Annotated in this window: 43 protein-coding genes and 2 tRNA genes (1 of these 45 running past the window's edge); 21 read left to right on the plus strand and 24 right to left on the minus strand. The window is 55.9% G+C overall.

The window, feature by feature from the left end; all coding sequences use genetic code 11:
- Positions 1-95 carry the end of an esterase gene (gene ypfH / locus SK58_RS08685; protein ID WP_023295120.1) on the plus strand. 601 nt of this gene lie to the left of the window's left edge, so 95 of the gene's 696 nt are visible here — the last part of the coding sequence; its start codon lies beyond the left edge, outside the window; the stop codon is at positions 93-95.
- Positions 96-134: 39 nt separating this feature from the next.
- Here ypfH and SK58_RS08690 read toward each other — a convergent pair whose 3' ends face one another.
- From SK58_RS08690 to SK58_RS08700, 3 genes are read right to left on the minus strand one after another with little or no spacing between them, the layout of a single operon-like run.
- Positions 135-332 (minus strand): YpfN family protein, encoded by a 198-nt coding sequence (locus tag SK58_RS08690; RefSeq protein WP_000383991.1) that lies wholly within the window; start codon positions 330-332, stop codon positions 135-137.
- A 24-nt stretch (positions 333-356) separates the two neighbouring features.
- Positions 357-1,484 (minus strand): succinyl-diaminopimelate desuccinylase, encoded by a 1,128-nt coding sequence (dapE, locus tag SK58_RS08695; RefSeq protein ID WP_017383496.1) that lies wholly within the window; start codon positions 1,482-1,484, stop codon positions 357-359.
- Positions 1,485-1,487: 3 nt separating this feature from the next.
- Positions 1,488-1,844 (minus strand): ArsC family reductase, encoded by a 357-nt coding sequence (locus SK58_RS08700; RefSeq protein ID WP_048219684.1) that lies wholly within the window; start codon positions 1,842-1,844, stop codon positions 1,488-1,490.
- A gap of 387 nt (positions 1,845-2,231) precedes the next feature.
- On the opposite strand from SK58_RS08700, the gene ypfM reads away from it, so the two are divergent.
- Positions 2,232-2,291, plus strand: a complete 60-nt coding sequence (gene ypfM / locus SK58_RS22855; RefSeq protein WP_015572204.1) for a protein YpfM — start codon at positions 2,232-2,234, stop codon at positions 2,289-2,291.
- A 109-nt stretch (positions 2,292-2,400) separates the two neighbouring features.
- Here ypfM and acrD read toward each other — a convergent pair whose 3' ends face one another.
- Both acrD and narQ read right to left on the minus strand, forming a co-directional pair.
- Complete coding sequence (acrD, locus tag SK58_RS08705) at positions 2,401-5,514, minus strand: multidrug efflux RND transporter permease AcrD (RefSeq protein WP_048219686.1); 3,114 nt, start codon at positions 5,512-5,514, stop codon at positions 2,401-2,403.
- A 141-nt stretch (positions 5,515-5,655) separates the two neighbouring features.
- Positions 5,656-7,350, minus strand: a complete 1,695-nt coding sequence (narQ, locus tag SK58_RS08710; RefSeq protein WP_017383493.1) for a nitrate/nitrite two-component system sensor histidine kinase NarQ — start codon at positions 7,348-7,350, stop codon at positions 5,656-5,658.
- Positions 7,351-7,502: 152 nt separating this feature from the next.
- Between narQ and aegA the strand changes: the two genes are divergently transcribed.
- The 3 genes from aegA (at position 7,503) to SK58_RS08730 (ending at position 11,290) form a co-directional block, all read left to right on the plus strand.
- Positions 7,503-9,479 (plus strand): formate-dependent uric acid utilization protein AegA, encoded by a 1,977-nt coding sequence (gene aegA, locus SK58_RS08720; RefSeq protein WP_075262140.1) that lies wholly within the window; start codon positions 7,503-7,505, stop codon positions 9,477-9,479.
- 67 nt (positions 9,480-9,546) lie between these two features.
- Positions 9,547-10,140: a GDP-mannose pyrophosphatase NudK gene (nudK, locus tag SK58_RS08725; RefSeq protein ID WP_048219690.1), complete on the plus strand. Its 594-nt coding sequence runs from the start codon at positions 9,547-9,549 to the stop codon at positions 10,138-10,140.
- A gap of 106 nt (positions 10,141-10,246) precedes the next feature.
- The gene (locus SK58_RS08730) at positions 10,247-11,290 is read left to right on the plus strand and encodes a DUF1176 domain-containing protein (RefSeq protein WP_048219691.1); all 1,044 of its coding nucleotides are present in this window, start codon (positions 10,247-10,249) and stop codon (positions 11,288-11,290) included.
- A gap of 89 nt (positions 11,291-11,379) precedes the next feature.
- Here SK58_RS08730 and ygjK read toward each other — a convergent pair whose 3' ends face one another.
- The 6 genes from ygjK to ebgR all read right to left on the minus strand — a co-directional run bounded on the left by ygjK (position 11,380) and on the right by ebgR (position 20,993).
- The gene (gene ygjK, locus SK58_RS08735) at positions 11,380-13,731 is read right to left on the minus strand and encodes an alpha-glucosidase (protein WP_048219693.1); all 2,352 of its coding nucleotides are present in this window, start codon (positions 13,729-13,731) and stop codon (positions 11,380-11,382) included.
- A 15-nt stretch (positions 13,732-13,746) separates the two neighbouring features.
- Positions 13,747-14,805, minus strand: a complete 1,059-nt coding sequence (gene ygjJ / locus SK58_RS08740) for a protein YgjJ (protein WP_047729256.1) — start codon at positions 14,803-14,805, stop codon at positions 13,747-13,749.
- A gap of 38 nt (positions 14,806-14,843) precedes the next feature.
- The gene (locus tag SK58_RS08745; protein ID WP_045333806.1) at positions 14,844-16,280 is read right to left on the minus strand and encodes an amino acid permease; all 1,437 of its coding nucleotides are present in this window, start codon (positions 16,278-16,280) and stop codon (positions 14,844-14,846) included.
- 53 nt (positions 16,281-16,333) lie between these two features.
- Positions 16,334-16,783: a beta-galactosidase subunit beta gene (locus SK58_RS08750; protein WP_015572213.1), complete on the minus strand. Its 450-nt coding sequence runs from the start codon at positions 16,781-16,783 to the stop codon at positions 16,334-16,336.
- Positions 16,780-19,863: a beta-galactosidase subunit alpha gene (gene ebgA / locus SK58_RS08755; RefSeq protein ID WP_048219696.1), complete on the minus strand. Its 3,084-nt coding sequence runs from the start codon at positions 19,861-19,863 to the stop codon at positions 16,780-16,782. The genes SK58_RS08750 and ebgA overlap by 4 nt, the downstream gene beginning before the upstream one ends.
- A gap of 146 nt (positions 19,864-20,009) precedes the next feature.
- A complete protein-coding gene (gene ebgR / locus SK58_RS08760; protein WP_015572215.1) occupies positions 20,010-20,993 on the minus strand; it encodes a transcriptional regulator EbgR in 984 nt (327 codons plus the stop codon).
- 138 nt (positions 20,994-21,131) lie between these two features.
- Between ebgR and SK58_RS08765 the strand changes: the two genes are divergently transcribed.
- A complete protein-coding gene (locus SK58_RS08765) occupies positions 21,132-21,464 on the plus strand; it encodes a tRNA-binding protein (RefSeq protein ID WP_048219698.1) in 333 nt (110 codons plus the stop codon).
- 87 nt (positions 21,465-21,551) lie between these two features.
- On the opposite strand, the gene tkt is transcribed toward SK58_RS08765, so the two are convergent.
- Positions 21,552-23,540 carry a transketolase gene (gene tkt, locus SK58_RS08770; RefSeq protein WP_048219700.1) on the minus strand — a complete coding sequence of 663 codons (1,989 nt, stop codon included), beginning with the start codon at positions 23,538-23,540 and terminating at the stop codon, positions 21,552-21,554.
- Positions 23,541-23,559: 19 nt separating this feature from the next.
- Complete coding sequence (gene tal, locus SK58_RS08775) at positions 23,560-24,510, minus strand: transaldolase (RefSeq protein WP_015572217.1); 951 nt, start codon at positions 24,508-24,510, stop codon at positions 23,560-23,562.
- A gap of 286 nt (positions 24,511-24,796) precedes the next feature.
- Here tal and maeB point away from each other — a divergent pair, with 286 nt between their 5' ends.
- Positions 24,797-27,076, plus strand: a complete 2,280-nt coding sequence (maeB, locus tag SK58_RS08780; protein ID WP_015572218.1) for an NADP-dependent oxaloacetate-decarboxylating malate dehydrogenase — start codon at positions 24,797-24,799, stop codon at positions 27,074-27,076.
- Positions 27,077-27,160: 84 nt separating this feature from the next.
- On the opposite strand, the gene hemF is transcribed toward maeB, so the two are convergent.
- A complete protein-coding gene (gene hemF / locus SK58_RS08785; RefSeq protein WP_047746428.1) occupies positions 27,161-28,060 on the minus strand; it encodes an oxygen-dependent coproporphyrinogen oxidase in 900 nt (299 codons plus the stop codon).
- Positions 28,060-28,935, minus strand: a complete 876-nt coding sequence (amiA, locus tag SK58_RS08790; protein WP_015572219.1) for an N-acetylmuramoyl-L-alanine amidase AmiA — start codon at positions 28,933-28,935, stop codon at positions 28,060-28,062. Before amiA ends, hemF begins: the two co-directional genes overlap by 1 nt.
- A 212-nt stretch (positions 28,936-29,147) precedes the next feature.
- Between amiA and SK58_RS08795 the strand changes: the two genes are divergently transcribed.
- The 10 genes from SK58_RS08795 to pdxK all read left to right on the plus strand — a co-directional run bounded on the left by SK58_RS08795 (position 29,148) and on the right by pdxK (position 37,494).
- The gene (locus tag SK58_RS08795; RefSeq protein ID WP_003861292.1) at positions 29,148-29,573 is read left to right on the plus strand and encodes a GNAT family acetyltransferase; all 426 of its coding nucleotides are present in this window, start codon (positions 29,148-29,150) and stop codon (positions 29,571-29,573) included.
- Entirely contained in the window at positions 29,560-30,009 is a 450-nt protein-coding gene (locus SK58_RS08800) for a DUF2919 domain-containing protein (protein ID WP_032102765.1), read from the plus strand. Before SK58_RS08795 ends, SK58_RS08800 begins: the two co-directional genes overlap by 14 nt.
- 63 nt (positions 30,010-30,072) lie before the next feature.
- Positions 30,073-30,648, plus strand: coding sequence for an RpoE-regulated lipoprotein (locus tag SK58_RS08805; protein WP_032102764.1), 576 nt, complete (start codon positions 30,073-30,075; stop codon positions 30,646-30,648).
- A 92-nt stretch (positions 30,649-30,740) separates the two neighbouring features.
- On the plus strand, positions 30,741-31,640 hold the full coding sequence (locus tag SK58_RS08810; RefSeq protein WP_017383480.1) for a Dyp-type peroxidase: 900 nt from the start codon (positions 30,741-30,743) through the stop codon (positions 31,638-31,640).
- 176 nt (positions 31,641-31,816) lie between these two features.
- Complete coding sequence (locus tag SK58_RS08815) at positions 31,817-32,830, plus strand: sulfate ABC transporter substrate-binding protein (RefSeq protein ID WP_017383479.1); 1,014 nt, start codon at positions 31,817-31,819, stop codon at positions 32,828-32,830.
- Positions 32,830-33,663, plus strand: a complete 834-nt coding sequence (cysT, locus tag SK58_RS08820) for a sulfate/thiosulfate ABC transporter permease CysT (RefSeq protein WP_017383478.1) — start codon at positions 32,830-32,832, stop codon at positions 33,661-33,663. Before SK58_RS08815 ends, cysT begins: the two co-directional genes overlap by 1 nt.
- Positions 33,663-34,538 carry a sulfate/thiosulfate ABC transporter permease CysW gene (cysW, locus tag SK58_RS08825; protein WP_003861305.1) on the plus strand — a complete coding sequence of 292 codons (876 nt, stop codon included), beginning with the start codon at positions 33,663-33,665 and terminating at the stop codon, positions 34,536-34,538. Before cysT ends, cysW begins: the two co-directional genes overlap by 1 nt.
- Positions 34,528-35,622 (plus strand): sulfate/thiosulfate ABC transporter ATP-binding protein CysA, encoded by a 1,095-nt coding sequence (gene cysA / locus SK58_RS08830; RefSeq protein ID WP_017692966.1) that lies wholly within the window; start codon positions 34,528-34,530, stop codon positions 35,620-35,622. Before cysW ends, cysA begins: the two co-directional genes overlap by 11 nt.
- A 118-nt stretch (positions 35,623-35,740) precedes the next feature.
- On the plus strand, positions 35,741-36,652 hold the full coding sequence (gene cysM / locus SK58_RS08835; protein WP_032102762.1) for a cysteine synthase CysM: 912 nt from the start codon (positions 35,741-35,743) through the stop codon (positions 36,650-36,652).
- Between the two features lie 5 nt (positions 36,653-36,657).
- Complete coding sequence (pdxK, locus tag SK58_RS08840; protein ID WP_017383475.1) at positions 36,658-37,494, plus strand: pyridoxine/pyridoxal/pyridoxamine kinase; 837 nt, start codon at positions 36,658-36,660, stop codon at positions 37,492-37,494.
- Positions 37,495-37,538: 44 nt separating this feature from the next.
- Here the strand turns inward: pdxK and crr are convergent, their stop codons facing one another.
- The 5 genes from crr to cysZ all read right to left on the minus strand — a co-directional run bounded on the left by crr (position 37,539) and on the right by cysZ (position 42,333).
- On the minus strand, positions 37,539-38,048 hold the full coding sequence (gene crr, locus SK58_RS08845) for a PTS glucose transporter subunit IIA (RefSeq protein ID WP_003861316.1): 510 nt from the start codon (positions 38,046-38,048) through the stop codon (positions 37,539-37,541).
- A 40-nt stretch (positions 38,049-38,088) separates the two neighbouring features.
- Complete coding sequence (gene ptsI, locus SK58_RS08850) at positions 38,089-39,816, minus strand: phosphoenolpyruvate-protein phosphotransferase PtsI (protein WP_006811455.1); 1,728 nt, start codon at positions 39,814-39,816, stop codon at positions 38,089-38,091.
- Positions 39,817-39,861: 45 nt separating this feature from the next.
- Positions 39,862-40,119, minus strand: a complete 258-nt coding sequence (ptsH, locus tag SK58_RS08855; RefSeq protein ID WP_000487600.1) for a phosphocarrier protein Hpr — start codon at positions 40,117-40,119, stop codon at positions 39,862-39,864.
- A 317-nt stretch (positions 40,120-40,436) separates the two neighbouring features.
- The gene (gene cysK, locus SK58_RS08860; RefSeq protein WP_006811453.1) at positions 40,437-41,408 is read right to left on the minus strand and encodes a cysteine synthase A; all 972 of its coding nucleotides are present in this window, start codon (positions 41,406-41,408) and stop codon (positions 40,437-40,439) included.
- Positions 41,409-41,571: 163 nt separating this feature from the next.
- Complete coding sequence (gene cysZ, locus SK58_RS08865) at positions 41,572-42,333, minus strand: sulfate transporter CysZ (RefSeq protein WP_006811452.1); 762 nt, start codon at positions 42,331-42,333, stop codon at positions 41,572-41,574.
- Positions 42,334-42,562: 229 nt separating this feature from the next.
- On the opposite strand from cysZ, the gene zipA reads away from it, so the two are divergent.
- The 3 genes from zipA to SK58_RS08880 all read left to right on the plus strand — a co-directional run bounded on the left by zipA (position 42,563) and on the right by SK58_RS08880 (position 45,859).
- Positions 42,563-43,558: a cell division protein ZipA gene (gene zipA, locus SK58_RS08870; protein WP_015572226.1), complete on the plus strand. Its 996-nt coding sequence runs from the start codon at positions 42,563-42,565 to the stop codon at positions 43,556-43,558.
- A gap of 68 nt (positions 43,559-43,626) precedes the next feature.
- Complete coding sequence (gene ligA / locus SK58_RS08875; protein WP_032659688.1) at positions 43,627-45,642, plus strand: NAD-dependent DNA ligase LigA; 2,016 nt, start codon at positions 43,627-43,629, stop codon at positions 45,640-45,642.
- A 1-nt stretch (position 45,643) separates the two neighbouring features.
- A complete protein-coding gene (locus tag SK58_RS08880; RefSeq protein WP_003861328.1) occupies positions 45,644-45,859 on the plus strand; it encodes a DUF3820 family protein in 216 nt (71 codons plus the stop codon).
- On the opposite strand, the gene SK58_RS08885 is transcribed toward SK58_RS08880, so the two are convergent.
- Positions 45,856-46,851, minus strand: a complete 996-nt coding sequence (locus SK58_RS08885; protein WP_015572227.1) for a bile acid:sodium symporter family protein — start codon at positions 46,849-46,851, stop codon at positions 45,856-45,858. The two genes, SK58_RS08880 and SK58_RS08885, sit on opposite strands and share 4 nt — an antisense overlap.
- An 89-nt stretch (positions 46,852-46,940) precedes the next feature.
- Between SK58_RS08885 and SK58_RS08890 the strand changes: the two genes are divergently transcribed.
- Positions 46,941-47,882, plus strand: coding sequence for a LysR family transcriptional regulator (locus tag SK58_RS08890; RefSeq protein ID WP_032669422.1), 942 nt, complete (start codon positions 46,941-46,943; stop codon positions 47,880-47,882).
- Here the strand turns inward: SK58_RS08890 and SK58_RS08895 are convergent.
- The 3 genes from SK58_RS08895 to SK58_RS08905 form a co-directional block, all read right to left on the minus strand.
- Entirely contained in the window at positions 47,873-48,214 is a 342-nt protein-coding gene (locus tag SK58_RS08895) for a FlxA-like family protein (protein WP_047734961.1), read from the minus strand. The two genes, SK58_RS08890 and SK58_RS08895, sit on opposite strands and share 10 nt — an antisense overlap.
- Before the next feature lie 137 nt (positions 48,215-48,351).
- A tRNA-Lys gene (locus SK58_RS08900) sits at positions 48,352-48,427 on the minus strand.
- 4 nt (positions 48,428-48,431) lie between these two features.
- A tRNA-Val gene (locus tag SK58_RS08905) sits at positions 48,432-48,507 on the minus strand.
- Between the last annotated feature and the right edge of the window lies 1 nt (position 48,508).

Genomic DNA, 48,508 nt, shown 5'->3' on the forward strand with positions numbered 1-48,508 from the left:
TCGATCATCTGCGTTATACCGTACCGAAGCACTACTTTGATGAAGCGCTCAGCGGCGGTAAGCCGAATGACGATGATATCGTCGAGTTTATGTGAGGTGTCCCCCTCTCTTTAGGGAGAGGGGAAACAGAGCGATTACTTCTTCTGGTCCTTCTTCGGCCAGTCGTCTTCATCGTCCCACTTGTCGTTAAAATCACGGTGCGGCGGAAGATCCGGTTTGTTGGCAAGGAACTTTTTGTGGTCAACGCGCTTGAGATCTTTAATCACGTTAAGCAGCACGCCTACCAGAAATACCAACACCAGAATCCACCAGTACTTTGAAAGCCAGTCCATTCGCTAATCCTCTTTAAGCACCCGTCAGGCGACGAGCTGCTCCATAATACGTTGATACATGCGGGCCAGCAGTTGTAAATCGGCAGCGTTCACGCATTCATTGATTTTGTGAATCGTCGCGTTAACCGGACCCAGTTCGACAACCTGTGCGCCCATGCGGGCGATAAAGCGTCCGTCAGACGTGCCGCCCGTTGTCAGCAGTTGTGGCTTAATTTCATTATAGTGCGCAATGGCGTTCACCACCGCATCCACCAGTTTACCGCGCTGCGTCAGGAACGGCTGGCCAGACAGCCACCAGTCGAGGGTATAGCGCAGCTGATATTTCTCGAGCAGCGCAATCACGCGCGCTTTGATCATCTCGTCGGTCAGTTCGGTGCTGAAGCGGAAGTTAAACTGGACGAAGAGATCGCCGGGAATGACGTTGTTGCTGCCGGTGCCAGCCTTGATGTTGGCTATCTGCATGCTGGTTGGCGGGAAAAATTCGTTGCCTTTATCCCATTCAATGCCTACCAGTTCGTTCAGCATCGGCGCGGCGCGGTGTACCGGGTTATCCGCCAGGTGCGGATAGGCAACGTGGCCCTGCACGCCATGAATAGTCAAATTACAGGTCAGGGATCCACGGCGGCCATTTTTCACCACATCGCCCACCACTTCGGTGCTGGACGGTTCGCCCACCAGACAGTAGTCCAGACGTTCATTGCGCGCCATCAGCGCCTCAACGACCTTCACGGTGCCGTTGTGGGCGCTGGCTTCTTCATCGGAGGTAATCAAAAACGCAAGACGGTTTTTATGGTTCGGATGCTGGGCGACGAAACGCTCTGCCGCCACGACCATCGCAGCCAGAGAACCTTTCATGTCCGCAGCGCCGCGTCCGAAAAGCATGCCGTCGCGGATGGTCGGCTCAAAAGGCGGGTTGATCCAGCGGTCTGCGTCGCCTGCGGGAACTACGTCAGTATGTCCGGCAAATGCCAGCGTCTCTCCCTGACCGCGCCATGCCCAGAAGTTCTGCGTATCGCCAAAATCCATGTGCTCCACGGTAAAACCGATGGCACGCAGGCGCTCAATCATTAATGCCTGACAACCTGCGTCGTCCGGGCTAAGGGAAGGACGGCGAATAAGCTGCTGAGTCAGCTCAATGACCGGGCATGACATAGACTACACCTCAACGAATAAATCTGAATAAAGGGTTTCACTGAAACCCAGCAGCATAGGCTGACCTGGCTTGCAGAGCAATGGGCGTTTGATGATTGCCGGCATTTCAAGCATCAGTTCGGCTGCGCTGTCGGCGTCGTTGATCGTGGCCCGGAGAGATTCATCCAGTTTTCGCCAGGTGGTCCCGCGGGTATTCAGTAGCGCTTCCCACCCCAGTTCGTTGATGGCGGAATGGAGAAACGCGGGGTCAAGCCCGTCGGCACGGTAATCGTGGAAGCGATAGTCGATGTTGTGTGCTTCCAGCCAGCGGCGGGCTTTTTTAATCGTGTCGCAATTCTTAATACCGTACATCACAACCATAGTGAATCCTTTTGTTCTTTTGTGGATTAAATGTTCAATATTTTCGAAGATATATCCTTAAGTGGAATATAACACATTCGGAATTTTTCAGGATTTACAATTCTCCATAATTCAACGAACAGCTGTAAGCTGAATAGTCTTTCATCTTTTAAGCATAGTTGTCCACCCTGTTTAAATTGCCAATAAACTCAGGGGGAAATTAAAAATACTGTCATTTTTCCGACTATTTCAAAATATTGCTGTAGGTCACATAAAATTTACCCGACAACGCTCATAGTGATCCTAAACCTACCAGCACAGCGGGGCTCAATCACAGCAATCGGTTAAAGTGGCTTCACAATGATGATACGTTTTCGTAGAATGCACATAATAATAAGAGAGGTTGTTATGATTGAACGTGAACTGGGGAACTGGAAAGATTTTATCGAAGGCATGCTTCGTAAATGAATTTCCGGTAAGAAATGCAAGAGCACTTAATTAACTAAAATAACCATAGTGTGAAAGAATCACACAATAAAAAGGCGGCCTGTAAAGCCGCCTTTTTTATTTCAACGTGTTATTCCGGCTTATCCTTCAGCGGGAAACGACGGCGTACCAGCACAAAGAACAGCGGTACGAAATAGATAGCCAGAATCGTCGCCGAAATCATTCCCCCCATAACGCCCGTTCCCACCGCGTGCTGGCTGCTGGAGCCTGCGCCGGAGCTGGTGGCCATCGGCAGGACGCCAAACACAAACGCCAGAGAAGTCATCAGGATCGGGCGCAGGCGCTGACGACAGGCGTGCAGCGTGGCGGCCATCAGTTCGTGACCTTTGGCATTCATCTCATTGGCAAATTCGACGATCAGAATGGCGTTTTTCGCCGACAATCCGATTACGGTGAGGAGTCCGACCTGGAAATAGACATCATTTTCCAGGCCGCGCATCCAGGTTGCCAGCAGCGCTCCGATGACCCCGAGAGGTACCACCAGCATCACCGAGAACGGCACTGACCAGCTTTCATACAGCGCCGCCAGACAGAGGAACACTACCAGCAGCGAAAGGGCATACAGGGCAGGCGCCTGAGCGCCGGAAAGCCGTTCCTGGTAGGACATCGCTGTCCACTCCAGGCCAAAGCCGGTCGGTAACTGCTGAACCAGTTTTTCCATAATGTCCATTGCGGTACCGGTACTGACGCCCGGCGCGGCTTCACCAACAATCTCCAGCGCCGAATAGCCGTTGTAACGCTCCAGACGCGGTGAACCGGTCTCCCAGCGTGACGTCGCAAATGCCGAGAACGGCACCATGCCGCCGGTGTTATTGCGCACATACCAGCGGTTGATATCGTCCGGCAGCATGCGGTATTTGGCGGCAGACTGAACGTAGACCTTCTTCACGCGGCCGCGATCCATAAAGTCATTCACGTAGCTTGAGCCCCATGCCGTTTGCAGGGTGTCGTTAATGTCGTCGATGGAGACGCCCAGCGCCTGCGCTTTACGCTGGTCAATATCCACCTGTAGCTGAGGACTGTCATCCAGACCGTTATGACGAACGCGGGTAAGCTGCGGATCTTTCCCGGCCAGCTCCAGCAGCTTGTCGCGAGCAGCCATCAACGCGTCATGCCCGGCACCCGCGTGATCCTGAAGCTCCATATCAAACCCGGCTGAGCTGCCCAGGCCGCTGATGGCGGGCGGGCTGCTGGCGAAAACGCGCGCTTCCTTGATTTTGCTGAACGCTTTGGTTGCACGTTCAATGATGGCAAAGGAGGAGCCGGTATCGCTGTCGCGCTGGTCCCAGTCTTTCAGGCGCACAAACATACGCGCCACGTTCTGCCCGTTACCGCCAGGGCCAGAGCCGACGGTGGAGAAGACGGAGACCACGTTGTCTTTCTCCTGAGTATGGAAGTAGTTCTCAACCTTCTGCACCACTTTCAGGGTCTGCTGCTGGGTCGAGCCGCTGGGTAACTGTACGGAGGTGATAAACATGCCGCGATCTTCCAGCGGCAGGAACGAGGTTGGCAGCCGCAGGAACAGGAAGACCATGCCGCCGAGCAGCAGGACATAAACCACCATCCAGCGCACGCTGCGGTGCAGTACTTTACCCACGCCCGCTTCATAGCGCGCCGCATTGCGGTTAAACATGCGGTTAAACCAGCCGAAGAAGCCTTTTTGACCGTGGTGTTCGCCCTTATGCAGCGGTTTCAGCAGCGTCGCGCACAGGGCAGGGGTAAGGATCATCGCCACCAGTACGGAGAGCACCATTGCAGAGACGATGGTGATCGAGAACTGGCGATAAATCGCGCCCGTGGTGCCGCTAAAAAACGCCATCGGGATAAATACCGCCGACAGCACCATGGCGATACCGACCAGCGCGCCCTGAATTTGTCCCATCGATTTGCGCGTGGCCTCGCGGGGCGAAAGCCCTTCCTCGCTCATGATGCGCTCAACGTTTTCCACCACCACGATGGCATCATCCACCAGCAGACCGATGGCCAGCACCATGGCGAACATGGTCAGGGTGTTGATGCTGTAACCGAAGGCATACAGCACCGCAAAGGTACCCAGCAGCACCACCGGCACCGCAATAGTGGGGATCAGCGTAGCGCGGAAGTTTTGCAGGAACAGGTACATCACGAGGAACACCAGCGCGATAGCTTCGAGCAGGGTTTTCACCACATCTTCGATGGAGGCTTTTACGAACGAGGTGGTTTCGTAGGCGACTTTGTACTCCAGTCCGTGCGGGAAGAAATGCGACAGCTCATCCAGACGCTCTAGCACCCGCTGCGCGGTCGCCATTTCGTTGGCGCCGGAGGCCAGTTTCACCCCCAGCCCGGACGCGGCATTGCCGTTGAAGCGGCTCAGGTAGTCATATTTTTCCGCCCCCATTTCCACGGTGGCGACATCCCCCAGACGCACTTCCGAACCGTCCTGATTCACGCGTAGCGTGATATTGCGGAACTGTTCAGGTGTCTGGAGCAGCGACTGGGAGTTGATGGTGGCGTTAAGCGCCTGGTTGTCCACGGACGGCGTACCGCCGAGCTGCCCCACGGCAATCTGGGCGTTCTGCGATTCGATAGCGTCGGTGACATCTTTGGCGGTCATCTGCACGCTGTTCAGCTTGTTGGGATCCAGCCAGATACGCATGGAGTACTGCGAGCCGTAGGCGTCGATATCACCCACGCCGTTGATACGGCTGAGCGGGTCCTGAATATTACTGGCGACGTAGTCCGCGATGTCCTGCTTATCCATTGAGCCATCGGTTGAAACAAACGCGATGGTCAAAATATTGGTGTCACCGGTTTTACGCACGGTCACCCCCTGGTTCTGCACCGCCTGAGGCAGTTTACGCAGGGCCGATTGCAGCTGATTTTGCACCTGCTGCACCGCTTCATCCGGATCCGTGCCCGCCGTAAAGCTCAGGGTTACCGTCGCCTGGCCCGTGGCGCTGCTCTGTGAGGACATGTACATCAGGTTATCGAGACCCGTCATGTTCTGCTCGATAACCTGGGTGACGGTATTTTCCAGCGTCTGTGCCGAGGCGCCAGGGTAGTTCGCCGTGATACGCACGTTGGGGGGCGCGAGGTCAGGGTATTGCTCAACAGGAAGGGACGTAATCGCCAGGACACCCGTCAGACACAACAGGATTGCAAGCACCCAGGCAAAAATGGGGCGATCGATGAAAAAATTCGCCATTAAAGTGTGACCTCGTTTTGCTGCACGTCATTATTGTTTATTGCCCGCCTAACTTTAGCGGTAAGGCCCAGGTCAAACGTGGAGAAATAAAGGAGATAATGTAAATTATCATGCGCTTTTTTCAGCGCGCCTTCTTTCTCGCTATTTTTCAGCCTGGGCCGCAGGCGTCCGGAACGTTACGCTGACCTGTGTCCCGCCCTGTGGCGGCTGAGAAAAGTGTAATGTCCCGCCGAGCCGTCCCGCGCGTTCGCGCATGATATTCAGCCCGTAATGCCCCGGCGGTTCACTGGCGTCGCCGATACCAATGCCGTTGTCGCGGATCGTGACCGTGTGAGTGCCGTCCGCGGTGGTGACGCAGCTGACCACAATCTCGCTGGCGTCGGCATGTTTAATCGCATTCAGCACTGCCTCACGCACAATCTGTAAGAGGTGCACCTGTTTTTGTGCGTCCAGCGCCAGCGATGAGAGACGGCAGTCGAGCACCAGCTTCGCGCGGGTCTGGCTTTGCAACCCGTCGAGAGACTCCTGTAGCGCGGCAGGAAGATTGGCGTGATTGAGCGTCAGGCGGAAGGTGGTAAGCAGCTCGCGTAGCTGATGCCAGGCATTATTCAGCTCGCGGGAGAAGTCCGTAATGATGGTCTGCGCCGGAGCATTGTCGCCCGGCACGGCATGCTTCAGCAGCGTAAGCTGAATACGCAAATAGGAGAGCACCTGCGCCAGCGAATCATGCAGCTCGCGCGCGATGGTGGCGCGCTCCTCCATCAGCAGCAGCTGCTGATAATGTTTCTGCGCCTGATTGAAATAGAGCCCCCGGCCCAGCATCGTCGCCACGCTTTCCATGAGCGGCAGCGGAACATCCCCGGTCGCGCTTTGCCAGCGCAGTTCGCCGTACAGGGTGTCCTGCATTAACACCGGTAAATTGTGCATTTTCTCGCCCGGGGACTCCTGTCCTTCGTAAAGCTGCCAGTCGTCACTGGTGCGCAATTGCAGGTAATTCATCTGCGTATAGTCATGCACAATCTGCAAAATATGCCGGAAGCAGTGGCTGTCTATCTGCCCGGTATTCAACGCCTGTGAGCATTTGAACAGCATTTCGAGCTGCTGATGCGCTTCATTCAGGTGGCGGGTTTTTTCAGCAACGGAGTGCTCAAGGGAAAGGTACAGGGTGTGTAATTCCGCCGACATATGGTTGAAGGCGCGGGAAAGCTGGCCCAGCTCGTTGGGAAGCGTAGTATCCGGCGCGGGAGTGTCGAATTGCCCCTGTTCGATACGCTCGCTCGCCGCCACCAGATTATTCAGCGGCAGCACAACCTGACGGCGGATGCGCCGCAGGGTCACCACCGCCAGCAGCAGGATGCCCAGGCCACCCGTCAGCGACATGAAAATCACCAGCTGAATTTTATGTTCGGTGTAGTGCTGTAGCGCCAGCACAAAGGCATCTATCCGGCCCACGAAATCCTCTATGTGGTTCTGATACCATCCGGTATCGCCGCTGGCGATGCGCGTGTCCATCTCCTGCCAGCCAAGGTGCAACTGCTGGTAACGCTGTTTGACGTCCTCTGGCACATACCAGCGGTTTAGCTTCTGCAACGCAGGCGCGCTCAGCGTTTTTTGCCAGACCGCGCGGTGCTCTGCCAGCGATGGGCCGGCGCGCTGCATTTCGTAGCCCAGGCGGTAGCTCTGCATACGCAGCGAGCCGGCGATGTTAATCGCCTCGGCGTCGCGCTGGCTGCTGGCGAGTGTGACCAGCGCAATGGCGCTGATCAGAACGGACAAGACAATCATCGAAAAGAAAGCCCGAGCCAGGCTTCCCGATACGGGGCGTTTAACGGTCACTCATCAGCTTCCTGAATTAAATTGATCTGCCACAGGTTCACTGGAAATAGTTCGGCTTCCTGGGCATTTGAACATTGCGTCGCCATGCCGCTGTGGGTAAATACGATAACAATAGAAAGAATAAGGTTATTGAACCAAAAACAGGTGTTGTTATGAATCGTTTTATTATGGCCAACGCTCAACAGTGTATCGGTTGTCGCGCCTGCGAAGTTGCCTGTGTGATGGCGCACAACGGGGAGCAGCACGCGCTGAGCGAGCGCCATTTTCATCCCCGCATTACGGTCCTTACCTCAGGCTTGCGAAAAAGCCCCGTGACCTGCCACCACTGTGAAAACGCGCCCTGCGCGCAAAGCTGCCCGAACGGAGCCATCACGCAACACAGCGACAGCGTACAGGTCAATCAACAAAAATGCATTGGCTGTAAAGCCTGCGTGGTGGCCTGTCCGTTTGGCACGATGGACATGCTGATCGCCCCGCTGGAAAACGACAGCGTAAAGGCCTCGGCGCACAAATGCGACCTCTGCCTGGAAAGGCCGCAAGGCCCGGCCTGCGTGGAAAACTGCCCGGCGGAGGTGCTTACGCTCGCCACCCCAGCCGTACTGGATAAGCTGGTTAAGCAGCGCCGACAGCGCAGCGCAAGGCTGAACGCGCTGCCGTGGCACAGCGAGGCGGTTCAGTCAGCCCCTCCGCAAACCAAACGGCAACAGATGCAAAACACCCCGGCGCGCGGTGAGCCGGATAAGCTCAGCCCCGAAGCACGCGCATACCATTTTAACGAGATCTACCTGCCGTTTCGCCCGGAACAGGCGCAGCGTGAGGCATCCCGGTGCCTGAAATGTGGCGAGCATAGCATTTGCGAGTGGACCTGCCCGCTGCATAACCACATTCCCCAGTGGATTGAGCGGATCGGGGCGGGGGATATCGTCGGTGCGGCTGAGCTTTCTCACCAGACTAACTGTTTACCGGAAATTACCGGCCGCGTCTGCCCACAGGATCGATTATGTGAAGGCGCCTGCACCCTGCGGGATGCGTCAGGGGCAGTAACCATCGGTAATATCGAACGGTATATCTCGGATCGGGCGCTGGCGATGGGCTGGACGCCGGACGTCAGCCACGTTAAGCCGGTCGGTAAGCGCGTCGCCATCATCGGCGCCGGTCCGGCAGGGCTGGCCTGCGCCGACGTGCTGGTGCGCAGCGGCGTCGGCGTGACGGTCTACGACCGCCATCCGGAAATCGGCGGATTGCTGACCTTTGGTATTCCGGCCTTCAAGCTGGATAAATCCCTGTTAGCGCGGCGCAGAGAGATATTCAGCGCGATGGGCATCCGCTTCGAGCTGAACTGCGAGGTGGGAAAAGACGTGTCGATGGCCCAACTGCAAAACGACTACGATGCCCTGTTCATCGGCGTAGGGACCTATCGTTCCATGAAAGCGGGTATCCCTCACGAAGACGCGCCGGGCGTGTACGACGCGCTGCCGTTTTTAGTGGCAAACACGCGGAACGTGATGGGCCTTGATCCTGCCGCAGACGAACCGTTTATCGACACGCAGGGTTTAAACGTGGTGGTGCTCGGCGGGGGCGATACGGCGATGGACTGCGTGCGCACCGCGCTGCGGCATGGCGCGGCGAAAGTCACCTGCGCCTATCGGCGGGACGAGGCCAACATGCCGGGCTCAAAGAAAGAGGTTAAAAACGCGAAAGAAGAGGGCGCAGCGTTTGAATTTAATGTCCAGCCGGTTGAGCTCGCGCTGGATACCGACGGGAAGGTTAACGGTATCCGGATGCTGCGCACCAGGCTGGGCGAGCCGGATGCGCAGGGGCGGCGGCGTCCTGTCCCGGTGGCGGGCAGTGAGTTTGTCATGCCAGCGGATGCGGTGATCATGGCGTTTGGTTTTAATCCGCACGCCATGCCGTGGCTTCAGGCGCAGGGCGTCGACACCGACGACTGGGGGCGCATCAGGGCCTCCGTGGAGAGCCGTTATCGCTACCAGACCTCGAATCCGCAGATTTTTGCTGGCGGTGATGCGGTACGCGGTGCGGATCTGGTGGTCACCGCGATGGCGGAAGGGCGTCATGCCGCGCAGGGGATCATGGACTGGCTTGGCGTGCCGCCGCGCAACATGCATTAATGCAGACGGGCGACAAAGCGGGCTTCACGGCGTAGTATAAACAGACTCATTTTGCCGTGGAGCCCGTATGTCCCTGAACATTACCGTTATTAAAGACAAAATCCTTTCTGAAAATTACTTTGTCCTGCGTAACATCACTTACGATCTCACCCGTAAGAACGGGGACGTCATTCGCCATAAACGCGAAGTCTACGACCGGGGCAATGGTGCAACCATCCTGCTGTATAACCGTGAAAAGCAAAGCGTGATGCTGATCCGCCAGTTTCGCATCGCGACATGGGTCAATGGCAACGCGGACGGACGTCTGATTGAAACCTGTGCAGGTCTGCTTGATGACGATGAGCCGGAAGTGTGTATCCGCAAAGAAGCCATTGAGGAGACGGGTTTTGAAGTGGGTGCGGTGCAGAAAGTCTTTGAGCTGTTTATGTCCCCTGGCGGGGTTACCGAGCTGGTTCACTTCTTCATTGCGGAATATACCGATGCTCAGCGCACGCACCGGGGCGGTGGTGTGGACGATGAAGACATTGAAGTGCTGGAAATGCCTTTCGCTCAGGCTGTCGACATGGTGAAACGCGGCGAGATCCGCGACGGTAAAGCGGTGATCCTGTTGCAGTATCTGCAAACCAGCGGGCTGATGAATGCGGCGGCGGAAGCGCGATAAGTTGTATTTCAGATAAATCTATCCGATAAATCCGATTGAGCCAGCCCGCCCAGGGCACGAAGATACGCCCCAGATTGACCTATTCGTTTCCGGGGCTGTGCCGTTCATGCGCTACTGCGTTTATCTTCTCTTCTTCATTTGCATGCTTCCCGCGCCTTTGGTGTGGGCTGCGCCTGCGCAGCAGTCTTTTTCAGACTGGCAGGTGACCTGCAATAACCAGAACTTCTGCGTAGCGCGCAATACCGGCGAGCATCGCGGTCTGGTCATGACGCTGAGCCGCAGTGCGGGGGCAAAAACGGACGCCAGCCTGCGCATCGATCTCGGCGGGCTTTCGGCGCCTCCGGTGAAAGAGCCTGACATCGCCCCGCGCCTGCTGCTCGACAATGTGCCGCTTAAACTCACGTCGCAACACTGGCAGTTAGCCCCCTGGCATCTTAAAACAGACGATACGGCCACCATCACCACGTTTCTGAAAACCATTCAGGAAGGGCAGGCGCTGACCCTGCGCGGGGGGAAGCAGACAATTTCTCTGGCCGGTCTGAAAGCGGCGCTGCTGTTTATCGATGCCCAACAAAAACGCGTCGGAAGTGAAACGGCGTGGATTAAAAAAGGGGATAGTCCACCGCTGAGCGTGCCGCCTGCGCCGGCATTAAAAAAGGTGGCGGTGGTGAACCCCACGCCAACGCCGCTGACGCATAACGAACTCAACGATCTGCTGGATTACGGTACCTGGCGCATGAACCACAGCCAGTGCTCTCTCGATCCGAACCGGCGTGAAGTGCGCGTGACCGCGCTGACCGATGACAAAGCGCTGATGATCATCAGCTGTGAGGCGGGGGCGTACAACACCGTCGACCTGGCGTGGCTGGTGTCGCGTAAAAAACCATTTTCGGCCAGGAGCGTGAGATTGCGCCTGCCGTTTACCCCTTCCAGCCAGAGTAGCGACATGGAGCTGATGAATGCCAGCTTCGACGAAAAAACGCGCGAGCTGACCACGCTGGCGCTGGGACGCGGGATTGGCGACTGTGGGATCCAGACCCGCTGGCGTTTTAACGGCCAGCGCTTCCGCCTGGTACGCTACGCGGAAGAGCCAAGCTGTGATAACTGGAATGGGCCAGATGCCTGGCCCACGCTGTGGATCACAAGGTAGGGTTTTGCCGGGTGGCGCTGTCGCTTACCCGGCCTACTTTTTAGAACCGTAGGCCCGGTAAGGCGTAGCCGCCACCGGGCACGAGGGCATCACCGATCGCTCTTACGGAAAAAGTCGTTATACAGCATATACAAATGCGCCGCGCTCCAGGAGAAGTTAGGTGCGCCCTGCTGTGCTCCGGTCAGGGGGTTATAGTTCTCCTGAATCGGGCCGTCCGAGGTTAACCCTTTCGCATGCTTAAAGAAGGTTTCGGCGAGGGTTTGCGCCTGCTCACGATAGCCGTAACGTTCCATGCCTTTTAGTCCAAACCAGAACTGATCGACCCAGACCCGGCCGCGCCAGTATATGTCTGCGCCGAACGCCGGGTTTGTCAGCGCGGCGGTGCCGAGCGGTACCCAGGTATTGAACTCCTTCGGATCCAGCATCACCTTGACCACGGCATCCGCATGTTCCTGCGTCGCGGCACCGTTAAACAGCGGAGACCAGCCTTCCGGCCCTTTACCGCGATCGACGATAGGTTTGCCCGCACAGCCGTTCGCCAGCGACTTATCCTCGATACGAATGTCATAGTAAAACCCGCTTTTCGCATCGAACATGCAGGTATTGATATAGGTTGCGAGCTTATCTGCCAACTGGCGATAGTGGCTGGCCTCCTGCTCTTTACCCAGCAGGCTCGCCATCTGCGCCAGATAGTGATTGTCGCTGTACATATAGCTTGCCTGGTCAACGGACTCCTGTAATAAGGAATACCCTAACAGATCGCCTTTTTTACTCCTGTTTTCGGCAAATTTAACCGTCCAGTCGCTGCGTTTCCCGCCGTTTTCAACGTACTTATCCAGCTGCGCTTTATCGATAAATCCGAATACGGCGGCATCATCGCGCCCGGACTCCCACGAGGCGGCCACCTGCGCGGGGATCTCCAGGCCGTCGTACTGGCCGTTATCGATTATCCGTGCGTAGTTATTCAGGCCGGAAAGCGACTCTTCTTTATCACCTTTTTTCACCGTGAACAGCATCTCGCCGGTAGCGGTGTTATGGGCCTTATCACGCGTCGCACCGTACTCCGGCACGCCGTTGCCGTTATGATCGCGGTTACGCAGCCACCAGTCGTGATAGGCAACCAGTTTTGGATACATCTCGGCAAGCCAGGCTTTATCCTGCGTGGTGTTATACACCTCCATCACCGACCATGCCGCCAGGCTCGGCTTGGTGTTACGCTCGTTCCAGTTACCGCCGTCGCCGCCTCGTTCCGGGCTCAGGTTCCAGGCGATTAAATCCGGCACAAATCCGGTATCCTGCGGGCGCACCGGATCGTCGGGTTTGATCTGCCAGGAGAAGACCGCGCGGATGTTCTCTTTAGCGATCTCCGGGTTGAAATGCGCCATGGCAAATGCCTGTTTCCAGGTGTCCCACGGCCAGGTCTGGTTGCCGGAGAACCAGCGTCCGGTTACGGAGGGCGTCACCGTGTTAAAACGCACCGCGCCGCCTGGCGAACGCCAGTTACCGTTCAACGTCTCGATGGCTTTCACCGCCACGCGCGTTTGTTCTGGAGTCGCGTGCGGGTTGGTTAACCCTTTTTGTAAATACCTCTCCCAGCGCGCTTGCGAGGCGGCCATAAAGTAGGCCGGACGCGCCAGAATGTCGCGGATCTGCGGCTGTTCACGCGCGACGTCATCGGCGTTCAGCAGATGAGAGTAGGTAGTGTACAGCGTGGTGCTGCCGGAAATCTGTGCCCGGCTGGTAAAGCGATGTCCGTCAACGGTGGTCTCGGCAGGAAGAGAGCGGTGTAACTGATATTCGGAACTGCCGGAGGTGAGCAGATCCCAGGTGGAGCGTACCTTGCCGAAGGTCACCTTCAGGCCGTCGCGCGTGGCTACAATTTTACGCTGATAATCAGGATATGCGCTGTCGATGGTTTTATCCGAACGCGGCTTGCCCTCTTTGGCCTCCAGTTTTTCCAGCAGCTCGCCGTCCCACACCAGCTCCAGCGGCGTTTTGCTGGTAATACGGGTTTCAAGCAGCGAAGTACGCGCAGAAGCAAAGCGCAGCGTCATCACGATCTGAACATCCCTGGCGCTCAGTTTTTGCACCAACGCGCCAGGGAGGCTGTAGGCTTCAAGGGTGAAATCCACTTTTTTACCGTTCTGGTAAACGGACAGGCGATCAAAATTCGTCGCCATAAAGTTGATGTACTCTTCGGTGAGCAGCGCTACGCCGGGAAATCCGCCCTGGGTCTGCGGCCCGTCCGGCAGCAAATGCCCATGCCAGGCACCCATATCAAAAAAGGGATTAAACCGCTGGTGGTCGTCGTAGTCGAAATCCTGCATGAAGAGCGGCGCGCCGGTACGGTTGATGACGTTTTTGAAGTCAGTTGCGGTGGCGGCGTGAGCCGAAAAACTGAGCGCCAGCGCGCAGGCCAGCGGCGTGAGGACGTATTTCATGGTGGTAGATCCTTTTTACCAGTAGAAGTATTGCATCAGGAAGACCTGATCGCTCGGGTCGCCGGAGGCATTTTTCATATAGAAGCGGCTGTCGGCAGCGGTGGCAAAACGCCCGCCGCCGTACTCGTACCAGATCCCGAACTGCATAAACGAGGTAGTTTCTTCAGCCGCATCGTCCGGACGATGTTTCGCGTAGCTGTAAGCAGTGGAGAGATAAACGCCTTTCAGGGCTTCCACCATGGCGCTGACCATAAATCCGCTCTCCGTGCCGGAGACGTTCTGTCCATCTGCCCGTCCGGTATGATGCCACGCGCGTGCCGCCAGGTTGGGTGTCAAAACGCCTGTTAAAAAGAGCTGGCCTGTACCGTCGGTAATTTCAAGACCGTTCATCCAGGTGACATCTTTCATGATGTCGTACTGAATATAGCCATTCGCCATTGCCGGATAGGTATATTTGTCGTCATAACGATCGTATTTGCCGAAGTGCAGCCAGGCCTTGCTTTCGTCATGGTGACCCGCTGGCGTGGCGGTGACGCTATAGCGCAGGTTGCCGGAGAGGTTTTGCACCTTTAGTGCGTACAAGATGTCGCGGGTGTTGGGGATCACATAACCCAGATCCGGCGTAAAATCGCCCCACCATTGCAGGTCATCGAGAGACGAGTCCTGGCGCAGGCTGAGCATGATCTCGGTGCTGTTATCGGTTTTGTAACCGCCGTAGAAGCGGTTAATCCCACCTTCAAACCCGCCCCAGCTGTGATCGGGCACCCAGGCGTTGCCCTGATGATCCGCCTGTACGGTCCAGCCTTCGCCGTAAATCAGGCCGAACCAGTTCCCCTGTTTTATCTCCAGACCGCCCTCAATATAAGTGCCGTCGCTGTATTTATGTTTATCCTGACCTTCTAAATCCATATACCCACCGACGCCCATCTCGCCATAAAAACGAAATGACGGGGAGGTTATTGCCGGTGTTTTGGTATCGTCATGTTCAGCGGGCCGGGCATCTTCTGCGGCAATAGCAGGGCAGCAGAAAGAGAGGGCAGCGAGTGCCCAAAATGTTTTTTGTTTAATTTTCATAAACTCATCCCAATGAGATAAAATCCATGCCTTTTATTTCAGTTAATATTCGAGGCAGGTGATGCTTCAGTTTTTTGTTGTTCTTTTGATAATCCGTTTACGTATTTGCTGTATTTCCACCAGGCAAATCCGAGGAATAAAACAATGCCACCGACGTTATAGAAAATAATCGTCAGAATATTGGCACCGGTAGGGAAAGTGGATGCCACAAAACCAATGGCGAAAATAACAATCAGCATCGACACTATGGTTATACCCGTGGTTCGTGAACCCATCCTGAAATCGCGCGGCAGGTGATCGAGCTTACGACGCAGGTTGAGGTAGGCCAGCATAATAAACAGCGGCGGTAACATTGAGGCTGCGGCGGTCATATTGATGACGGTGTTCATCAGCTCCTGCGCGGTACTGGAGCCCATGGTCGGGATAATCATCAGTGGGATCACAATCAAATACTGGATCCAGGCCGCGCGCGCCGGTACGCCGTTTTCGTTCAGCGCCACGGTTTTCGGACCAAAAATGCCGGTCGGGATCTCCGAGAAAAAGATTTTGACCGGCGTCGCCGTCCACATCAGCAGGGAGCCGAACATGGCGGTAAAGGAAACCAGACCGACGAAACGGTTCATCAACACTTCCGGCAGGCCAAACCACACCGCCAGACCGTGGAACACCTGCACCGAACCCCCGGTAAACTTCAACGCTTTGCTGCTGATAAAGACGTTGATCAGTACCGAGGAGATGGAGTACAGCACGCCGATAAAGATCCCCGCCAGGATGATCACTTTAACGAAAGATTTCGAACCGCCTTTCACATCGTTTACGTACACCGCGACGGATTCCGCGCCCCCGGCAGCCATAAATATCCAGGTGGTAATGCCGAGGAATGCCCAGTTAAAATGCGGGATCATCGCGTCGACGGTAATCGGATCAGCGGGCTGCACCCCACCCATTAGCGCCGCGCCCGCCAGCAGAATGTAAGAGAGCGTCAGCAGCAGCATCAGCGTGGAGGTTACAGACGTAATTGGCCCCAGCATCTTCGCCCCGTTGGTGGAGACCCACGTTGAGAAGGCGAACAGCACCATACTTAGCACCGTTGTGGCAAATGGTGTGAGAATGTACTCATAGCCAAGAAAGGCATAAGAGGCATAGGCAATGACGCGCGGTAATAACGAGGTGAAGAAGAATAAATTCACGAACCAGTATGTATAAGCGGTAATAAATGCCCAGCGCCCGCCGAGTGAACTTTTTACCCAGGCATAAACTCCAGCTTCTGAGTTTTTATTCAACGAGACAAACTCAGCGATAATTAAGCAGAACGGGATAAAATAGAACAGGGTTGCTAAAAAGAACATCGGCGCGGAGGCAAGTCCGAGTTCGATATTATTATTGATCACGTTGTTAAAACTAAACACGGCGGCAAAGGTCAGCGACAGCAGGCCGAATTTGCCGATGGTATTGCGTTTGGTGGTTTCAGACATAACGTTTCTCCGGGTAAGAGGCTAGCGGTGCTTCATTAGCACCGCTCGTTTTTTTATTTGTTATGGAAATAACCGTCTTCGATGGTCACATTGAGAATGACTTTTTTGACCGGCTCCTCGCTGATAAAGCGATACGCCTCATGGTTCTCACAAATTACGATCTGCCCCTCGCGCACCTGTTCGGTGGTACCCACGCCTTTCAGGTATTCTCGATCGGTCTCATCGCGGTAACACTCCACTGTCTGAAGCGCATCTTTGGCGGCATATTCAATTTTCTGCGCGCCCTGAAGGTAGTAATGCACCTCGAAATAGCGGCGATGCCCGACAAACAGCGCGTCGGTGCTGGCATCATTGGTCACACGGTAGGCCAGCGAATCGCCAATCGAATGGGCTACGCCGGGCGAGATATTATCGATATTGTTAATGGCTTCTGAGCAGCGCTGCCATTTGCGACCCGTGCGGTAATGCTGTTGAAACTGTTCCAGGCTCTCAAGAACGATCATTTGTCTGCCTCGCTGTGCAAATCCATGGAGAAGAAACCGGTGCCGAATTGCTGGCGTGCCAGCGCCATCGAGGCGATGCGGCCGCCATTGAGCGGGAGCAATGTGAAGCCGTAGCGGAACGGACGGAACCAGACGCGCCAGCTCTCCAGTACCTCACTTCCCCAGGAATTGGAGCCTAAGCCCAGCACCTGGTGGTCAAGATTAAGCGTAATGTCATCGCAGCGGCGCAGTTCGTTGCAGTGCTGTGCGGCGTGAATATTCTCAGCCGTGTAGTGCCAGGCGCTGAAGTGGAGAGGCTGTTGCGGTACGACCAGCACGCCGCTGCCATGACGATCCGCGAGGGAGGCCCAGCGCACCTGCTGACGGTTGCCATTGTTTTGCGGGAACGGATAATTTTCAAACATCTTATCAACCGTGGTGTGCCACAGGTCGATGGTGCTGGCCTGCTGGCTGTCCGGATAGTTTTCACCCGGCCCTCGCCCGTAGTAGCTCACCTGATCGAAACCGCCGTTGATGCCAAGCGTAAAGCCGATGCACGGAATAATGTGTGGGTACTCGCCGTAGCGCTCACCGCATAGCTCAACGTTGATCTGCCCGTCGGCGGCGATGCGCCAGCGATAGGTACAGCGCATGCCAAAATCAAACACTGGCGGGGCAATCAGGGTACGGGTGGTGACGATGACCGCATCGTTATGCTGCTCAACCTCGAAACCGCGCAGATGCTCCTGCATGATCTGGAAATGATACGGCTGCCACAGCCCTTCATACTCCTGCTTATGGTTATCAATCATGGGCTTGAAGAAGTTAATCTTCGGCTCACGGGTAAGGTATTCCTCACCGTTCACCTGCCAGGCGCTGAGTTTTCCCGATACTTTAGAGAAGCTCGCGCGGAAGTTATGCCCGGTCACGGTGCAGCTCAGGCGATCTTCCTCCAGACGCAGCGGAGTGGCACTGGTGTTGATAAACGATGTCTGGCGTGCCGTGCGGTCTTTTAACGGGAACTGATACACCGCGATCTCGTGCCCGGCCTCGCTGTAGCGCGTGGGACTGTTTTTGATAATACGTACAGTCAGGAACGCTTCGCGCTCGTCCAGTTCCGGCACGTGCAGACTGACGCTGCGGGAGCTGTTGGGGGCCAACCCGGTGATGTTCAGTGGCTCACTGTGCAGCGTTTCACCTTCCGCACGCACCTCCGTGAGGAGGGTGTAATCATCCAGGCTGGTGAACCATAAGCGGTTATCAACGTGCAGCTCACCGTTTTGCCAGCGCAGTTTGACCGGGGCGATCACCTGCTTGTACTCACGCAAACCTTGCCCGGGCGTTTGATCGGAGTAGATCAGCCCGTCGAGGCAGAAGTTGTAATTATTGGGGTAATCACCGAAGTCGCCGCCATAGGCGTACCAGATGTTGCCGCTGGCGTCTGTTTTCTGAATACCGTGGTCGCACCACTCCCAGACATAATGCCCCTGAATGCAGTCGTGGCGATCGAACACGTTCTGATACTCGGTCAACCCGCCGGGACCGTTGCCCATCGCATGGGCGTATTCGCAGATAATGCGCGGTTTGGCGTGCGGGTATTCGCCAAACAGATTCATCAGCGGTACGCGGGTATACATGGTGGAGATAATGTCCACCACCTCGGCGTCGCGATCTTCTTCGTAGTGAAGCAGGCGAGTATCATCCAGCGCTTTTGCCGCACGGGCCATCGCGCGGATGTTACAGCCGTAGCCGGACTCGTTTCCGAGCGACCAGATGATGATCGACGGATGATTTTTCTGCGCGTGAATATGGCGTTCGATACGCTCAACGTAGACCGGCTCCCACACCGGATCGTCCGTAATGCGGCTCAGGTCGCCGACGTTGGCGAAGCCGTGAGACTCCACATCCGTTTCAGCCATTACAAACAGGCCGTACAGGTCGCAAAGCTCGTAAAAGCGCGGGTCGTTCGGGTAGTGGGCGGTACGTACCGAGTTGATATTGTGCTGCTTCATCAGGATCAGGTCGCGCTCCACGCGATCCATCCCCACCGCGCGGCCCTTCAGATGATCGTTGTCATGACGATTGACGCCGTGCAGCTTCAGATAACGGTTGTTAACGTAGAACAGGCCGTCTTTCACCTTGATATCCCGAAACCCGATGCGCTGCGGGATGATTTCCAGCGTCTGGCCATGGTTATCTTTTAAAGTCATGACCAGATGATAAAGATCCGGCGATTCAGCGGACCACTGGCGGGGTTGCCTCACCTCAATGCTGAAGGCGGTTTCCGCACGCTCGCTGACGGTCAGGTTGTCGGTTGTTCCCTTGTGCAGCACTGTCTCGCCGTCGTACAGGGTATAATCCAGTTGAACACAGCCAGGGCGTGCAGCAAGGTTTTCCAGCTCAAGCTGACAGAAGAGGGTGGCATCCCGGTATGCCTCGTCGAAGGTGGTTTTAACCGTGAAATCGCGGACATGCGTGAGTGATTTTCCCAGCAGGTAGACGTCGCGGAATATCCCCGCCGTCCACCACATGTCCTGATCCTCAATGTAGGTGGAATCTGCCCACTGCATAACCCGCACGCACAACAGGTTTTGCCCGCTGTGTACCGCATCGCTGATATCAAACTCGGCAGACAGTCGGCTGCCTTTGCTAAAGCCTATATAGCGGCCATTCACGTAGACTTCGAAATAGGTTTCGACGCCGTCAAACTTGATAAGAGTCTGTTTCTCTTGCCAGCTTTCAGAAAGCGTAAACCAGCGCTGGTATGCCCCGGTCGGGTTGTCTGACGGCACCCATGGTACGTCCACCGGGAAAGGAAAGCCTTCGTCGGTGTACTGCAACTGACCGTGACCTTCCATCTGCCACATGCCCGGCACGGTAATATCGCCCCAGTCGGCCATGTATTCTGAGGTAAAGTTTTCCGGGACAAGCAGCGGGTTCGTGAAGAAGCGAAAGTTCCACTTTCCGCTTAGCGACAGAAAGTGGCTGCTGGCTCCACGCGCAAACGTGCGTGCCCGGGAAACGGTGTCATAAGAGAAGAAGTACGCACGTGGCGGGAGCCGGTTTTCATGCGTGAGTTGAATATTTTCCCAGCGATTCATGTGATCTCCCTGTAGGGGTAAAACATCATTGCTGGAGATTTTAGTAAATATTTTACTAAATAAAATCAGTAAAACCGATTTGCTTTAACTCGATCACGAAATTAAAAAAGCCGGGCGTGCCCGGCGGGAGAGTTAACAGGTGGAAATCAGCGGGTGGTGCCGCGCAGCTTCAGTACGCTCGGGACAAAGACCTGAAGCGGTAGCGCGCGGCCATCGCGGGCCTTTTCCAGCAGCAGATTAACGCCCTGGCTGCCCATCATTTCAGAGTGAATGCGCACGGTGGAAAGAGGCGGGAAGGTAAAGCGGGCGGTTGGAATGTCGTTCACGCTGATCAGTGAAATATCTTCCGGGATCGCCAGCCCTTTTTCGTGGATGGCGCGTAACACCCCGATGGCGATGGAATCGGAGGCCACGAACAAGGCGGAAGGCCAGCACTGTTGTGCCAGCATGATTTTTGCCAGTTCATAACCGGACGAGCTGGAAAAACCGCCGCGCCAGATGTCCTGTTCCGATACCACCCCTTTCAGGAGCCCGTACTCCACGAAGGCGGCTTCCCGAATATCAGCCTTGCCTGGCTCATCTTCGCCGCCGATAAAGCCAATCCGCTTAACTCCCTGAGCAATAAAGAAATCCACGATCTGCTTGCTGATGCGCGAAAGGTCAATATCGACAGAATCGTACTCGCTACCTGGCTCGTGAAAGTCGATAAAACAGACGTTGTCGGTCAACGACATTGCCGCACGTCGAAGCGCAGGGGAGGGTTTGCCTACAATCAACACCCCGGTGAGCTTTTTCAGCTCCGGCAGGGTGGCATTAGCGTAGCAGTTACTCAGTTCGACCCCCAGTTTTTCGCACTGCGTCTCAATGCCGTGGCGAATGGCAAGATAGTAAGGGTCGTTGATCTCCAGTTCCTGCTGGTAGCTGTAGAGCGCCAGAATATGTTGCTGACCGGCAGCGACAGACTGCATTTTACGGGAGGTCGTGCTTTTGTATTCCAGCTTCTCGGCAATCTCCAGAATGCGGTGTTTCGTCTCTTCTTTCACATTCAGCGTCGGGTCATCGTTTAAAACCCGGGATACCGTTGCCAGCGAGACGCCAGCTTCCGTCGCGATGTCTTTCAGCGTTGCCATGTTTGTCCTTATTCCCCACGAGATAGCTTATTGTAAAGGATGCGTTCGGACATGCATTAATTTTTAGTAAATAACATCCCTGTTGCCCTCGCCAGTTATCGTGCTAGTATTTAGTAAAATTTTACCAAGGAGGCAAAAGTGGAAACGGTAGCGTACGATGATTTTGCAAAGCTCGAGATCCGCGTGGGAAAGATTGTTGACGTTAAACGTCACGCCAATGCGGACAAGCTCTATATTGCGCAGATAGAGGTGGGAGGCAGAACGTTGCAAACCGTCACCAGCCTGGTGCCGTATTACCGGGAAGAGGAGCTGATGGGCAAAACGGTGGTGGTGTTGTGTAACCTGGCAAAGGCTAAAATGCGCGGTGAAACATCTGAATGCATGTTGCTCTGCGCGGAAACCGATGACGCCCGAGAAAGTGTGTTATTAACGCCGGAGCGGGTGATGGCGGCAGGGGTAAGAGTGGTGTGAAAAAGCCGGGTGGCGGCTACGCCTTACCCGGCCTACAAAGCCTCGAACCGCAGGCCGGGTAAACGACAGCGTCACCCGGCAAAAGCACTACAGCACGCTTAGCGCCTTCTCCACCACGTTCTCAACGGTAAAGCCGAAATATGGGAACAGCTTGTCGGCCGGGGCGGATTCACCGTAACCATGCATCCCGACAATTGCCCCTTTCAGGCCCACGTATTTGTACCAGTAGTCGGCAATGCCAGCTTCAACCGCCACGCGCGCCGCGACGTTTGAAGGCAGCACCGATTCGCGGTACGCCTCATCCTGAGCATCAAAGATATCCGTTGAAGGGAGGGAAACCACGCGCACCGCGTGACCCTCGGCGGTCAGTTTCTCCGCCGCTTTTATAGTGATTTCCACCTCGGAACCGGAGGCGATCAGGATCACGTCTGGCTTGCCGCCGCTGTCTTTCAGGATGTACCCGCCGCGGGCGATATTTTTCACCTGCTCCGGCGTGCGCTCGATCTGCGCCAGGTTCTGGCGCGACAGGATCAGCGCCGTGGGTCCGTTATGACGCTCTACGGCCAGCTTCCAGCCCACTGCCGCTTCCACCTGATCGCAAGGACGCCAGGTGCTGAAGTTTGGCGTTAAGCGCAGGCTCGCCAGCTGCTCTACCGCCTGGTGCGTCGGCCCATCTTCACCCAGCCCGATAGAGTCGTGGGTGTACACCATGATTTGCCGCGCCTTCATCAGGGCCGCCATACGCGCCGCGTTACGGGCATATTCGACAAACATCAGGAAGGTGGCGGTGTACGGCACGAAGCCGCCATGGTGGGCGATGCCGTTGGCAATGGCGGTCATCCCAAACTCGCGCACGCCGTAGTGGATGTAGTTCCCGGCAATGTCCTCCTTCAGGGATTTAGAGCCGGACCAGATGGTAAGGTTACTTGGCGCCAGATCCGCCGAGCCGCCCAGCAGTTCGGGCAGGATTGGGCCAATCGCGTTAAGGGTGTTTTGTGATGCCTTACGGGTGGCAATTTTCGCCGGGTTGGATTGCAGGTTTTCAATCAGCGCCTGGGTTTTCTCTTCCCAGTCTTCCGGCAGGCCGCCGCTCATGCGGCGGGTAAACTCAGCCGCCAGCTCCGGATACGCTTTTTTGTAGGCGGCAAACTTCTCGTTCCAGGCCTGCTGCGCTTTTTCACCTGTTTCGCGAGCATCCCAGGCCTTGTAGATCTCTTTTGGGATCTCAAAGGCCGGGTGTTTCCAGCCCAGTTTCTGGCGGGTCAGCGCCACTTCCTCTTCACCCAGCGCCGCGCCGTGCGCCTCCTCTTTGCCCGCTTTGTTCGGCGAGCCGAAGCCGATGGTGGTGCGGCAGATGATCAGGGACGGTTTGTCCTTCACGCTCTGCGCTTCCTGAATCGCTTTTTTCACCGCCTCTGGATCGTGACCGTCGATCTCGTGCACCACGTGCCAGTGATAGGCTTCAAAGCGTTTCGCCGTATCGTCGGTAAACCAGCCCTCGGTTTCCCCGTCAATGGAGATACCGTTGTGATCGTAGAAGCCAATCAGCTTGCCCAGCCCCAGGGTGCCCGCCAGAGAACAGACCTCGTGAGAGATCCCCTCCATCAGACAGCCGTCGCCCATAAAGACATAGGTATAGTGATCGACAATCTCGTGGTCGGGCTGGTTGAACTGCGCGGCCAGCGTACGTTCGGCAATCGCCAGGCCAACCGCATTCGCCAGCCCCTGGCCCAGCGGGCCGGTAGTGGTTTCAACGCCCGGCGTATAGCCGATCTCCGGGTGGCCCGGCGTTTTGGAGTGCAGCTGGCGGAAGTTTTTTAATTCCTCAAGCGGCAGATCGTAGCCGGAAAGGTGCAGCAGGCTGTAGAGCAGCATCGAGGCGTGCCCGTTGGAAAGAATAAAACGGTCGCGGTCGTACCAGGTCGGATCGGTAGGGTTGTGCTTCAGGAAGTCGTTCCACAGCACTTCGGCGATATCAGCCATCCCCATGGGGGCGCCAGGGTGGCCGGAATTGGCTTTTTGTACGGCATCCATGCTGAGGGCGCGAATGGCGTTGGCGAGCTCTTTACGGGACATAGTTCACTCCGTGGCAAGGTTAAAGTTTGGCGGCGAGAAGATCTTCGAGTTTGCGCTGGTCGACGGCGAACTGACGGATGCCGTCCGCCAGTTTTTCCACGGCCATTGGATCCTGATTGTGCTCCCAGCGGAATTCCGCTTCGGTCATGGGTTTTGGTTTTGGCAGAACGGTGGAGGTTGGCACAAGCTTGCGGATCACCGTCTCTTCACTCTCCTGAAGCTTTTTCAGCAGGTCAGGGGAGATGGTCAGCCGGTCGCAGCCCGCGAGCGCGAGGATCTGCTCGGTGCGGCGGAAGCTGGCCCCCATCACGATGGTCTCGTAGCGGTGCTGCTTGTAATAATCGTAGATATTACGCACCGATTTCACGCCGGGATCTTCGTCCACCACATACGGATCCATCGGCTGTTTCGCCTGATACCAGTCGTAGATACGTCCGACAAACGGTGAAATCAGGAACACGCCCGCTTCGGCGCAGGCACGAGCCTGGGCAAAGGAGAACAGCAGCGTCAGGTTACAGTTGATCCCCTCTTTCTCCAGCACTTCCGCCGCGCGGATGCCTTCCCAGGTGGAGGCAAGCTTGATCAGGATGCGTGATTTATCGATCCCCTGCTCCTGGTAGAGTTCCACCAGGCGGCGAGCCTTGCTAATGCTCTTTTCCTGGTCGAATGAGAGGCGGGCATCCACTTCGGTGGAGACGCGTCCCGGTATGCTTTTAAGAATTTCCGCACCGATATTGACCGCCAGCTTGTCACTGGCCTCGGCGACCTGCTGCTCCTGCGTTTTACCGCGCTGTTTGCCGTAGGCAAGGGCGTCATCAATCAGATGACTAAAGTGCGCAAGACCGGCCGCCTTGAGCAGCAGCGAGGGGTTGGTGGTCGCGTCTTCCGGCTGGTAGTGACGAATCGATTCGATGTCGCCGCTGTCTGCAACCACGGTGGTAAATTGTTTGATGCCGTCTAGCTGGTTCATAATTACTCCTTGGAAATAAAAGAGTTAGTCGAGTGCGTCAGGTCACACTTCTGAGAAAATCATGATGGACTTAACAAAAAAGCATAGCAGACGGGGGAGGCATTGCTGTCTGAGACGGGTAACATGGCTGTTATAAATTGATAACAATTTTTATTCTGCAATGGTGAGAGTTTGGCAGCCTTCAAAGTTTAGGAGCCTGCCTGCGGCGATACTATGCGGCACACCAGGGTGTGCATAGGAACGTCAACATCACCCTTTTTGACCGAAACGTGAAAGGAATAACAAGATGGATGATCAGTTAAAACAAAGCGCTCTCGATTTTCACGAGTTTCCTGTTCCGGGTAAAATCCAGGTATCCCCGACCAAACCGCTGGCGACCCAGCGCGATCTGGCGCTGGCCTACTCGCCGGGCGTAGCTGCCCCGTGCCTTGAAATCGAAAAAGATCCGCTGGCAGCGTACAAATACACCGCCCGTGGCAACCTGGTGGCCGTTATCTCTAACGGTACGGCGGTACTGGGGTTAGGGAACATTGGCGCGCTGGCCGGTAAGCCGGTGATGGAAGGGAAGGGCGTTCTGTTTAAGAAATTTGCCGGTATCGACGTCTTCGATATCGAAGTGGACGAACTGGACCCGGATAAATTCATCAACGTGGTGGCGGCGCTGGAGCCGACCTTCGGCGGCATCAACCTGGAAGACATCAAAGCGCCGGAATGTTTCTATATCGAGCAGAAGCTGCGCGAGCGTATGAACATTCCCGTGTTCCATGACGACCAGCACGGCACGGCGATTATCAGTACCGCCGCCATTCTGAACGGTCTGCGTGTGGTGGAGAAAAACCTCTCCGACGTGCGCATGGTGGTCTCCGGCGCTGGCGCCGCGGCCATCGCCTGTATGAACCTGCTGGTGGCGCTGGGCATGCAGAAACACAACATCGTGGTCTGCGACTCCAAAGGCGTGATTTACAAAGACCGCGAGCCAAACATGGCGGAAACCAAGGCGGCCTATGCGGTGGAAGACGACGGCAAGCGCACGCTAGAAGACGTCATTGAAGGTGCCGACATTTTCCTCGGCTGTTCAGGCCCGAAAGTACTGACCCAGGAGATGGTGCAGAAGATGGCGCGCGCGCCAATGATCCTGGCCCTGGCGAACCCGGAGCCGGAAATTCTGCCGCCGCTGGCGAAGGCAGTGCGTGAAGACGCGATCATCTGTACCGGACGTTCGGACTACCCGAACCAGGTGAACAACGTGCTCTGCTTCCCGTTCATCTTCCGCGGTGCGCTGGACGTTGGCGCTACGGCAATCAACGAAGAGATGAAGCTTGCCGCCGTTCATGCTATCGCAGAGCTGGCGCACGCCGAGCAGAGCGAAGTGGTGGCCTCCGCCTACGGCGATCAGGATCTGAGCTTCGGCCCGGACTACATTATCCCTAAACCATTTGACCCGCGTCTGATCGTGAAGATCGCGCCAGCGGTGGCCAAAGCGGCGATGGACTCTGGCGTGGCGACGCGGCCGATTGAAGATTTCGATGCCTACGTCGATAAACTCACCGAGTTCGTCTACAAAACCAACCTGTTTATGAAGCCGATCTTCTCCCAGGCGCGCGCTGACGCGAAGCGCGTGGTGCTGGCGGAAGGGGAAGAGGCGCGCGTGCTGCATGCCACGCAGGAGCTGATCACCTTAGGGCTGGCGAAACCGATCCTGATTGGTCGTCCGAGCGTGATCGAGATGCGTATCCAGAAGCTGGGCCTGCAAATTAAGCCGGGCGTCGACTTTGAGATCGTCAATAACGAATCCGATCCGCGCTTCAAAGAGTACTGGAACGAATACTATTCGATCATGAAGCGTCGTGGGATCACCCAGGAGCAGGCGCAGCGGGCGGTGATCAGCAACACCACGGTGATCGGCGCGATCATGGTTCATCGCGGTGAGGCGGATGCGCTGATCTGCGGCACCATCGGCGAGTATCATGAGCATTTCAGCGTGGTGCAGGAGATCTTCGGCTATCGCGAGGGGGTCCATACTGCCGGCGCAATGAACGCGCTGCTGCTGCCAAGCGGTAACACCTTTATCGCCGATACCTACGTTAACGACGATCCAACCCCGGACGAACTGGCGGAAATCACCGTGATGGCGGCGGAAACCGTGCGCCGCTTTGGTATCGAGCCGAAAGTGGCGCTGCTGTCGCACTCTAACTTCGGGTCATCCAAATCCGCGGCGGCGTGCAAAATGCGCCAGACGCTTGGCCTGGTGCGCGAGCGTGCGCCGGAGCTGATGATCGACGGCGAGATGCACGGCGACGCCGCGCTGGTGGAGAGCATTCGTAATGAACGTATGCCGGACAGCCCGCTGAAAGGCTCGGCGAACGTGCTGATTATGCCGAACGTAGAAGCGGCGCGTATCAGCTATAACCTGCTGCGCGTGTCGAGTTCTGAAGGGGTGACCGTAGGACCAGTGCTGATGGGGGTGTCAAAACCGGTACATGTGTTAACGCCGATTGCCTCCGTGCGTCGTATCGTCAACATGGTGGCGCTGGCGGTGGTTGAGGCGCAGACGCAGCCGCTGTAATTTTTACCCTCACCCTAACCCTCTCCCAAAGGGAGAGGGAATTTATACTCCCTCTCCCTTTGGGAGAGGGCAGGGGTGAGGGGGTTACACCCAGTCCCGAACCCGAATAAACTCACGCAAGGCAGCCTCCGGGCTGCCTTCTTTGGGTTCAAAGCTGTATTCCCAGCGCACCAGCGGCGGCATCGACATCAGAATGGACTCCGTACGCCCACCGGTTTGCAGGCCAAACAGCGTCCCGCGATCCCATACCAGATTAAACTCCACGTAGCGCCCGCGGCGGTACAGCTGGAACTCACGCTCGCGAACGCCGTAGTCGGTGTTTTTGCGGCGTTCGACAATCGGCAGATAGGCATCGGTAAAGCCTTCACCCACCGCGCGCATAAAGCTGAACGCGGTATCAAAATCCGGCGTGTTGAGATCGTCAAAGAACAGCCCGCCGATGCCGCGTTGCTCGTCGCGATGCTTCAGATAGAAATAATCATCGCACCACTTTTTGTATTTTGGGTAAACGTCTTCGCCAAACGGCAGGCAGAGGTCGCGCGCGGTGGTGTGCCAGTGCACGGCGTCCTCTTCGAAGCCATAGTAAGGCGTTAAGTCGAAACCGCCGCCAAACCACCAGACGGGATCGGCTCCCGGTTTTTCCGCGATGAAAAAGCGCACGTTGGCGTGGCTGGTTGGCACAAACGGGTTATGCGGATGCACCACCAGCGAGACGCCCATCGCCTCGAAGCTGCGGCCCGCCAGTTCAGGCCGATGCGCCGTGGCGGATGCTGGCATTGCATCACCGTGGACGTGGGAGAAGTTAACCCCGGCCTGTTCAAAAATACCGCCGTTACGCAGCACGCGGCTGCGCCCGCCGCCGCCCGCGTCGCGCTGCCAGGCGTCTTCATGGAATTCACCGCCGTCTGCGGCGGCCAGTTTCTGGCAAATCGCGTCCTGTAGCTGCATCAGGAACGTTTTGACCAGCTGTGCATTCGGTTTCATCAACGTTTCCTGGAGTGTGCTTTTTGATTATCGAACCAGTTGAAATAACTGATAACCCCGGAGGCGATGGCGTTCGCGATCTTCTGACGAAACGCCGTGGTGCCGAGTAAACGCTCTTCTTCCGGGTTGGTAATGAACGAGGTTTCAACCAGCACGGACGGAATGGACGGGGACTTCAGCACCACAAACGCGGCCTGCTCGGTGCTTTTACTGTGCAGACGGTGCACGGGCTTAATCCGTTTGAGGATATGCGAGCCGAGCGTCAGGCTGTTTTTGATGGTATCGGTCTGCACGAGATCAAACAGAACCTGCTGCAACAGATGGTCTTTGTCGGTGGCTTTTTTCCCGGCCACTTCATCCGCCCGGTTTTCGCGATCGGAGAGGTATTTCGCCATGGCGCTACTGGCGCCACGGTTGGAGAGGGCGAACACCGATGCGCCTGCGGCGGAAGGGTTTGTGAAGCCATCCGCGTGAATGGACATAAACAGGTCGGCGCCGTGCTTATGGGCAATTTCCACGCGATCGTACAGCGGGATAAACGTGTCGCCCGTGCGCGTCAGGCGGGCGTCAATGCCGTTGCTGCGTAAAATTGCGCGCACATTTTTTGCAATTGCCAGCACGACGTGTTTTTCTTTCGACCCGTTTCGGCCAATGGCGCCGGTGTCGATCCCGCCGTGGCCCGGATCGAGCATGACCAGACGCTTTGCCCCGGCTTTTTTGGTTTTCGGCTTGCTGTGTCCGTTACTGGTTTTAAGCGAGCTCTCTTCTTTTGCCTGAGCCTGCTTTGCGATGCCTGTTAACGTTAAGGCCGCCAGCCCCGCTTTGAGAACCTGACGACGCGATGTGAGTGCTTTTAATGGTTTGAATGTGCTCATGCGGCCTGAATTGTAAAAATTGGGGTCCTGGTGTTATATCGTATCGCGTTTTGCGTGACGACATTCCTTATTGAGAATTGTTTTACTTTTCATTTCAATACGTGACAAAGTGACATTATGCCAAATTTTGGCGAGTTTTTCCCCGGTTATTGGCTAAATGCCCTGTTCACGCCATAATCACTGTTTTTAAACCCGAAAAGGCGGTTAATACCATGGAGATACGCGTTTTTCGCCAGGAAGATTTCGAAGAGGTGATCACCCTTTGGGAGCGCTGCGATCTGCTGCGTCCGTGGAACGATCCGGAAATGGACATCGAACGGAAGGTGAACCACGACGTCAGTCTGTTTCTGGTCGCTGAGGTCAACGGCGAGGTGGTCGGGACGGTAATGGGCGGGTACGACGGCCACCGCGGGTCGGCCTACTATCTGGGCGTGCACCCGGAATATCGCGCGCGCGGCATCGCCAACGCGCTGCTTAACCGTCTGGAAAAGAAACTGATCGCCCGTGGCTGCCCGAAAATCCAGATTATGGTGCGGGAAGATAACGACGTGGTGCTGGGCATGTATGAACGTCTGGGCTACGAGCACGCGGATGTACTGACGCTGGGTAAGCGCCTGATCGAAGATGAAGAGTACTGAGTTCCACCCTGGCGACTATGATGTTCACGGTCGTCTGCGTCTGCCTTTTTTATTCTGGTGCGTTCTGCTGTTGCAGGCCCGCACCTGGGTGCTGTTCGTGATGGCTGGCGCGTCACGCGGGCAGGGCGATACGCTACTGAATCTCTTTTATCCCGATCACGATGCGTTCTGGCTGGGGTTACTGCCCGGTGTACCGGCGGTGCTGGCGTTCCTGTGCAGCGGTCGGCGGCAGTTCCTCCCGCGCATCTGGCGCGCACTTCGCTGGCTGTTGATTCTGGCGCAGGTTGTGCTCCTGGTCTGGCAGCCCGTGCTCTGGCTGTACGGCGAGCCGCTTTCCGGTATCGGGATTGCGCTGGTGGTGGCGGATATTGTCGCGCTGCTGTGGCTGGTCACGAACCCCCGTTTACGCGCCTGTTTTACGCAAGAGTCAGATTAAAACGGCACTTTTTGCCGATACTGCACTCCAACAAGCGTTGATTTACTACGTAAGGACGTCTCAATGAAATCGCTGCGTTTACTTTTATGCGCTCTCCCGCTGGCGTTAACCGGCTGTTCCACGCTCTCATCCATCAACTGGTCTGCGGCCTATCCGTGGAACTGGTTTGGCTCCTCAACGGAAGTGACCGAGCAGGGCGTGGGCAAAATCACCGCCTCGACGGCGCTGGATCAGGATGCCATTCAGGAGGCCATCGGCAGTGATTATCGCCTGCGCAGCGGCATGAAAACCGAGAACGGCAACATCGTGCGCTATTTCGAAGCGTTGAAAGACGACAAGGTGGCGATGGTCATCAACGGCGATAAAGGTACGGTCAACCGCATTGCGGTGATGGATGAAGAGATTCCGACCTCAGGTGGCGTGAAGGTAGGTACGCCGTTTGGCGAGCTCTACCAGAAAGCGTTTGGCCACTGCGCCAGCGTGCCGTCGGATGACAGCGTGGCGGTCGAGTGTAAGGCCGACGGCAGCCAGCACATTAGCTATGTATTCAGCGGCGCCTGGAACGGTCCGGAAGGGTTAATGCCGTCTGACGACACCCTGAAAAAGTGGAAAGTGAGCAAAATTATCTGGAAGCAGTAATTTGCGCCTGAGCAAGCCGCCTCGCTGAAATCCAGGTATAATAGCCGCCATCAATGCCACGCTGTCGTGGCATCTTTTTTTCAGGAGGAGCGATGTCTCAGGTTCAGAGTGGCATTTTGCCAGAACATTGCCGCGCGGCGATTTGGATTGAAGCCAATGTCAAAGGGGACGTGGATGCCCTGCGCGCGGCCAGCAAAATTTTCGTTGATAAACTGGCCACCTTTCAGGCCAAATTCCCCGAAGCCCATCTGGGCGCGGTGGTTGCCTTTGGCAATACCGTCTGGCGTCAGCTGAGCGGCGGCGAAGGCGCAGAAGAGCTGAAAGACTTTATTCCTTATGGCAAAGGTCTTGCGCCCGCCACCCAGTATGACGTCCTGATTCATATCCTCTCCCTGCGCCATGACGTGAATTTCTCCGTCGCTCAGGCAGCGATTGAGGCCTTTGGTGACAGCATCGACGTGCAGGAAGAGATCCACGGTTTCCGCTGGGTGGAAGAGCGCGATTTGAGCGGCTTCGTCGACGGCACCGAAAACCCGGCCGGGGAAGAGACGCGTCGCGAGGTGGCTGTAATCAAGGATGGCGTGGACGCGGGCGGCAGCTACGTGTTCGTCCAGCGCTGGGAGCATAACCTCAGGCAGCTCAACCGCATGAGCGTGCATGATCAGGAGATGATGATTGGCCGCACCAAAGACGCCAATGAAGAGATTGACGGCGATGCGCGTCCGGTCACGTCCCACCTGACCCGCGTTGACCTTAAAGAAGACGGTAAGGGGCTGAAGATTGTTCGCCAGAGCCTGCCGTACGGCACCGCGAGCGGTACGCACGGCCTGTACTTCTGCGCTTACTGTGCACGCCTCTACAACATCGAACAACAGCTGCTGAGCATGTTTGGCGATACCGACGGCAAGCGTGACGCCATGCTGCGCTTCACCCGTCCGGTGACCGGTGGCTACTACTTTGCGCCGTCCGTTGAGCGCCTGCTGGCGCTGTAAATCGCTCTCCATTCGTAGGCCGGGTTAGCGTTAGCGCCACCCGGCAATTTCTCCCGCACCCCTTATTCCCTTTTCTGCTTCTAAATCACCAAACGGTATATAAAACCGTTACTCCTTTAGACTCCGTTATAAATATTATGACTATAAGATAGTCATCACATTTATAAGGGTGCGCAATGGCCGTTACTGTACTGAAAAAAGGATCGCTGGCACTGGCAGGTTTACTGCTGGTGGCGCAGGCGCAGGCAACCGAGTTGCTGAACAGTTCTTATGATGTTTCACGCGAGCTGTTTGCCGCCCTTAATCCCGCATTTGAACAGCAGTGGGCGAAAGATAACAACGGCGACAAGCTGACCATCAAACAGTCGCACGCTGGTTCATCCAAGCAGGCGTTGGCCATTTTGCAGGGGCTGAAAGCGGATGTGGTGACCTACAACCAGGTCACGGACGTGCAGATCCTGCACGACAAAGGCAAGCTGATCCCGGCGGACTGGCAAAGCCGCCTGCCGAACAACAGTTCGCCGTTCTACTCCACCATGGGCTTCCTGGTGCGCAAGGGCAACCCGAAAAACATTCACGACTGGAACGACCTGGTGCGTTCTGACGTCAAGCTGATTTTCCCGAATCCGAAAACCTCCGGCAACGCGCGTTATACCTATCTGGCGGCGTGGGGCGCGGCGGACAAAGCTGACGGTAACGATAAAGCGAAAACCGAACAGTTTATGACCCAGTTCCTGAAAAATGTCGAAGTGTTTGACACCGGCGGCCGGGGCGCAACCACCACTTTCGCCGAGCGCGGGCTGGGCGATGTGCTGATCAGCTTTGAATCCGAAGTGAACAATATTCGTAAACAGTACGAAGCGCAGGGCTTCGAAGTGGTTATCCCGAAAACTAACGTTCTGGCCGAGTTCCCGGTGGCGTGGGTGGATAAAAACGTCAAAGCCAACGGCACTGAGAAAGCGGCAAAAGCCTATCTCAACTATCTGTACAGCCCGCAGGCGCAGACGGTGATTACTGACTATTACTACCGCGTTAATAATCCGGACGTGATGAACAAGCTGAAAGACAAATTCCCGCAGACCGAGCTGTTCCGCGTGGAAGATCATTTCGGCGCCTGGCCTGAGGTGATGAAAACGCATTTTGCCAGCGGCGGTGAGTTAGACAAATTGCTGGCGGCGGGGCGTAAGTAATGTTTGCAGGATCAACAAGACGTGTGCTGCCGGGTTTTACCTTAAGCCTCGGGACCAGCCTGCTGTTCGTCTGTCTGATTTTATTGTTACCGCTCAGCGCTCTGGTGATGCAGCTCGCTGAGATGAGCTGGTCCCAGTACTGGGAAGTGGTCACCAACCCGCAGGTGGTGGCGGCTTACAAGGTCACGCTGCTGTCTGCGTTCGTGGCCTCGATTTTTAACGGCGTGTTTGGCCTGCTGATGGCATGGATCTTAACCCGCTATCGCTTCCCGGGCCGCACGCTGCTCGACGCCCTGATGGATCTGCCGTTTGCCCTGCCGACGGCGGTGGCCGGTTTGACGCTGGCGTCGCTGTTCTCCGTGAACGGCTTTTACGGCGAATGGCTGGCGAAGTTTGATATTAAAGTGACCTATACCTGGATCGGTATCGCGGTGGCGATGGCCTTTACCAGCATCCCGTTTGTGGTGCGTACCGTGCAGCCGGTGCTGGAAGAGTTAGGCCCCGAATACGAAGAGGCCGCGGAAACTCTGGGCGCCACGCGCTGGCAGAGTTTCCGTAAGGTTGTGCTGCCGGAACTTTCTCCGGCCTTGCTGGCGGGGGTGGCGCTTTCCTTTACCCGCAGCCTCGGTGAATTTGGCGCGGTCATTTTTATCGCCGGGAACATCGCGTGGAAAACCGAAGTGACCTCGCTGATGATTTTTGTCCGTTTGCAGGAGTTTGATTATCCGGCGGCGAGCGCGATTGCCTCGGTGATCCTTGCCGCGTCGCTGCTGCTACTGTTTTCGATTAACACTCTGCAAAGTCGCTTTGGTCGACGTGTGGTAGGTCACTGATGGCGGAAGTTACGCAATTGAAGCGCTATGACGCGCCCCGCATCAACTGGGGCAAATGGTTTCTGATTGGTACCGGCGTGCTGGTCTCCGCATTCATTCTCGTCGTGCCGATGGTGTACATCTTCGTGCAGGCCTTCAGCAAAGGGATTATGCCCGCGCTGCAAAACCTGGCCGATCCGGACATGCTCCACGCCATCTGGCTGACGGTGATGATTGCCCTGATCACCGTCCCGGTGAATCTGGTGTTTGGCGTATTGCTGGCCTGGCTGGTAACGCGCTTTAACTTCCCGGGGCGTCAGCTGCTGCTGACCCTGCTGGATATCCCGTTTGCGGTGTCTCCGGTGGTGGCGGGTCTGGTTTATCTGCTCTTCTACGGCTCCAATGGCCCGCTGGGCGGCTGGCTGGATGAACACGACCTGCAAATCATGTTCGCCTGGCCGGGAATGGTGCTGGTGACCGTCTTTGTCACCTGTCCGTTCGTGGTGCGCGAGCTGGTGCCGGTGATGCTCAGCCAGGGCAGCCATGAAGATGAAGCCGCGGTGCTGCTCGGCGCTTCCGGCTGGCAGATGTTCCGCCGCGTCACGCTGCCTAATATCCGCTGGGCACTGCTTTACGGCGTGGTGCTGACCAACGCCCGTGCGATCGGTGAGTTTGGCGCGGTGTCGGTGGTATCCGGCTCGATTCGCGGCGAAACCCTGTCGCTGCCGTTACAGATTGAATTACTGGAACAGGACTACAACACCGTCGGTTCCTTTACTGCCGCAGCGTTGCTGACGCTGATGGCGATTTTGACCCTGTTTTTGAAGAGTGTGGTGCAGTGGCGTTTAGAGAATCAGGAAAAACGTCAGCATCAGGAGGGAAATCATGAGCATTGAGATTGCCAATATTAAGAAGTCTTTTGGTCGCACCCAGGTGCTGAATGATATCTCGCTGGATATCCCTTCCGGACAAATGGTGGCGCTGCTGGGGCCGTCTGGCTCCGGTAAAACCACGCTGTTGCGCATTATCGCCGGGCTTGAACACCAGACCAGCGGACATATTCGCTTCCACGGTACGGACGTTAGCCGCCTGCACGCCCGCGACCGTAAAGTGGGCTTTGTATTTCAGCATTACGCGCTGTTCCGCCACATGACGGTATTCGACAACATCGCGTTTGGCCTGACCGTGCTGCCGCGTCGTGAACGTCCAGATGCCGCCGCCATCAAAGCGAAAGTGACCAAACTGCTGGAGATGGTGCAGCTTGCGCATCTGGCGGACCGCTTCCCGGCTCAACTTTCCGGCGGGCAGAAGCAGCGCGTGGCGCTGGCGCGTGCGTTAGCCGTTGAACCGCAAATCCTGCTGCTGGACGAACCGTTTGGCGCGCTGGATGCGCAGGTGCGAAAAGAGCTGCGCCGCTGGCTGCGTCAGCTGCATGAGGAACTCCAGTTCACCAGCGTTTTCGTGACCCACGATCAGGAAGAGGCGATGGAAGTGGCCGATCGCGTGGTGGTGATGAGTCAGGGCAACATTGAGCAGGTTGACGAGCCAGAGCAGCTCTGGCGTGAACCGGCGACCCGCTTTGTGCTGGAGTTTATGGGGGAAGTAAACCGCCTTCAGGGCACCATTCGCGGCGGTCAGTTCCACGTTGGCGCGCACCGCTGGCCGCTGGGGTATACCTCCGCGCATCAGGGGCCGGTGGATCTGTTCCTGCGTCCGTGGGAAGTGGACGTCAGCCGTCGTACCAGCCTGGATTCGCCGCTTCCGGTGCAGGTGCTGGAAGCTAGCCCTAAAGGGCACTACACCCAATTAGTGGTACAGCCCCTGGGCTGGTACACCGAGCCGTTGACCGTGGTTATGCGTGACGACGTGCCGCCGTACCGGGGGGAGCGCCTGTTTGTCGGGCTGCAACACGCGCGCATTTATCATGGCAACGAGCGCATTGAGACGCGCGAGGATATTGCTCTGGCGGAGTCAGCCTGATAGGTTATTAGTATGTTTATCGCCCGGTGGCGCTGCGCTGACCGGGCCTACAGTTATCACTGCGTCTTGTAGGCCGGGTAAGCTAAGCGCCACCCGGCTTTTTTATTGAGTAAAAATCGTGAATACACTCGAACACACCATCGGCAACACCCCTCTGGTCAAACTTCAGCGCATGGGGCCTGATAACGGCAGCGAAATCTGGGTCAAGCTCGAAGGCAATAACCCGGCGGGGTCGGTGAAAGACCGGGCGGCACTGTCGATGATTGTCCAGGCCGAGAAGCGCGGTGAAATTAAGCCAGGCGACGTGCTCATTGAGGCCACCAGCGGAAATACCGGAATTGCGCTGGCGATGATTGCCGCCCTGAAAGGCTACCGCATGAAGCTGCTGATGCCGGATAACATGAGCCAGGAGCGCCGGGCCGCCATGCGCGCCTATGGAGCCGAGCTGATTCTGGTGAGCAAAGAGCAGGGGATGGAAGGGGCGCGAGATTTAGCGTTAGCGATGGCGGAGCGCGGGGAAGGCAAGCTTCTCGACCAGTTCAACAACCCGGACAACCCGTACGCGCACTACACCACCACCGGCCCGGAAATCTGGCAGCAAGCCGACGGGCGCATCACCCACTTTGTCTCCAGCATGGGGACCACGGGCACGATCACCGGTGTGTCACGCTTTCTGCGCGAACAGGAGAAGCCGGTGACGATTGTCGGCCTGCAACCGGAAGAGGGGAGCAGTATTCCGGGCATCCGCCGCTGGCCGGCGGAGTATATGCCGGGCATCTTTAATGCGCAGCTTGTGGACCAGGTGCTGGATATTCATCAGCGCGAGGCGGAAAATACCATGCGTGAGCTGGCCGTGCGTGAAGGTATCTTCTGCGGCGTCAGCTCTGGCGGTGCCGTAGCGGGTGCGATCCGGGTGGCTGAGTCCACGCCGGGGGCGGTGGTCGTAGCGATTATTTGCGATCGCGGCGACCGTTATCTGTCTACCGGCGTCTTTGGTGAAGAGAGTTATTCGCAGGGGGCGGGGATTTAAGCGTCATGGAGATGATTTTATTCCGGGATAAAACCCGGGCGCAGCAAACCGATATTGTCGCCGTACAGTCGCAGGTGGTGTACGGCAGCGTGGGAAACAGCATCGCGGTGCCGAATATTCGAACCCACCGGCTGAACGTTACCGCCGTGCCAACGGTGCTGTTCAGCAATACGCCGCACTACGACACCTTCTACGGCGGGGTGATCCCGGACGAGTGGTTCAGCGGCTACCTTAAGGCGCTGGAAGAGCGCGAGATCCTGCGCGAGCTTAAAGCGGTCACCACCGGCTATATGGGCAGCGCCAGCCAGATCGCGCTGCTGGCGCAGTGGCTGAAGGCAATCAAAGTGCAACATCCCGATCTGCTGGTGCTGGTTGACCCGGTAATTGGGGATATCGATAGCGGAATGTATGTGAAGCCGGATATTCCTGAAGCCTACCGTGAGCATCTGCTCCCGCTGGCCCAGGGCATTACGCCCAACGTGTATGAACTGGAAGTGCTGAGCGGCAAACCGTGCCGTACGCCGGAGAGCGCCATTGCCGCCGCGCAGGGGCTGCTGTCCGACTCGCTGAAATGGGTAGCGATCACCAGTGCGCCAGTGTCTGACGATCCGCAGAATATCCACGTTGTGCTGGTGAGCGAAGAAGGTGTTACCGTAAGCGCGCACCCGCGCGTAGAGACGGATCTGAAAGGAACGGGCGATCTGTTCTGTTCGGAGCTGGTCAGCGGCATTGTGGGAGGGAAAACCGTTGCCGATGCCATTCGCATGGCGGGCGATCGGGTGACTGACGTTATGATCTATACGCAGTCGAAAGGCTATGACGAGCTTATCCTGCCGGCATAAACAAAAATGGCGCCCGAAGGCGCCATTTTTCTGTGCGGCAAGAATTACTTCTTGATGCGGATAACCGGGGTTTCACCCACGGTGACGCTGCCAGACAGTTTGATCAGTTCTTTGATTTCGTCCATGTTGGAGATAACAACCGGAGTCAGGGTAGACTTCGCTTTTTCTTCCAGCAGCGGCAGATCGAATTCAATTACCGGGTCGCCAACTTTAACACGCTGGCCTTCTTCTGCGATACGTTTGAAGCCTTCGCCTTTCAGTTCAACGGTGTCGATACCGAAGTGAACGAACAGTTCGATACCGCTATCGGATTCGATAGAGAACGCATGGTTGGTTTCAAAAATTTTACCGATGGTGCCGTCAACTGGAGCAACCATTTTGTTGCCAGTTGGTTTGATAGCAATGCCATCACCAACGATTTTCTCAGCAAACACTACATCCGGCACGTCTTCGATGTTGACGATCTCGCCGGAGAGCGGAGCAACAATCTCAATAGTTCCGGAGTCTTTCTTGTCATCAGAAACCAGAGATTTCAGTTTATCGAACAAACCCATGATCTTCTCCTAAGCAGTAAATTGGGCCGCATCTCGTGGATTAGCAGATTGTTTTTTCTTCAATGAACTTGTTAACCAGCGTCATTAACTCGTCCGTTGTCGGTTGAGCAAGAGCCTGCTCTGCTAACACCTTCGCATCTTCGAAGTTCGTGTTACGGATAATCTTCTTAATGCGCGGGATGGAAATGGCGCTCATAGAGAACTCGTCCAGACCCATACCCAGCAACAGAAGTGTAGCACGTTCGTCGCCTGCTAGCTCACCACACATGCCAGTCCATTTACCTTCTGCATGAGAAGCATCAATAACTTGCTTGATCAAATTCAGTACGGACGGTGACATTGGCTGGTAGAGATGTGAAATCATATCATTACCACGGTCAACTGCCAGGGTGTACTGCGTTAAATCATTGGTACCGATACTAAAGAAATCAACTTCTTTGGCTAAATGACGCGCAATGGTCGCGGCTGCCGGTGTTTCCACCATCACGCCGATCTCAATGGATTCGTCAAATGCTTTACCTTCGTCACGCAGTTCCTGTTTGTAGATTTCGATCTCTTTCTTCAGTGCACGCACTTCTTCAACAGAGATGATCATCGGGAACATGATGCGCAGTTTACCGAAAGCGGAGGCACGCAGAATAGCGCGAACCTGGTCACGCAGGATCTCTTTGCGATCCATGGCGATACGCACGGCACGCCAGCCCAGGAACGGGTTCTCTTCTTTCGGGAAGTTCATGTACGGCAGCTCTTTGTCGCCACCGATGTCCATAGTACGGACGATTACAGCCTGCGAGCCGCACGCTTCCGCAACCGCTTTGTACGCTGCAAACTGCTCTTCTTCCGTTGGCAGAGCGTCGCGATCCATGAACAGGAATTCAGTACGATACAGACCCACACCTTCCGCGCCGTTGCGCTCAGCGCCGTCAACGTCACGTACGGTACCGATGTTAGCGCACACTTCAACCTGATGGCCGTCCAGCGTGATGGCTGGCAGATCTTTCAGTTTAGCGAGTTCCGCTTTCTCGGTAGCAACCTGCTCCTGAACGGAACGCAGCTGCTCGATCACATCGTTAGTTGGGTTGACGTAAACCACATTGTTTACGGCATCCAGAATCAGATAGTCGTCGTTTTTAACCTGGGAGGTAACGCTACCGGTACCCACAATGGCTGGCAGCTCCAGAGAACGCGCCATGATTGAGGTGTGGGAGGTACGTCCACCTGCATCAGTAATGAAACCCAGCACCTTGTTCAGGTTCAGCTGTGCGGTTTCAGACGGCGTCAGGTCAGCGGCAACCAGGATGACTTCGTCCTGAATCGCGCTCAGATCGATGATGGCCAGACCCAGGATGTTGCGCAGCAGGCGCTTACCGATGTCACGTACGTCAGCCGCACGTTCTTTCAGGTATTCATCGTCCAGCTCTTCCAGGGCAGATGCCTGACCTTCGATAACTTCATGCGCAGCCGCGTCGGCCGTCATGCCTTTATCTTTAATCAGGGCTATGATTTCCTGCTCCAGCTCCTCATCTTCGAGCAGCATAATGTGCCCTTCGAAGATGGCTTCTTTTTCTTCACCGAAAGTTTCGCCAGCTTTAGTTTTAATCGCTTCCAGTTGCGCAGATGCCTTGGCACGACCGCTCAGAAAACGTTCAACTTCCTGATCAACCTTGTCGGCAGAAATTTTTTTCCGGTCAATGACGATTTCGTCTTCTTTCAGCAGCAATGCTTTGCCGAAAGCGATACCCGGGGATGCTAAAATGCCTGAAATCATAACCCTACCTTACTTGTGACTGATATTGAAAAGAACCCGGTAAACTTACTCGAGTTCAGCCATCAGCTTAACCAGATGCTCAACTGCTTTCTGCTCGTCTTCACCTTCAGCGGAGATGGTAACAACGGTACCCTGAGTCAGGCCCAGAGTTTGCAGCTTGAACAGGCTTTTTGCGCTAGCGCTTTTGCCGTTGGAAGTCACAGTGATTTCAGAAGTGAAGCCTTTCGCTTCTTTAACAAACTGAGCAGCAGGGCGGGTGTGCAGACCGTTCGGAGCGGTAATGGTAACTTCTTGCTGGAACATTGTATTTCCCCAACTTATAGGTTTAGTGTTGTGGAACTAAAGTCTAGCCTGGCGACTTAACTTTAGCCTGTATAGTTAGCGCTGACGTTTCAATCGTCATTAAACATTATGCAGTGAAAGCAAGACTTGAACCAAATCATAAAATCGATTCAGCAGCGCTATTTCGTTCACCGATTAATTTCGCGCATCAAAATAATTGCTGGTTTAAATACCAGACCCAACGGGGTGAAGCAATGCCAGGAGGGGTAAAACTTTGAAGCAGGCCACAAAAAAGCACCTGAAAAGGTGCTTTTTTACGCGTTTTTAACATGCTGGCATCACTGTTGCAGTTCTTTCTCTGTGAAGAGATCGGCAAACAGTGCTGTGCTTAAGTAACGCTCACCCGAAGACGGTAGGATAACCACAATGTTCTTATTGGTAAAGGTTTCATCTTCCAGCAGTTTGAGGGCTGCCGCAACCGCCGCACCGGAAGAGATACCCGCCAGAATGCCTTCCTCGTCCATCAGGCGACGCGCCGTGGAGATGGCTTCTTCATTGGTAATGGCGACGACTTTATCGATCAGCTTCAGATCCAGGTTGCCTGGAATAAAGCCAGCGCCGATACCCTGGATTTTGTGTGGGCCAGGTTTGATCTCTTCGCCTGCCAGCGCCTGAGCGATAACCGGTGAGTCGGTTGGCTCAACGGCAACGGTAATCAGATCTTTTTTACCTTTCGTGCCTTTAATATAGCGAGACACACCGGTCAGCGTACCGCCGGTGCCTACGCCGGAGATAAACACATCAACCTGACCGTCGGTATCTTCCCAGATTTCCGGGCCGGTGGTTTTCTCATGAATTTCCGGGTTGGCCGGGTTGCTGAACTGCTGGAGCAGCAGATACTTTGCCGGATCGCTGGCAACAATTTCTTCGGCCTTCTGAATCGCGCCCTTCATGCCTTTTGCGCCTTCGGTCAGGACCAGGTTCGCACCCAGCGCTTTCAGCAGCTTACGACGCTCAATGCTCATGGTTTCAGGCATAGTCAGCGTCAGCTTATAGCCACGCGCCGCCGCAACATAGGCCAGAGCGATACCGGTATTGCCGCTGGTGGGTTCAACCAGCTCAACGCCAGGTTTCAGCACGCCACGCTTTTCAGCATCCCAAATCATATTCGCACCGATACGGCATTTAACGCTGAAGCTTGGGTTACGAGATTCGACCTTCGCCAGAATGCGTCCATTACCGATACGGTTCAGTCGAACCAGGGGCGTATGACCGATAGTCAGCGAGTTGTCTTCATAAATCTTACTCATGGCCTGTCCTTAACTGTATGAAATTGGGATACCGACCCAGCATACCTGTTGAACAGGTATGGGGAAGTAAGGAAATCGCATATCTATATGCTGCAAGGAAATAATGGGGATCAGTATGGAATAAGGGGCGGCATAAGCCACCCCTCTTTTACACATTTTTGCATTACTTCCATAACGCGTGCTTAGCACGGTAGCAGTCCACCCACATCGCCGTCGCGCCGCAAACGGCGACGGGCATGATGAACAAATTCAGGAAAGGGATCATGGTGAACAGGCTGGTCAGCGCGCCAAACTGCATGTTGGCAACCTTCTGAGTGCGCAGGGCAGTGCGCATCTCTTTAAACGGCACTTTGTGGTTATCGAACGGATAATCACAGTACTGGATAGCGAGCATCCAGGCGCTGAACAGGAACCACAGCACGGGCGCGACCGTCTGGCCAATCCCGGGTACAAAATAAAGAATAAGCAGCACAATCGCCCGCGGCAGGTACCAGGCGAACTTCTGCCATTCACGCTTCATGATGCGGGGGAGATCTTTCACGATCCCGAGTACGCCCGTGTCAGGTGGCGTCGCACCGGTCAGGCGCGCTTCCAGCTGTTCGGCCAGCAGACCGTTGAACGGCGCGGCTATCCAGTTTGCTATCGTCGAAAAGAAATAACCGAAAACCAGCAGCACGGAGATAACCGCAATCGGCCAGAGCAGGTAGTCTAGCCACTGTAACCAGTCCGGCACATAGCTCATCAGGGAAGGGATCCAGCTTTCCAGTCTGGTGAACAGCCACCAGAAGGCCCCGCCCATCAGAATAATGTTGATCAGTAACGGCAAAATAACGAAGCGTCGAATGCCCGGCAGGGAGACCAGTTTCCAGCCCTGAGAAAAGTACCAGACCCCGCTGCGTGGGGCAGAAGAAGATGTTGAAACCATACCAGGCTGTACTCCTTTTTACACAACCAGTGGAATTGCCCGCCTATATTATCCAGTTACGGGCCAATGACCAGTTCGGAAATGTTCGAAAAACCAGCAAAAAGCACGATTTAGTTCATCTTTATGCTGTGAATGCTCTGCATACACTTGCACTTGACGTAAACGGCAAATACTCTTAGTGAGTAAATGTTTGCCGTGGTGGCAAGGTGTTAGAACAACAGAGAATATAATGATGCAGGATTTGCGTCTGATATTAATCATTGTTGGCGCGATCGCCATAATCGCTTTACTGGTACATGGTTTCTGGACCAGCCGTAAAGAGCGTTCCTCTATGTTTCGCGATCGTCCACTGAAGCGCATGAAGTCCAGTCGTGACGACGATGACGTTGAAGACGACATCGACGGTCCTGACGACGACGGCGTGGGTGAAGTTCGTGTTCATCGGGTCAATACTGCGCCCGGCGCAGCGCATGGAGAGCATGAAGCCCCCCGCGCTCCGCAGCACCAGTATCAACCACCGTATGCTTCTGCCCAGCCGCGCCAGCCAGCGCCGCCGCCAGTGGAAGAACCTGTTCGTCATCCGCCGCAGCAGCCTGTGCAACAGCAGCCCGTTGCGCCACAGCCTGTACAGCCGCAACCTGTGCAACAGCCTGCACAGCCAGTGCATCAGCCACAGCCTGTTCAGCAGCCGCAGCCGGTACAACAACCGCAGCCGCAGCCTGAACCGCCTGCGCCACAGCCCGCTCCGCGCGTTGAGCCAGAGCCGGTCGCAGAGCCAGAACCGGTTGTTGAAAAGCCGCAGCGTAAAGAAGCGGTGATCATCATGAACGTGGCTGCTCATCATGGCACCCATCTGAACGGTGACGTGCTGCTTAACAGCATCCAACAGGCAGGCTTCAAGTTCGGCGACATGAATATTTTCCATCGCCACCTGAGTCCTGACGGTAGCGGTCCGGCGCTGTTTAGTCTGGCCAATATGGTCAATCCAGGCACGTTTGACCCGGAAATGACCGGTGATTTCGTCACGCCGGGGGTTACGATCTTTATGCAGGTGCCGTCCTACGGTGACGAGCTGCAAAACTTTAAGCTGATGCTACAGTCCGCTCAGCACATCGCCGACGAAGTGGGCGGTGTGGTGCTCGACGATCAGCGTCGAATGATGACGCCGCAGAAACTGCGCGAGTATCAGGACCGCATCCGCGAAGTTAAGGAAGCGAACGCGTAATCGTCGCGTTAACTTCACCTCCTCCTCAACCCCCGCCTGTCGGGGGTTTTTCTCATTGATGGTGCGATATGGACTCAATCGAACAACAACTTACTGAACTGCGAACCACGCTTCGCCATCATGAATATCTCTATCATGTTATGGACGCACCGGAAGTGCCGGATGCGGAATATGACCGCCTGATGCGTGAACTGCGCGAGCTGGAAGCGCAGCACCCCGAACTGATTACGCCCGATTCCCCAACGCAGCGCGTCGGCGCGGAACCGCTGGGCGCTTTCAGCCAGGTGCGACATGAAGTGCCGATGCTGTCGCTGGATAACGTGTTTGATGAAGAGAGTTTTCTGGCTTTCAACAAGCGTGTGCAGGATCGCCTGAAGAGCGTCGACAATCTGAGCTGGTGCTGCGAGCTAAAGCTGGATGGTCTGGCCGTTAGTATTCTTTATGAGAACGGCGTGATGGTGCGTGCCGCAACGCGCGGCGACGGCACTACCGGGGAAGACATCACCACCAATGTGCGCACTATTCGTGCGATCCCGCTGAAACTGCGTGGCGATAACATTCCCGCCCGGCTGGAAGTGCGCGGGGAAGTGTTCCTTCCGCAGGCGGGCTTCGAGAAGATCAACGAAGAAGCGCGTCGTACCGGCGGGAAAGTGTTTGCTAACCCGCGTAACGCGGCGGCAGGTTCGCTGCGTCAGCTCGATCCGCGAATCACCGCGAAGCGACCGCTTACTTTCTTCTGCTACGGCGTCGGGATCCTGGAAGGCGGTGACCTGCCAGATACCCACCTGGGTCGTTTAATGCAGTTCAAAGAGTGGGGATTACCGGTAAGCAACCGCGTGCAGCTCTGCGACTCTCCGGAGGCGGTGCTGGCGTTCTATCACAAGGTTGAAGAGGATCGTCCCACGCTCGGGTTTGATATTGATGGCGTGGTGATCAAGGTTAACTCGCTGGCGTTGCAGGAACAGTTGGGATTTGTGGCCCGTGCGCCGCGCTGGGCGGTGGCCTTTAAGTTCCCGGCGCAGGAGCAGATGACCTTCGTTCGCGACGTGGAGTTTCAGGTAGGCCGTACGGGGGCGATTACGCCTGTGGCGCGTCTGGAGCCTGTGCAGGTGGCTGGCGTGCTGGTAAGTAACGCCACGCTGCATAACGCCGATGAAATTGCCCGCCTGGGGCTGCGCATTGGTGACAAAGTGGTGATTCGCCGCGCGGGCGACGTGATCCCACAGGTGGTTAACGTTGTGGAGTCTGAACGTCCTGCCGATACCCGTGCCATCGAGTTTCCAGCCCACTGTCCGGTATGTGGTTCGGACGTTGAGCGCGTGGAAGGTGAAGCGGTAACGCGCTGTACGGGCGGGTTAATCTGCGGCGCGCAGCGTAAAGAGTCCCTGAAGCACTTTGTCTCCCGCCGGGCGATGGACGTCGACGGAATGGGTGACAAGATTATCGACCAGTTAGTTGAGAAAGAGTACGTCCATACGCCAGCGGACCTCTTTACCCTGACGGCAGGTAAGCTGACCGGTCTTGATCGTATGGGGCCAAAATCTGCCCAGAACATCGTTAACGCGCTCGAGGCGGCCAAAAACACCACCTTTGCCCGTTTCCTTTACGCGCTTGGCATTCGTGAAGTCGGAGAGGCGACAGCGGCAGGGCTGGCGGCGTATTTCGGCACGCTGGACGCGCTGGAGAAAGCCACCATCGACGAGCTACAGAAAGTCCCTGATGTCGGCATTGTGGTCGCTACCCACGTTTTCAACTTCTTCGCCGAAGAGAGCAACCGTGAAGTGATCGGTAAATTACTGGAACAGGGCATTCACTGGCCTGCACCGGTAGTGGTTAATGCCGAAGAGATCGACAGCCCGTTTGCCGGTAAAACGGTGGTACTGACCGGCAGCCTGAGCCAGCTCTCGCGCGATGACGCGAAAGCGCGCCTGGTGGCGTTGGGGGCAAAAGTGGCGGGCAGCGTATCGAAGAAAACCGACCTGGTGATTGCCGGGGAAGCGGCCGGTTCGAAGCTGGCAAAAGCGCAGGAACTTGGCATCGAGGTAATCGACGAAGCGGAAATGATGCGCCTGTTAGGAGAGTGACGTGGAAAAAGAGCAGCTCGTTGAGATCGCCAATACGGAGATGCCGTTCGGTAAATATAAGGGTCGCAGGCTGATTGATTTACCGGAAGAGTATCTGCTGTGGTTTGCCCGTAAGGATGAGTTCCCCGCCGGGCGTCTGGGCGAGCTGATGGCTATCACGTTACTGATCAAAACAGAGGGGCTGACCCAGCTGGTTCAGCCCCTGAAACGTCCTTAAACTTTCGCGGCGCGGGTCTCCTCCTGCGCCAGCTTTTCTGTCTGCGCCTTGTAACGCCGCGCCAGTACCGCACACACCATCAGCTGGATCTGATGGAAAATCATCAGCGGCAACACCATCATCCCAATGACGGACGTCGGGAACAGAATATTGGCCATCGGGATCCCGTTGGCCAGGCTCTTTTTCGATCCGCAAAATACAATGGTGATTTCATCGGCCTTATTGAAGCCGCATTTGCGGGCCACAAAGACGTTAACCGCGATGACAATGGCCAGCAAAACGATGCTTACCACCACAATAAACAGCAGCGATCCAGCGCCCACCCTGTGCCAGATGCCGTTCACCACGGCTTCGCTGAAGGCCGTGTAAACCACCAGCAGAATTGAGCTTTGGTCCGTTTTCCCGATCCATTTTTTATGTTTTGCCACAAACGCCCCAATCCAGGGACGGGATAAGTGTCCGAGCACAAACGGCAGCAGCAGTTGCAGACAAATTTTACCCACCTGCTCCAGATTACCTTCCGCCCCGTGCATATTCATCAGCAGACCGACCAGCAGCGGTGAAACAAAGATCCCCAGCAGGCTGGAAGCGGAAGCAGAACAAACCGCCGCCGCGACGTTACCGCCCGCCAGCGAGGTAAAGGCAATAGCGGACTGCACGGTGGCCGGCAAAATGCACAGATAAAGGAAACCGGTATACAGCGCCGGATCGACATTCACCGGCGCCCACCAGGCGAACAGCACGCCCAAAACCGGGAAGAGGATAAAGGTGCTGCACATTACCCACAGGTGTAGTCGCCAGTGGCTACCGCCTGCAATAATGGCTTCACGGGAGAGTTTGGCGCCATGCATAAAGAACAGCAGGGCGATGGCGGCCGTGGTCAGTCCTTCAATAACCGGAACGAAACTGCCCCGCGCCGGGAAGAACGAGGCCAGCAAGACGACACCAATCAGGGTCAGCGTAAACGGATCAAGGATACGAAAAAGTTTCATAATCACTCCTGAAAACAGATGCCGCTATTGTGCTTTCTTCCCTTTGAGAAATAAAATTGATTTATTGCATCCATTCATGAATTAAACAGATGAATTATTCGTTACGTCAGCTTCGCGTTTTCGTCACCGTCGCGCAGGCCCGCAGCTTTAGCCGGGCAGGGGAGATCATTGGCCTCAGCCAGTCGGCGGTGAGCCATAGCGTTAAGGAGCTTGAAACGCAAACGGGAGTGAAGCTGCTCGACCGTACGACGCGAGAAGTGGTACTCACCGAAGCGGGACAGCAGCTGGCAATGCGACTGGAAAGGCTGCTGGATGAACTGCACAGTACGCTCAGGGATGTCGGGCGGCTCGGACAACAGCTTTCCGGTACCGTGAGAGTGGCGGCGAGCCAGACGATTTCAGCGCATCTTATTCCCCAGTGTATCGCTGAAAGTAATCACCGCTATCCGGATATCGATTTTGTTTTGCATGACAGGCCGCAGCAGTGGGTACTGGAGAGTATCCGTCAGGGGGATGTGGATTTTGGCATCGTTATTGATCCCGGAGCGGTAAGCGACCTGGAATGTGAAGTGGTGCTCTCGGAGCCCTTTTTACTGCTCTGCCGCGATGATGATCCGCTGGCATCGCTGCCGCAGGTGGCCTGGCAGGCCTTGCAGGGGGCAAACCTGGTGTTACAGGATTATGCATCAGGCAGCCGTCCGCTGATAGATGCCGCACTGGCCGCGCAGGGCGTTAAGGCAACCATTGTGCAGGAGATTGGGCATCCTGCCACGCTCTTCCCGATGGTCGAAGCGGGGATTGGCATCAGCGTTCTGCCGGCGCTGGCGCTGCCACTGCCGCAGGGGAGTCGTTTAACGGTGAAGCGTTTCGTACCCTGTGTCGAACGCCAGCTGATGCTGGTACGCCGTAAAAACAGGTCTCTTTCCGGCGCGGCGCATGCCTGCTGGGATGTGGTGCGTATGCAGGCCGAACGTTTGATGGAGGCCCGCACACGCGATCCACTTTTTAACGAAACCAATAATCAGATGTAGATATTAATCTGATGCTCCGCGGAGGGCTTATTGATGCCTTCCGCGACTGCCTGACCTTTTTCCTTTTTTGGCATCGCCTCTTCTGCCTGCTGACGCTGCAATTGCGCCAGTTGTGCCTGCAACATAGCCAGCTGAGATTCGAGTAATTCCTGCTGCTTTTGCTTCTCTTCTGCTGTGGCATCACCCATGGCCACTTCTTTGAGCTGCTGAGTGACTTTCGTTATCTGTTTGGTCAGACGGGTGATTTGAGAAGCAATGTCGTTTCCGCCGGAGCTGTTATCTACGCTGCCGATTTCCATCGCCGACAGAGAAACGGGCTTAAGAGTTGTCATATTGAGATCCTTTTCGCCATAAAATAGAGGTATCGGCAAAGAAGGCGTGAGCTTGAGTAAAACAAGCGGTCTGGCTGCAATGGGGATGTGCTATATCGCAGATAGCAAAAAAGCGCCTTTAGGGCGCTTTTTTACATTGGTGGGTCGTGCAGGATTCGAACCTGCGACCAATTGATTAAAAGTCAACTGCTCTACCAACTGAGCTAACGACCCGAAATGGTGGGCGATGACGGGCTCGAACCGCCGACCCCCTCCGTGTAAAGGAGATGCTCTACCAACTGAGCTAATCGCCCA

The organism is Enterobacter sp. BIDMC93, from assembly GCF_001037805.1.
GTDB classification, from domain to species: Bacteria; Pseudomonadota; Gammaproteobacteria; order Enterobacterales; family Enterobacteriaceae; genus Enterobacter; species Enterobacter hormaechei_C.

What these genes read in the sequence shown, in the direction of transcription:
- SK58_RS08690 (WP_000383991.1), bottom strand. Translation starts at nt 332, where the DNA reads ATGGACTGGCTTTCAAAGTACTGGTGGATTCTGGTGTTGGTATTTCTG.
- dapE (WP_017383496.1), bottom strand. Translation starts at nt 1,484, where the DNA reads ATGTCATGCCCGGTCATTGAGCTGACTCAGCAGCTTATTCGCCGTCCT.
- SK58_RS08700 (WP_048219684.1), bottom strand. Translation starts at nt 1,844, where the DNA reads ATGGTTGTGATGTACGGTATTAAGAATTGCGACACGATTAAAAAAGCC.
- acrD (WP_048219686.1), bottom strand. Translation starts at nt 5,514, where the DNA reads ATGGCGAATTTTTTCATCGATCGCCCCATTTTTGCCTGGGTGCTTGCA.
- aegA (WP_075262140.1), top strand. Translation starts at nt 7,503, where the DNA reads ATGAATCGTTTTATTATGGCCAACGCTCAACAGTGTATCGGTTGTCGC.
- nudK (WP_048219690.1), top strand. Translation starts at nt 9,547, where the DNA reads ATGTCCCTGAACATTACCGTTATTAAAGACAAAATCCTTTCTGAAAAT.
- SK58_RS08730 (WP_048219691.1), top strand. Translation starts at nt 10,247, where the DNA reads ATGCGCTACTGCGTTTATCTTCTCTTCTTCATTTGCATGCTTCCCGCG.
- ygjK (WP_048219693.1), bottom strand. Translation starts at nt 13,731, where the DNA reads ATGAAATACGTCCTCACGCCGCTGGCCTGCGCGCTGGCGCTCAGTTTT.
- ygjJ (WP_047729256.1), bottom strand. Translation starts at nt 14,805, where the DNA reads ATGAAAATTAAACAAAAAACATTTTGGGCACTCGCTGCCCTCTCTTTC.
- SK58_RS08745 (WP_045333806.1), bottom strand. Translation starts at nt 16,280, where the DNA reads ATGTCTGAAACCACCAAACGCAATACCATCGGCAAATTCGGCCTGCTG.
- SK58_RS08750 (WP_015572213.1), bottom strand. Translation starts at nt 16,783, where the DNA reads ATGATCGTTCTTGAGAGCCTGGAACAGTTTCAACAGCATTACCGCACG.
- ebgA (WP_048219696.1), bottom strand. Translation starts at nt 19,863, where the DNA reads ATGAATCGCTGGGAAAATATTCAACTCACGCATGAAAACCGGCTCCCG.
- ebgR (WP_015572215.1), bottom strand. Translation starts at nt 20,993, where the DNA reads ATGGCAACGCTGAAAGACATCGCGACGGAAGCTGGCGTCTCGCTGGCA.
- tkt (WP_048219700.1), bottom strand. Translation starts at nt 23,540, where the DNA reads ATGTCCCGTAAAGAGCTCGCCAACGCCATTCGCGCCCTCAGCATGGAT.
- tal (WP_015572217.1), bottom strand. Translation starts at nt 24,510, where the DNA reads ATGAACCAGCTAGACGGCATCAAACAATTTACCACCGTGGTTGCAGAC.
- maeB (WP_015572218.1), top strand. Translation starts at nt 24,797, where the DNA reads ATGGATGATCAGTTAAAACAAAGCGCTCTCGATTTTCACGAGTTTCCT.
- hemF (WP_047746428.1), bottom strand. Translation starts at nt 28,060, where the DNA reads ATGAAACCGAATGCACAGCTGGTCAAAACGTTCCTGATGCAGCTACAG.
- amiA (WP_015572219.1), bottom strand. Translation starts at nt 28,935, where the DNA reads ATGAGCACATTCAAACCATTAAAAGCACTCACATCGCGTCGTCAGGTT.
- SK58_RS08795 (WP_003861292.1), top strand. Translation starts at nt 29,148, where the DNA reads ATGGAGATACGCGTTTTTCGCCAGGAAGATTTCGAAGAGGTGATCACC.
- SK58_RS08800 (WP_032102765.1), top strand. Translation starts at nt 29,560, where the DNA reads ATGAAGAGTACTGAGTTCCACCCTGGCGACTATGATGTTCACGGTCGT.
- SK58_RS08805 (WP_032102764.1), top strand. Translation starts at nt 30,073, where the DNA reads ATGAAATCGCTGCGTTTACTTTTATGCGCTCTCCCGCTGGCGTTAACC.
- SK58_RS08810 (WP_017383480.1), top strand. Translation starts at nt 30,741, where the DNA reads ATGTCTCAGGTTCAGAGTGGCATTTTGCCAGAACATTGCCGCGCGGCG.
- SK58_RS08815 (WP_017383479.1), top strand. Translation starts at nt 31,817, where the DNA reads ATGGCCGTTACTGTACTGAAAAAAGGATCGCTGGCACTGGCAGGTTTA.
- cysT (WP_017383478.1), top strand. Translation starts at nt 32,830, where the DNA reads ATGTTTGCAGGATCAACAAGACGTGTGCTGCCGGGTTTTACCTTAAGC.
- cysW (WP_003861305.1), top strand. Translation starts at nt 33,663, where the DNA reads ATGGCGGAAGTTACGCAATTGAAGCGCTATGACGCGCCCCGCATCAAC.
- cysA (WP_017692966.1), top strand. Translation starts at nt 34,528, where the DNA reads ATGAGCATTGAGATTGCCAATATTAAGAAGTCTTTTGGTCGCACCCAG.
- pdxK (WP_017383475.1), top strand. Translation starts at nt 36,658, where the DNA reads ATGGAGATGATTTTATTCCGGGATAAAACCCGGGCGCAGCAAACCGAT.
- crr (WP_003861316.1), bottom strand. Translation starts at nt 38,048, where the DNA reads ATGGGTTTGTTCGATAAACTGAAATCTCTGGTTTCTGATGACAAGAAA.
- ptsI (WP_006811455.1), bottom strand. Translation starts at nt 39,816, where the DNA reads ATGATTTCAGGCATTTTAGCATCCCCGGGTATCGCTTTCGGCAAAGCA.
- ptsH (WP_000487600.1), bottom strand. Translation starts at nt 40,119, where the DNA reads ATGTTCCAGCAAGAAGTTACCATTACCGCTCCGAACGGTCTGCACACC.
- cysK (WP_006811453.1), bottom strand. Translation starts at nt 41,408, where the DNA reads ATGAGTAAGATTTATGAAGACAACTCGCTGACTATCGGTCATACGCCC.
- cysZ (WP_006811452.1), bottom strand. Translation starts at nt 42,333, where the DNA reads ATGGTTTCAACATCTTCTTCTGCCCCACGCAGCGGGGTCTGGTACTTT.
- zipA (WP_015572226.1), top strand. Translation starts at nt 42,563, where the DNA reads ATGATGCAGGATTTGCGTCTGATATTAATCATTGTTGGCGCGATCGCC.
- ligA (WP_032659688.1), top strand. Translation starts at nt 43,627, where the DNA reads ATGGACTCAATCGAACAACAACTTACTGAACTGCGAACCACGCTTCGC.
- SK58_RS08885 (WP_015572227.1), bottom strand. Translation starts at nt 46,851, where the DNA reads ATGAAACTTTTTCGTATCCTTGATCCGTTTACGCTGACCCTGATTGGT.
- SK58_RS08890 (WP_032669422.1), top strand. Translation starts at nt 46,941, where the DNA reads ATGAATTATTCGTTACGTCAGCTTCGCGTTTTCGTCACCGTCGCGCAG.
- SK58_RS08895 (WP_047734961.1), bottom strand. Translation starts at nt 48,214, where the DNA reads ATGACAACTCTTAAGCCCGTTTCTCTGTCGGCGATGGAAATCGGCAGC.